This is a genomic window from Kribbella aluminosa (assembly GCF_017876295.1).
Lineage (GTDB): Bacteria > Actinomycetota > Actinomycetes > Propionibacteriales > Kribbellaceae > Kribbella > Kribbella aluminosa.
Window position 1 is genome coordinate 111,944 of record NZ_JAGINT010000001.1, and the last position, 56,580, is coordinate 168,523.

Sequence of the window (56,580 nt, forward strand, 5' to 3'; positions counted from 1 at the left end):
GCCGGATGGCGTATCGATTGAGGTCAGCGAACATCTGCTGGCAGCGTTTGAGACCAAGGTCGAGAAACATCACGATCGCGATGCTCTCGTCGCCGAGCTCCGGATTTTCACGGAGAGCATCTGTGATCCCAGCGCGACGGTGCTGTCCGTCGTTGATGACGAACTTCGCGGACATGGGGATCGTCAGTGCACCGACCCGTTCTCCCGCGCCGGTCGAAGGGTCAAACGGGGCGAACTCCACGTCGGCGTCAACGGATGCGGTGAGTGCAGAGAAGACGTAGCTGGTTGGGTTGTCGAGAAGGTACCGGCTAAGCTCGGGGACTCGGCTCCTGTTCAGGGTGCGCTGTGCGCGCATCTCGGCAGGCAACTCTTCTTCATCGAACATGAAGAGTCGTGGGATGAGCCGAAGTGGGCACATGGTCACGTAGTACTCGCGGCCGGCTTGGACGCCCCGGATAGCCGGGAACACGTACTCAAACGCGCCCATCTTTGCCCGTCTCTGATCCGCTGTAGCGGTCGTCTTCTTCGTCGCGCATGGCCTATGAAACAGCACGAGCTGTACGGAGTGCAAATCTTCTGTACGGATCTCGCGATCCGTACAGTCGTCCATGATCCTCCGTACATGTGTCCCACGGTACGCGTACCCTGTTTGCCATGACGGTAGTGACACCCACCGACAGTTCCCGCGCCCAAGAGGATGCTCGACCGGTCTATCTGGACTGCAATGCGACGAGCCCAATGGACCCACGAGTCCAGGCCGAGGTCCTTCGCTTCATGGCCGAGGAGTACGGCAACGCTGGCAGCCGCACTCATGGCTACGGCCAAATAGCCAAGGAACGGGTCATCCGCGCTCGTCAGCAGGTGGCCAACGTCGTCATTGCAAAGCCCGAAGAGGTCATCTTCACGAGCGGCGCCACCGAGAGCAACAACATGGCCTTGCTCGGCCTCGCTGCTTACGGAGAGCAGACGGGGCGTCGCCATATCGTGAGCACCACGATCGAACACAAAGCCGTGCTGGAGCCCCTTGAGGTACTAAGCAAGCGCGGTTTCGAGGTTACCTTGGTGCCGCCGACCTCAGGCGGCTGGGTCGACCCTCAAGAGGTCGTGAAAGCGATGCGCCCCGACACGCTTCTCGTCTCGGTCATGGCCGTCAACAACGAGACCGGCGTCATCCAGCCGCTAGATGAGATCGGTCGGCTCCTCGCGGATCATCAGGCTTACTTCCACGTCGACGGAGCGCAGGCCTACGGCAAGCTAATCGATCAGTTGCGCTCGGCAAGGATCGACCTGCTCAGCATCTCCGGTCACAAGGTCTACGCCCCAAAGGGCGTCGGCGCACTGATCACCCGGCGCAGAGGATACAAACGCGTTCCGTTGGAACCCCTCATGTATGGAGGCGGTCAGGAGCGTGGCCTGAGGCCAGGGACGCTGCCTGTGGCGCTGATCGCTGGTCTCGGACTTGCATCTGAGCTTGCTCAAGAGGAACACGCGAAACGAGCAGCACTTTGTGCGGCCTTCAAGGTCGAACTCGTCAGCGCGCTGACTCCGTTGAATGTCACTTACAACGGCGACCTCGATCGGACTGTTCCGTATGCCCTGAATTTCTCTGTCCCGGGCGTTGACTCTGAGGCCGCCATCGTGGCTCTGAAAGACGTCGTCGCGATCTCGAACGGTTCGGCCTGTACGTCTCAAAGCTACGAGCCCAGTCATGTGCTGACGACAATGGGCATGCCCGATGAGCAGACTGCCGGGGCACTCCGTGTGTCGTGGAGTCATCTCACTCCGTCTGTCGATTGGACTCAACTCGTCGGGCGGCTAGACAGATTGCGACCTGCGCGATAGGCAGCTAGTTCTGGGGAGCTGGCGGCCATCGCTGCACGGCATGGCGGGTTGGTCTGGTGAGGGCTGGATGCCTAACGATCTGTGCGCCACGAGACGTGCCCGGTGCACTTCACTGGCTCCTAGCCCGCAAGGCTCTTTGTGACCGCTGACGGCCGGTTGGCGGCGTGGCGTGCCGGGCACGCGTAGTCAGGATTGCCGAACAGCCGCCGCCCGTGCAACGGCAAGCAGTTAAGCCTGTGGACAAGGCCGGCTACGTCCAGTGGCGATACTGAGTCGATCAGTTGCCTATGGTGAAACCGCTGAGAGTTATCGCTAGAAGCTAGTACGTCGTACCACCAGCGGCCTTGTATCGGGCCACCGCCCGGTTCGCCTGACTTGGCGACTGCGACTCCACCGGACGTAGCAGCGCCTGCGCAAACCAGGCTTCTACCGACTCGGCGCGCCTCGGATCGGGTACGTAGACGACCCGCGCCGCCCACCCTCCCCCATTGGCCGGGCGCCACTCGTGGATCAGTCCCGGACACCACCGCTCGGACTCGCCCACCCGTGCGCGCACCCAGCAGTGGCGCAGCCGCTCGTCTGGCGGTGGCCCTGGAGGAGTGTAGACGCGACCGCGGGTCCCCATGGCTGCATAGTAGAACATGTGTTCGATCTGCTACTACTCGTGGATCTGCCGAACCGGAGCGTACGCCAGGCGCCGGCACACTGGCGGTCCGCTGAGCGGATCTGGGATCAGGTCAGCGAGAGCTTCTGAGTTCCAGCGGCGGATCTACTGTTCGTCCATGATCAAGGGTGTGAAGCCTCCGAGCGCCTCAGGTGACAGGCATGTCGTGCATACCGGCAGACCGTCCTCGACGCATGTCAGCAAGTCGTCGCGGCTGTGACCGGTGTGAAAATCGCCTGTGACTCGATCTCGAGCTGGCCACACACCGCAGTAGGGGAGTAAGTCGCCGGTACGGATGTACAAGTGATGGACAACGGTGGCGGACATGGGCCATATGGTGCCATCCCTGGTTGCTGGGGTGTTCACCTGGCAACGGGCTGCTTGGCCAGCCTGCTGTAACGCGCTGTAGCTACTAGAGACCTTGCTTGTGGAACAATGGGGCCTGAACAGCTGCGTGTCGCAGAGGCATGCGCCGCCGAGGGACGAGGGGGCCAACAACATGATCGTCAAGAGCATCCGACTCCGGAGACAGGGTCTCGTGATCCCGGCCGCCGCGGTCCTTGCGGCTCTTGCATTCGTGCTCACGGGCTGCAGCAACGGTTCTGACGGTCTGAGCGGCGAGTACTACGACAAGGATGGCCAGCTCGTGATCGACGCGAGCTCGGTTACCTACTACGAGTTCGGGTGCGACGACGCCAAGAAGGGCAACGCGGTCATCGACAGCGACCCGACCTCGTCCGGTGAGCTAAGCCAAGAAGGCGACCAGGTCATTTGGTCGAACGGCAAAGGCACCGGCAATGTGACTACGAGCAAGAGCGGTGACACCGTCGACATCGACGGGAAGCAGTACACCAAGATGGACAAGGACAAGGCGCTGCAGTCGTACCAGCCAATGTGCGGCTGATGGCGAGCTGGGGACAGCGGCCCCGACTAAGACGAATCCCTTGGAGCTTTGCTCCAAGGGATTCTTCAGTTACTCGTTCGACGAGTCCTGCCTCCTGTCCCGGCGCCTCGGTGTCTCCAAGGCGGGCCTCGCTGGCCGCGTCGGCTTGTCTTGCTGGGGTGGCTGCGGCGCTGGTGCGGCTTCCCGGGTACGGGGCGTTGGGTCGGGTTTTCTGGTTTGCTGCGGGGATGTACTGGCTGAGCGCTCGATACGTGGTGAGCGTGTGGGACGGGGGATGCGCGGCGACTCGCCCTTGCTGGGCATCGTCGTTGCTTTGCTGTTGCTCGGACCAGAGCCGTGTGGAGGCATGCTCGGGGGCCTGCCAGCGCCGTTCGGCCGGCCGTGGGCGTTGACCGCCGAGCTGTCGTTACTTCCGCCGTTGGGCCTGCTGATTTTCTGACCTGTCGACGGACCGGTCTGGCCAGGGGATCTGCGATGATTCCGGTTCTGTGGGCCGACGCCCAGATCTGTCAGGCCGCCTTGGTGAGTGACGGTTTCGGCGAGGTCGCGGTCTTTCTGTGAGCGATTGGGTCGCGTGCCTGGCTTGTTGTCGCTGGTCGCGATCGGTGAACCTGTGTCAGCCACGGATGAGTGGCTGTGGCCGGTCCTGCCGTTACCTGCACCGTCGGTGCCGTTGCGCGTATCAGCTCCACCGGCGATTCCGGTCCCTCCGGCACCGGCCACATCTGCCCCAACTGGCAACTCGCGGCCCGAAACCGGGCCGCCGCGGCCGCCTGGGCCTCTGGGGCCAGCAGGGTTACCTGCGGGTCCGCCGTCGCCGGGCGGGAGCATCGGTCCGGGCGAGCGGCCCTCGAGTTCGCCTGGACGACCGCCAGTAAGCTCGCCCCGCTGCTTGCCTGCTAGCGACAGGCCACCGTTGGTGCCGCCGGCATTCGTCGTCGCTGTGCCCGGCTGGCCGGTGTTGGTGGGCTTGTGAGGACCTGTCTTCGGTGGCTTGCCGCCCAGTTTGCCCATCATGCCGGAGGCCGCGGCCATGCCTGCCCCCGCGCCGAGGCCGTTGGCGATCGCGGGCATCAGACCGCCGTTGGTCTGCTTGGGCGGGGTGGTCGTGTCCAGGAACTTGTCGACCAGTTTGGTCACGGCCTCGTCGAGTGCCTTGAGGACCGTCTTGCGTACCCGCAAGAGGGTGAAGGTCACCCCGACGATGAGGATGATGGACACGACCGTCATCACGACCACGGCAATCGAGCCGAGCACCGGGTTGCTGAAGATGTTCGCGAAACCGCGGCCTGAGCCGGTCGGGTTGCTGCTGACCAGCTTCGCGATCGGGCCCTCGATGATTTGCGGAAGCGACACCAGGAGCTCCGAGACGAACTGGTAGAGGAACAGTGTGACCAGCACTTCGAGGATCATGGCAATCGAGTAGATGACGACCTTGGCGATGCCGGCCATCACACCCAGGGTGGCGAAAGGAACTGCCGCGACGGTGCCGAAGGTCCGGCGCAGAGCACCGGTGAGCATTCCGACGCCGTAGAAGATTCCGATGAGGGTGATCGAACTGAGCAGGGTGAAGGTGTTGGCCCAGTACATGAACGACGCCGGTCCGCTGCCGATCTGAGCCACCGAGGAGTGGAACGAGCGCGTGAAACCCGAGGTCACCTTGTTGGACGAGAAGATCGTCATCGAGTCCGTGTTGAACTCGGTGTTCAGGTAGTTGTAGGCGCTGAGCGGGGACAGGTTGCAGTCGGCCGGTTTGCCGTCGGTGTTCGGCTCGACGACCCTGAAGCCGCACCTCGTGTTGCCACTGGTCGAGGTGAACTCGGTGCTTGCGCCGTCGGTCTTGGCTGTCAGGCCGGATCCGCTCGTCGCGAGTAGCGGGTGTTCGTTGGGAGGCACGGGCTTGTTGCCGTCGCCGAAGTCCTGGGAGTCCTTGTAGCTCTTGCCGAGGAACCAGTCCTTCTTCAAGTCCCAGTCCACATCCTTCGGGTCGATCGCGGTCACCGACCCCTGGATGTTTGATTCGAAGTCCGACGCGTTCACCGTCTGGCCCTGGAGGTAGCGGCTGAGCATGCCCAGTGTGGCGAACACGGTGTTCTTGTCGGTGTCGTTGTCCTTCAGCCGCGGGGTGCTGTTGGCCCAGGCGCTGCCGGCGTCGCTGATCTTCTCGCCTGCGCTGATTCCGGGGAACTGCCCGGTCTGTGCGTTGATCGCGAGTGCGGAGTTCCGGGCCGAGAACACCGAGACGGGTTGGGCGTGGCCGGTGCTGGCGTCCCAGGTGATCGAGGCGTTCGCCGGCACCTGGAGGCGGTTCGTGTTCATCCATGCGTCGAAGTCGACGTAGGTGGAGAGCACGACTTTGGTCGGGCCCGAGCTCTGTGAGAGCAGGGAGTCGTCGAACTGGTTGAGGATCGAGGTGTACATCCCGCCGATGAGAGGAAGCCCGACGCCGATGAAGACGATGCGTACGGCAACCTTCTTGATGGCGCTACCGCGCTCCATCTTCTTGAAGAAGACGAGCCCGAGCAGCAGGAAGCCGATGAAGAGCGGCACCAGCACTCCCCACGACAGCGACACCAGTGCGCCGTACCACTGGGACACGAAGCTCGACAGGCCTGAGAGTGCGTCGGGTGTCGTGTTGACGCCTGACGATGTGGTGACCATGCCGTCGGCCCATGTCTTGTACGCCGGGGACACTGCCGCGATGCCGTCATGGAACCAGAGGAAGGGGTTCAGGAGCTTCAGGATCTGGATGAAGATCCAGAACAGCAATGAGACCCCCATAGCCAGTGCGTAGACCAGCCAGATCAGCGAGCCGCCGACCGCGTGGATCATCGGGTCGAAACCCGCGGACGACATCATGGCGTCGAAGCCGAGGTCGTGTGCGGCTGCTCCGAAGTGGGCGTAGTCCTTCATGCCGGAGGCTTGTGCGCTGTCGAGCGCGTCGTACTTGATCGTCTGTGACGAGCCCGAGATCGTTGAGAACAGCCATTTGACGAAGCCGTCATCGTCGGCGTAACCGAGCATCGAGCCGGCCTGGGCGGGGTTGGCGACAACAGTCTTCCAGGAGTTGCCTACTCCTTTGCCGCCGTTCTCAGGGGCGCTCTTCTCACTGAAGTACACACTTGCGTTCGAGGCGAGGTGGTAGAGGCTGTAGTCCTTCTGATCCTTGTTACTCGGGTCGTCGGCGTGCGCCATCGGTGCTACCGCGAGCACGATGAGCAACGCGAGCAGAGCCGCGAGCAGCCCGCCTGCGACGGTTCGCATCCAGGGCGGCTGCGCGTCGGCGCTGGCAAGGACTCGTGTGCGCAGTTGCGTGACGGCTGCCGTCGGCCTGATCTGTCGACTCATGGCGCCCTCCGGTCTTTGTCGTCTCGTCATCTCTGCCTGCGTTTCTGCAACCCGGGATCGGCGGGTTGGGTTCTCGGCCGCGATCCAGTACCGAGGAACTTCTTCCGCAGCCGCGCTGGTGGCGCACCGTCCTTCGGGGCCGTCGTGTCCTTCCCCGAGTCGTTGCCGCCGCCCGCTTGGGTGATGTTGGCGCCCGGGACCGGTTTGTCGGTCATGACGACGTCGAACCGGGCAGCGTCCGCAGCTTGTCGCGCGGCGCGCTGCATCGTGCGGCGCTGCTTCTCGCGGTTCGGGTTGATGCCCAGCGCCAGGTCCAGGTGGAACACGACGTTGGAGACCCCGCGCCGCAGGTAGCTCAGGTTCTCGCCCTTGCGGGTGATGAGCTGGGCCAGGTCGGGTGGGATCCGCTGGTGCAGCAGTTCCTGGTAGTCGGCCACGGTCCTGTCACGCATCGAGCCGAAGATCGTGTAGTCGGCGGCGTCGAACTTGTTGAACTTCACGCCGGCGAGCATCTTGTCTATGTCGTTGTAGCTGAACACGACCCGGCCGCCGCGCTGGTAGAGCTGCTCGAGCTGCATCTCGATGTATGCCGTGACGCGGTCGTCGATGTTCTCCGCGCCGTGGATCACGACCGTGTCACCGCGCTCGAGTTTGCCGACCGCGAATCCGACGATGTTGACGAGCTGCGCCATCGCGACGCCGCGGCCGCGACGCAGGAGCTTCGAGAAGTCGTAGATCACGCGCTTGGCGTCGCGGATACCGTCAACCGCGGCGGCTGTGTGGTTGTTGAACAGGTCACCGTTGTTGTCGAGCAGGTTCTTCGCGACGCTCTTGAGCACGTTGTACGCGCGCAGCTGGTCGGGGTCGTTCTTGTCGGAGTTCAGCAGGGCCTTGTGCTCGGTGTCCAGGTAGGAGACGAACATCTGCAGGCGCGGCACCTGCTCGTGCGGAATGCCCACGACGCGCAGGCGATGCCGCTGGGCCTTGGCATTTCGCACCCACATGCGCTGGTCGACGTAGAACTGTGTCGCTGTCTTCTCCAGTTCGTTGCGGATGATCGACCCGACACCGCCATCGGCAGATTCGTAGAGCTGCTCGAACATCAGCGCGAGCTTCTGCATCTGCGCCGCGAAGACCGGCAACTCGTCAGCCTCTTCACCAAACATCTCGAACATGTTCACGTCACCTGTGTTCAGGTCGACGCGAGACGTCAGGGCGTCGAAGCGTGGCCCCAGCCTGTCCAGTGCCGCGCCGTCGAGCACCAGGTGCACCACGCGGCCGTTGTTCAGCAGACACGACTGGGACAGCTTCGAGCACCACAGGTCGGAGATCTGTGCGCGGTTCAGATAGTCCGAGGTCGCACCGTCGGCGATGACCACGTGGTGGTCGTAGCCGTTGGAATCGAAGAGCACCGCCGAGTTGTTCACGTCGCCGACCATGTAGCCGACGTACTCGCCGCTGCGGTCGTTGAGGCCGTTCGTGACGAGCGAGTATGAGCCGGCGAACTCCGTGGAGGTGAAGTGGAAGCCGCGGCCGCGCTTCTTGTCGTTCTTCTTCAGCAGCCCGGACAGCTCCTGGCGCTGCTCGCCGGCGTACGCCGCGGCCTTGAGCGTCCCGAAACGGTCGATGTAGAGACGCGAGATCCGATCGATGCTGTCTTCCAGGATTGCCAGGTCTGGGGCTTTGAGCAGCAGCCGGTTCTGCACCGACAGGTATGCCGCCCCGTTCTGGATCTCGCTGATCGTGGCCTCGAGGTCGCCGGCGACCTTCCTCGCCTTGAGCTTCGAGGACGTCGTACCGCCGTCGGCCAGCTCACCTGCCTCCAGGTTGTCGAGCTTCTCGGACTGCTTCGTGTACTGGTCGATCCACTTGTCGGTCATCCGCGCGACCTGTTCGAGTACGACCGCGGTCACCCGTTCGTCGAGGCCATCGGGGATGCGCCCGATGCCCCAGAACGGGCCGAAGCTGTCGTGGGCGGCCATGTCGTGGAAGAACGCCAGGACGCAGCCGACCGAGGCGTCGACCTGGAAGTAGTCCGACCGGAAGAGGTACTTCTCCTTGGGCTTCAGCGCGAGCAGGTGTGGGTACGACTCGAACTTTCCCTCGAGACGCTTCGCCTCCTGGCGGCGCCGCCACCAGCCGAGCCTGGCCTCCGAGGCTTCCGGATCATCGGTCGCGCCGGCCGGATCCTGCGCGCTCGCCATGGATAGGGCAGTTGCCGGCGCGTCGGACGAGAATTCGTCGCTGAGCTCGGGACGCGCTTCATCCTTGTTCGGGGTCCCGAGTGAGGTTCGAAGCTTGGTGAGCAGTGCCATCGTCTCGTCTTCTCCTGCGTATGTGCAGGGGTCGTGGTGCTGTCGGGTCAGCCCAGGAGGCTTTCGGTGGTGCCCTGGTAGAGGATCCGGAGCATCTGGTGGGACTCGTCGCGGCCGAGCATCGTGACCTCCTTGATCATGAGAGAGGAACCCTCGACCTCGGCTTGCAGGACCAGGTGTCCTTGGCGCAGCGCGTCGGCGCTCTTGCCCTTGAGCAGGACGTATTGATGGATGGAGGTGAACTTGCCACCCACATGGCCGGTGAGGATGTCGTACTGCTCGTTCTGCAGCTCCAGGAGATCCGGATCCCGTACCTGGAGAGCCTGATTGCGGCGTTCGAGGTTGGCCACCTGGTGGTAGATCCGCTGCGGCTCCTTCGTGGTGATGAAGACGTGCTCGCAACTGGTCGGCACCTTCCGCCAGAACGAATCGACACGATCCAGGATCGAGGTCCGGTCCTCGTCGAACAGCAGGTAGCTCGCCGAACCGACGACGAGGTACACCTGGCCGAGGCTGCCGTCGGAGAAGCTGATCGCGCCGTTTTCGGTCACGTCGTCGACACCGACGATCGAGTAGAAGCCGCTTGGATCAGCACTGCGCCGCGTGAGTACCAGCCGGGCCTTTCTCGGCAGGTACGCCAGCAATGCCGGTACGGTCATGAAGCGCAGTTCTCTGGTCCTGGTCAGGCCGCCGAGGTAGAACACGGTGATGAGCGACCAGACGACGAACAGCACGATGAGCGCCGGTCCGGCAGACTTGATGAACGTTGTCGTTGCCGCCCACAGCGTGACGAGGACGCCGCCGCCCAGGAACAGGATCTGCTTCATGGGAGATGGCGGGACCTGCCAGCCGCCGACGCTGAACGAGATCTCGTGGTCGAGGAAGGGCCTGTTCAGCGGTGCTGGGATCTTGTAAGAGTGGCGGGCCATAGCTGCTGTCCTTACTGCCGGGTCATCGGGCCAGGGGAGTGCTCGGCTGTCACGGTGCCTCGAGGAGGGGGACGGGACCGCGCAGATCGAGGACCGCGAAGCATCCGGGTGTCCGCTCGCGGTCGAGGATTTCCTGGCGGACAGGGACTGGCTGAGTCGCACCGTCTGCCGTTCCGCGCCGAAGGATCGTGCGCTCGGAGTGGCGCAGGTGATAGCGGCCGCTGACGGTGAGCGTTTCCTTGCCCGGGTCGAGCACCGAGAGCACGCGTTCGGTGTGTTCGCGCTGCGCTGTTCGCGCGTACGTCAGGTCGCTCGGGTCCCAGCCCGCGCCGTCGCCCAGGTAGGCGAGCAGCCCCGGAGTGGCCAGAGCCTCATGCGCGAGCACGACGTCAGGACCGATCGGCGACGACAACAGTCCCTGCGCCTGCGCATCAGTCGTGAGCTCCGCGGGCCACCAGTTCCTGCCCGGCACACGCAGGCTGCGGTCGAGGCTGGCTGCTCCCGACAGCCAGCCGATCGCGTGGACGGGATCGGCGAGGCCGCCGTTGCCTGCGAGGACCACGCCGGAGCGGGGCAACAGATCGATATGGGAGAAGATCTGAACGGTACCGTTGGCGTCGCGGGGGAGAGCGTCGATCAGGTCGTAGTTCTCGAGGCTGCCGAGCACCACGTAGAGCCGGAGCCCCAGCTTGGCCAGCGTGCTGTTGAGCTCGTCGAGGGCGCGTGACTCGGCGCGGGTGCCGCTCCAGATCAGCCCGAAGTTGCCGAGTTGTACCAGCGAAGTGCACCCTCGCTGAGCCAGAATCGCCGCGGCTCCTCGCAGAAAGCCGGCGTCGCCGTGTGCGTCGCCTATCAGCCCGACGAGTCCGCCCAGGACCGGGTCCGATGCCAGCTGCGCAGGGGCTACAGCCCTCGAAGGATGAACGGTGGTCATCAAGGAAGTCCTTTCCGTTGCTGCCGCGGAGTTCATGCGAAGGCCGGCACGATCTTTTTCCTGCCGTCCTCGTTCTTCCAGGTGAGGTCCGCGTCGAACTTCCTGCCTCTGGCCGAGGTCAGGCCCTTCACATGGATGCTCGTTCCGCTGGCCAGCGCGGTGCGCTCGTCGTCGGTGAAGACGTGCTGGCACCAACTCGTCGGCGGGAGCGAGGTGTCGAAGTCGGGGACGATCTTCTTGCCTTCGCCGGGCTTGTCTTCCTTGAACCAGACCTTGCACTGGAAGGCGTTGCCCTGCTTGCTGAGGAAGTCGCCGGACTCGACCGATCCACCGGCCGCGAGCTGTTTGAGCTCGGCGGGTGTGAACACGTGGGAGCACCACTCCTTGGGTGGCTGGGCAGCGCCGCTGGCGTCGCGGCGGCCGAGGCCGAGCTTGCTGAAGCCGACAAACTTGTTGCCTTTGAACGTCTGTTCGGCCAGCTCGCCGAACACGTCGTAGGTCTTGCCCTGCCGGCTCCTGGCCTGGAACTCGATTGTCTCGGCGGCCAGCAACTGCTGTACTTCCTGGTCGCTGAACCGGTGGCCACCCCACGCACGGGCAAATGTCACTGACTGGCCGGTCTTCGCCCAGGTACCAGCCGCACGCTCCTTGTGCGTGACTGCGGTGCCTTGCGGACCGAGTTTTGCCTCGATTGCCGCGGCGTTCTTCTCCATCTGCGCGATGTCCTCGCGCACCCAGTCCGCGACGACGGCGAGGCGTTCCTCGGCGGTCGCGGATCCGGCGGCGATGTCGCGCATGTCGGCATAGATCTTCTCTGTGAGATCCAGGCTGCCGATCCGCGTGCCGGGCAGCAGCAGCCAGCTCAGCTGGCCCGCGTCGGCGAGGGTGAGCTTGCGGCTTCGCTCCACGAGCAGTGGGTACTTCACGCTCGTAGAAGTCACCTCGCTGTAGGTCGAGGTCCGCGTTGCGCCTGTGCCGACGTCGCGCTTCTCGAGCTGCTTCATGAGCCACTTCATGCTCGGGTGCTCGGGGCGCTTGTTCGCGCCTTCGAAGACGAACGGCTCGGCGTTGCGGCCTAGTCCCTTGCTGGTCTCAGTCGCCACCGGGTCTGCCGTAGCGGAGTTGTCTGCAGGATCGTCACCGGAGTCCGGGTCGAACACAGCCTTCCAGCCTGCGCTCTTGGGCACGTTCGCGATCCCGACGAACTCCGCGTAGCGCCGTACGTGGCCCTTCTGCTGCTCGTAGACGTAGTCCTCGGCCAGCATGGCCAGGTAATTCTTGGCCAGGGTCTCGTAGATGAGGCGGCCGGTCTGGCCGAACCGTTGCGCGACGTCGTCCAGCGACGCAGGCACCTTCGGTCCCGGCCGGTTCGCACCGTGCGCGCCTTGAGGTTTGACGTGCGTTCGGCGTGGCTTGCGGTGCGTCAAAAGAGCAATGTCGACACCCGCGACCGCGGCGATGTTGTCGGCGAGTGGCGCGAGCTCGTTGAACTGCTCCGGCGTGATCGTCTTGTCCTCGGTGCGCGGGTAACTGACGACCTGTGCCTCGTACATCTTCTGGTACGTCTCGAGGACGAGTTTGGCCTTCACGCCCTTGCCGACCAGCATCGACGACAGCGCCGCGAGGTCGAGCAGCCGCGGCGGCGCGGTCTGCTTCGTCACCGTGGCGTCGAGCACGACCGGCGATGCCGCGTACCGCTGCGGTACCTGAGCCTTCTGCCCGAATCGCGGCTCGTTCGGGTTCGTGTACATGACGTCGTTCTCGTCGCGGAAGCGGTTCTGGAAGAACGGCTGCTTGACGTAGTCGCTGTACGCCTTCAGCTGGTCCCCGACCAACTTGACCATCGCGGACTTCAGCCGGCCCTGCCGCAGCACCGTGTCCCGGCCGCGGGAGCGCGCGATGCTGGTCGCGCAACGGGTCCACTGCATCGACAGGAAGTCGAACTTAGAGCGGTAGATCGCCTTGGCATACTCGTCGAAGTGCTGCAGCGAAGCGATCGTCTTACGCGACGAGAACGCCTTCTGCAGCGACGCCGGTGCCTCGTCGGTGAAATACATGCGCGACCACGACTTCGGCCGCAGACCCAGCTCAAGGAACGCATTCACGGCAATCATGCCGCCCTCACCCGTCGGGTCCACATCGGTCGCTATCACGATCTCGTCGCAGCCGGCCAGCGTCTGCTTCACCTCCTGCGCCACCTTGGCAACGCCCTTGATGACCTCCAGATCCCAGGTGAGGTCGCGCGGATCCCAGGGAAGATTCGCCAGGTCCCACCGGTGATACCTGCCTGCCAGAGCGGGATCGGACACCATCTGGTGCGGGTCGACGAACTCATACAGGTGCCCACGTGCGTGGGCGATGACGAACCGCTCGCCGTTGTAACTGCCGCTCTTGCCTCCCAGTGCCGCCGCGAAGTGGCGCGCGGCCGACGGCTTCTCGGTCAGGATCCCCACAGTCATATCGACTCCACCTCAGATGTCTCCATCGCGGACACCGAGCAGCCTATCCTGATAGTCATTCAATAGTCTATTGAATGACTATCTGAATGGGTCGAGTGATGCGGTGAGGACGTGGATCGGTCGCAACTACTGCGATTGGGCCTTCCTGGCGCTGGACGCTGATCTCGTGCTGGAGGTCGGCCGCGGCTACGTGCTCACCGGATCGGCCTTCCGTCCCGGTCGTCCTCGAACTTGCTGCGCTTCCGCGTCTCATCCCGGGCTCTGTCGCGAATATAGATCGCGTCCTGATGTGTGATCGGCGCGTCATGGATGTTGTGCGAACCGCGCAAGAAGTTCACCGTGCGATCGGCGATCGAGTACGCCACCGATTGCTCGATGACAGCGCTGGTCCGCTGAATGGCTGTCGCCATCGCGTGCAGACGCTCCAGCTGGGCGGTGCGCTCGTGCTCCAGTTGCTCGAGGGTATCGATGCGCCCGGCTATCGAACCGAGCAATGGGTCCTGTGAGCGGAACAGCTCGACGGCCACCTGTGTCGCCGGGTCCGTCTCCATGCGCACGTCCAGCTGGGCCAGCAAGAAAGCCGTCACCAGAGCACCCTGGCTCAGCCGCCGGCTGAACGCCTCGGCCACCTTGTCGCTGACACGTCGCTCGCGTATGGCCGCGGAGTGAAGCTGCAGGCGCAGCGCATCCACGAGCGCGCGAGGCAGGTTCCGCACCATGGGCTGGCTCGCCAGGCCGATGATCCGGAAACCTGACTCCGGCAGGGATTCGGCAGTACCGCTGCCGCCGCCCCTTGTTCCGGTTGCTGCCTGGATCGCGTCCTGCTGGTCGGTCTTGCGGTGCGCTGACACCGCGGACTCGGCCAGGTTATCGAGGTTCCGCTCGTCCTCGGCGTCCAGTACCGCATCGAGCTCCTGAGGTGCTCTGATCTCCGGCCTTGGACCACTCGTATCTGTGCCATCCGATCGGGGAGACGTCGCGGCTGGTTGCTGTGGGTCCGGTAGGGGCGCCGATGTACCGCCGCTGCCCGACGAGCTGCTGCGGCGCGGGCTACCGCCGTGGTTCGTCGGACTGCCCGCACCCACTGCCTCAAGCCCATCGTGCGCCGCTCTCTCGGGGGTGGGTTTGTCGGGCACCGGCTCGGACGCCGGGGGGCCGGCTGCCTGCCCAACATGAGTGGCATCTTCAATCGGTGGTTCGGCAACGTCGAAGGTCGGCTCGTCGTATGCGGCTCCCTCGGCCGGCGGAGGGGTTCCCGCGCCGGTCCGCCGGAACTCGTCGAGGAAGGACGTGTCGACCTCCATCGAGTCGTTGGCCTTCGCGTCATCGAGCAGGTCCTGAAAACTGCCGCCACCCATGATCACAACTCCCCGTCCTCGGCATCGAGCAGATAGTTGTCGCCTCGAGTGAGGCCGATGAGGGAGTCGAAGCCCTGTGTGACAACCCGCTCGAGGTTCGCGCTGTTCGTCGACAAAGCCTTGACCTCGTCGACCAGCTGATTGAGCCGGGCGATCTCAAGAGTCGGCAGGTCGTAGTCCAGGTTCTCGCGCCGGATCTTCTCGTCGACAGCCTCGGCCATGTACTCGTTGACCGACGTGTAGCCGCGGCGCTGGGCCCAATACTCCGCCCGCTGCTTGACGTCTGGATGGAGGCGCACGACCGCGCGCTCCCGGCGATCCTGGTTGACGACTGCCGACATGCCGAACCTCCCCGGTGAGCATCCACGTCCTTTATTAATACATCATACTAAGCCATTTAGATACTCATGTAATGTCTATCTAATGGTTCATTGTGGCTACGGGTCGGCTTGGGCTCGTGAGATCGACAGAGTCGATCCGGGATCTCAGCGAAGAAGAAACCTGGTTGGTTGCAGGGCGCCCGGTTGAGTCCGGGCGCCGGAACCCGCAGCACTACGCGTGCGCAGGACCTCCAACGACCACTGCAGGTCTCATCCATCGACACGACATTGAGGACCACCTGCCATGCCCACAAAGACCATGACCCGAATCGACGCCGGACTGATCACCCTGAACCTTCCGGTGAGCTCCGACGGCGGAACCTGGTACCAGATCCCGTTCAAAGGCGAGAGCGCCACATACGTCGACCGCCAGGCAGCCGCCTACGTCATCGCCTACCGGGACCGGGTGGACATCGCCATCGACGAGAACACCGACTGGTCACGATTCCCGACAACCTTCGACGCCCTGTGCGCCAACGTGCCCGTCTACGCAGTGGAGTACGCGCAGGCCTGATCCACGTACTCGCCCACCCACGTCCCGAAGCGGGAGCACCGATCACCATGTCATTCCTCGAACACATCGGCTACCTCGAGACCGAGGGACAGGAGCAGGCGCGACTCGCCCAGTCCCCCGAGGGCTCGACCAACCACTACCTGTCCACGCTGCCGATCACCCTTGCTGACTGGCCCCAAGACTTGCTGGTCGAGCTGCCCTGGAAGCCGCCGCGCACCACGCAGCCGCACCGTGTCGTCGTCGTACCCCTCGACTACCGGCCGGACTCGCGTCCTGGTCGCCTTGACAAGGAGCCGTTGCCGCGCAAGCGCAACAGCGGCGCGTGGAGCTGTGCTGTGGTCTCGTCCGACCATCCGAGCTATCCGGCTGGCGGCTATCGCATCGTCGTATCAGCCGCCGAGATCGCGCGCGGCCGCAGGATCGACCTCGCCGGCGTCCTGGCCAGTCCGAAACCGTCCCCAGCGATGACCACGTGCAAAAGCACGGCTGGGCAATCCGATGGAAGTGGGACGCCGTCATGAGTACCGCTACTTTCACCGACAAGCTCGGCGCCCCCGGCCGCAGCGGAGACCAGGTGATCGTGCCGATTTGCAACGACGACGGGCTGCCTCAGCTCGCGATCGCCGAGGTGGTCGAAGTCGTCGTGCGGGAGCCCAATCCATTCGCTTCCGAACTGAGCGTGCGCACACGCGTCGGCGACGACGAAAGCTGCGTCTACGAACCCGACGAGATCGTCATTCTCGCTGCGGCCGGCCCCGCGCAATGAGTGACGGCTATCGGTCCGGCGGCGAGACAAGCCAGCTCGCTGACAACGACTTCTCGATGACGTGCTTAAGGCGCACACCTGCAACACCATCCCCGTGGTGCCCTGCGTGGTAGCCACCAAGACAGGAGAGCCGTGATCTTCCGTAACATCGCACGAATCCTCGCCGTCGTCCTGATCGGCGCCGGTGCCCTGGTGGCCTGCAGCGACGATCAGCAGGCCTGTGCCGCCATCGCAGGTAGCCCGTCGAAGCCGAGCCCGCCGAGGCCGGGATCCCAGCGCACCTCGTCGAAGGTGCAAGACCGGCCGATGAAGGCCTCTGGCTCGAAACCGGGCAGCAGCAAAAAGACGACAACGAACCCGTACTGGCGCACGTCGACCAAGCCCACCACCTGGGGCGGCTACAACACCGGCGGGCGAAACTGGTCGCAGCCGTACCGGAAGAACATGCCGCTCGCACCTCAGCCGGTCATCGTGAACTACTACGGCCGCGACTACCGCACCTATCCAAGCTATCCCGGCTATTACACAGTTGGGGTATGGCCCGAAGGGTACGGCGCCCGATACGGCTGCGTGGCTGACCGCGAGAGTACTCCGGAGCCGACCGGCACACCGACGCCGTCCCCGACAGCAACGGCAACCACCACCGTCGAGCCGACCACGACTCCGACCGCCTCCGCGACCCGCAGCGGAACGGCGCCTCCGAGCGACACAGATCGCTAGGCGTTGACCGCCGCCTCGGCCCGCGTCCCCGCCGCAGGATGCCCAGCCCCAGGCCATGCGAACGGCCGCCCCGTCTCGAGGAACGCGACGCAAGCACAACCGCAGCCAGACGACCCTTCGTCCACCCCTGTGCGCAGAGAGGAACCACAAATGCGGATCTATCACGGCACAGCGGTAGACAACGACGCACCGTTCGTCAGCATGGTGGTAATTGCCAAGGATGAGGTGTTAGCACGTCGGGTGATGCACGAGTACGAGGCAGACGTCCACACAGACGACCCGCGCCTGGACAACCAGATCTGGCTCAATCCAGAGCTGAGCCGCATTCAGGTCCTCGGTGAGGCAGCGCCGCACCTCGCAGCAGGGAGCGTGTTCTGTCCCGTACCGGGTGCGATCTAGCCGTGGAGGAGGCATTCGGCCCCACCTCCAGCAAGGAGCCATGGAAGGAGGCGATGGTCGATCCGACCGCTGCTCGCTCCGGAACGACCAGACGGCCCAGAGGTCGCCCCAGAAGTGTGACGCAGTGCCGCCCTCTGCGCGTGCTCCCGAACGACCCACCCAAGCCCACCAAGGAGACCCCAATGACCACGCCCGAGCCAACCATGACCACCATCGGCAATGAGGTACCGATCCGCTTCTCCGGAGGCCTGGTCGAATTCGTCGGCACAGTGCTCCACGACCCGGCAACCGGGCTACTCGTACTGGACACCGGCGACGGCGAGCCCGAGGAGTACCTGAGCATCTCGCTCGATGCCTACGGCATCTCGCGAGAAACCGACGACGAGGTTTTCATCAAGGACAGCGACGAAGGCGAGGGCGTCGCACAGAGCCTCATCGACGCAGGCCTGGCCGAGATCGTTGGCGAGCACAAGATCGGGTCGTTCTCGTCACGGGCCCTGCGCTTGCGACTTCTCCCGAAGGAAGGCTGCTCAGCGTAGCTGCGGAGGAGGACAAGCCCGTTCACATCAGGAGAGCCAGCAAGGCATCCGAGAGGCAGAGACAAAACACGGCTTCAGCAGAGGATCACGAGCTGCAGGACACGAGCAGGGATCAACGGAGTTGATCCGGGCTTCATCTGGACAGCACACCTGGTCTGGCTGATCTCGGCCTCGGCGGTCTGCTTGTCGCCACTCAACCACCTAGCCCGGCGTCTGGTGCATGACACCTCAACGGGAGTAGGCCTACGGCGTTCACAGGAGGACTGCCCCATGCCCGCAAACGATCCGAGCGAGATCGAGATCGACATCGCCGTAGCGCAGAAACAACTCGCGAAGCTTGCCGACGAGCAGCGGCGCATTCAGGAAAAGATCCACGTGGAACTGAGGACCCAGAACCTGATTTCGTTCTTTGCGGCCCTTAAGCAACCTGCGGCCCCGGGCGCCGACGACAGCGAACTCGAAGCGCTTCAGCTGGAGATTCGCACCCGCCTAAAGAGCTGATCTGCAAGATCTCGCGGGCAGCCGTTCTCATTCTGCATCTCCGCGGTCTCCCCGGGCCCATCACGACAGCCGTGCTGCCTACGACGTGTGCTCAACGGGTCCCGGTAGTGCCAGCGACGCACGGCTACAGCGAAGCCTGCGAGATCGATCAGCATGGCTGATCCGCGACTCGAAACGGAAGGCCTCCACTCGATCGGCGAAGCCGATTCGGGCGTCGAGATGACTACCGAATCGTGACGAGTCGCCTTGAACGGCAAGCCCTTTCGAGGCATTCCACGACCCAACTCAGAAACCGGCGGCAAGCCGCCTCGGCAATCAGAGCAGCAACTCCATCGCCGTACCTGCTCTGCCATCCAGCCAACTCACCAAGGAGACATCATGTCGAACCCGGTCAACCACGGAACCCTCGTCGGCCGTCTGGCCCGTGACCCGATGCGATTCAGCAACAGCGACGGCTCGCAGAAGGTCGTCTTCACGGTCTTCGCGGACCGCGACTACAAGAACGCCCAGGGCGAGGCACTGTCGGACGCGATCTCGGTCGAGGCGTTCGTGCGCAAGGAGACGACCTTCGAGGAGACTCCCTTCGCCAAGATTCATCAGGGAGACAAGGTCGCGTTGAGCACGACCTTGCGCATGGACTCCTACGTGCGCAACGGCGAGAACATCTACGACCTGAAAGTCGTTGTCGAGAAGGTCACCTTCCTCGATTCGCTCCAGGTCACCCAGGCCCGCCTGGCTGAGCGAGTTGCCGCCGCTGAGCAGACCAATCTGGCCGCCCGCGCAGCTGTGCCGGCACAGGCCAAGGCCCTTGTCGGGGCCCAGAGCTCGCCGATTGGCTCCGAACTCCCCTTCGGCTGATCACATCCGGTGCGCAGAGCAACCATCTGTGGACGGGAACCACCTCCGGGCCTTGCTGCAGGGAGGGCGTTCCCGTCCCCGGCAACTCCGGCGCCGACACATATCGATGGGTCTGATCTGGCTCCGAAGACGGTCCGCCTCTAGGCCGGGCTAGACAGCACCTTCTGAACGAATCCCGGATCCATCGCCGCCCCTATGAGGAGCCCATCATCGAAACTGAATCGAGAGGTGCCGCCGCATGCCCGAACCACTGCTAGTGAAGACGTGGCACTTCCTGCGTCGCGGCCGAGTCTTGCGTGCTGCGCAAGGCTTCCGTGCTGCCTGGGCCACGCACGCGATGGTCGACGACCTCGCGCCGCGGATGCTGTGTTCTGAGGCAACAACGCTAGCCGACCTGCTGTGTGCGTTGGGCGAGCCGGAGTTCGCCGGCCTGTTACTGACCGCCCATGCCGTCGAGGACGCGGAGGTGCCGGATCGCCTGGCCGGCCATTACGGAGATTCCAGGATCGACGAGGCCCAAGTAGAGGCCAGGCTCGCGCATTGGCGCGAATGGGGCGAAGTCAACCAGCCGGTCCCCGCGGATCACGACCTGGACATCACAGCGCACACGGTCAGCTGGGACGAGCTTGCAGGTACCGACCGGATCGCTTGAGCACAACCCCTGCCGGCTTTGCATCGACGCGTCAAAACCATCTTCGCTGAACCCGCCGATACCGAAGCGTCCTGGAGCCCCGCTCTACAACTGACCGCCGCGAGCACTCGCCCCGGTGAGCCAGCGAACCCACCCTTGCCCAACACACCTGGCCACCGATCGGCAGCCGCGATCGGTGGCATTAGTCCATTGGAGGCAGCACTCGATGCAGCTCATTACGGATTGCTCCGAGTTCACACAGTTCACCGACGAGAACCTGGGAAGCACCGACTGGCAGCACGCCGCCGAGAGCTACCTCGACGCCAGAGTCGAGGGACGCGCGTTCACCGCCCACGGCCACTGGCCCCGCGGGGTCCAGTGCACCCTGAAGCAACCACTCGAACAGCACGTGATCTTCTCTCGCGTGGTCCGCGATCACTTCACCGGCGCGGTGATGGTCTCGACCGACATCGCCGCGGTCAACCTCGCCACCTTGTGCGCTTGGGCAGCGGCGGGGTCGCCGGAGAGTCTGACAGTGCAGCCTGATGGAACCGACGGTCATCGACAGATCCGGGAACGAGGCGATGGATAGATGAGTCAGCCCGTTGTGGTGTCGGACCTGAATCCAGGCGATTACGTCTGGGGCATCGGGTGGACCACGCCCCTATTCGTGACTGGGGTGTGGACCCCGATGCACCCGGCGCTGGAAACCGCCGGCTACCTGATTGTCACGGGTCACCGGTATCTGCTCACCGAGAACCGTTGGAGCCCACGCGTGCAGAAGCTTACCTACCTGGCCGGCGACCAACTGACTCGCGATGATCCAGCCGCGGCAGCCTCGGTCTACGGCGTACCGGCGGGCAAGGAAACCAGCGATGGGTAGCTCAATCGCCAGTATGAGAGCGGGCCACCGCGTCAGCATCGCGCAAGCTCAGGCGACGGCCGCAACGCGCCACGATGATCTCGTCTCCGTTGCACTGCGCCGTCCGGGCTGGCTCGACCACGAAGCCCGACTGCGGCACCGCGTCAATCGCATCACGGCGCGCTGGGTTGGCGTGGCAACCACCCCCAACACACGCCAGAAACTCGCGATCCTGCGTGACCCGGTTCACCCGGCCCAGATGCTGACCTCGGTACCGCTGACCTGGCTGGTCAGCGTCGATGACGCCACCAGGCAGGACCGAGCCGCGGTCGACGCCCAACGCGCGCAGCGCACTGAGCCTGCCGAGTAGAGGAGCGCCGCTTGACCAATCTCGTCCACAAGTACGCCGAACTGCAATACACAATCCCCAGGGCCACGGTTGCGACGATCCTGCACCGGGCGGCTGCCGATCCGAATGACCAAGTGACGCTGATCGGCGACGAAGGCGGCATCACTGCCACTGTCACCCTGCAGACCGGATACGACAGCGCCGCCCAGGCGACCAGCGACGCGGTGTCTCTGGTCAGCGCCGAGCTGTACCGCCATACCCGTCAGCAAAGTGGCATCCCGGCGCCCTGGCGGGTGCTGATCGTCGACCGCGACGGCATGGCCGACCACCTCGCACATCCGTATGCCACCACCGGCCCCGAAACGTTGCCTCCGCACGATGACGGCTTGGCCGGAACCACATCCTGATCCACACCGTGGTCATCGGATGCCGGGCCAGAGCCTATGCCGCACGGGGCCCTCAGCGGCAACCACCGTCGGGATGCGCAGCCAGGCAGATTCCTGCTGACCTGGAACGACAATCGTGCACCGCGGGGACCCCGCCGATTGAGCATGGCGCTCTGTCGGCGGGGTCTTCGTTTCTGCCAATCAGTGCTGCTACTCCTGCTTGCTCGCCTCAGGTTTGAGGACTGAGGGTGAGGCGCCGGCCTTTGTGTCGGTGCTTGGCCCGCTGTCGCTCAGGCAGCAGCCGTCTGGCCATCACCCGGGCGGCGGTTGAAGGGAGTATGGAATGGCTGAGGTCTCTTGCGCGCGCTGCGGGAAGCCATGGGACGCGAAGTATCTGCGAGGCCAAATGGCCTGGTACGAGTGCGTGGACTGCGGCGCTCACATCGAGAAGTTCAAAGATGGGAGCTGGCAGGACGAGCGTTCCCCTTGGCACGGCTCGCCGGCAAACTGCGCGCACCCGCTTGGCGGCCATCTGCGCTGGAATGACAGGCACAGCGCCGGTGTCCCCGACCTGATCGTCGACAGCCTCGATCCAGCGGCTTGGCTCGAGGCTGTGCTCGCTGACCTAGGTTGCCCCGAGTGCGGGCTCCACGACGGCAGACCGCTACCGAAATCGGTGGCGAGGACCTGGCGCAGCTGGCTGAGGAGGAAGATCGGGAAGGTAACGAGCTAAGCGATCACCCAGCGGTGGCACCTGGCCCCTGTGCAGCTTCGGCTGACAGGGGCCAAGTTTTTGCCCTCTGAGTCAATGTGGTTCTACCGTCCGGACACGTCGGCTGGGATCGCTCTCGACCGAGGGCCTGATCGCTGCTGCATCCGGTTGCCTCAATCGAGACCGATTGCCGGACTCTCGGCGAGGTGGGTAGCTCATCCCGGCGATTCCACGTCAACATCCAAATCTGAACTTTCTGTGTCGAAGGGGAACCTCGTGTCCGACCTGATCGAGGCCGCTGTCCAGGCCGTGCCCCGGCAGCACTACACAGACCACCCCGAGCTCGGCTCGGTCCCACATTCGACGGTTCAGGCGGCCATCGAGAGGGACCTGGCCAGGGCGGCGGTGCAGCGCGGAATGCGGGTCATGGAGATCGGGACTGGGACCGGCTACAGCGGCGCACTTCTAGCAGAGATCGTTGGACGAGATGGATACGTCGTTTCGATCGACATCAACCCGAGGCTGACCGATCGGGCGGGCAAGTTGCACGCCGAACGGGGCGTATCAAACATCAAGCTGGTCACCGCTGACGGGCACCTGGGCTCGGAAGAGCACGGCCCCTATGACGTAGTGGTCGGGTGGGCGACTCCAACGCACATCCCCGCCGCGTGGGTCGCGCAGTGCGTTCCCGGCGGCAGCATCTCGACGCCCGTCTACATCGCGCGCGTGGCGCGAACAGTCGGACATGTCACGGTCACGGTCAACGACCAAGCTGAGCCGGTCGGACCAAAGCTCGGGGCGGCGGTTTATGTCGACATGGGATCCGAGATCAACACGAACCTCGGGATCCCGCAGTTCTATGTCGATGCGCGCACCGAAGACGACTCGCCGTGCTGGGTGTCGGTCGCTTGGCGCGACAAGACGCCCAAGCCCGATCCGTCTGACACGCTCGCCATGCTCCAGCACGCCGACTTTTCTCAGGAGGTCAGCTTCAGTGACTCTGAGCCAGAGCAGGCCGCGCGCTGGCGGGATTTCCGCGCCTACTGCGTCGGCCGTGAGGATGCGATGGCGTCGGATCTGACGGCGTTCGGTACAGGAGAGCCGTACTGGATTACCGCGATTGGCTTCAGCCGCTGGGACAGTGCCGCGGTGCTGACAGCCGAGGGGCAGTTCCTCGCCAACCGCGAAGATTCGCCCGCAGCCGCGAAGCTGAGGGCCGTCATCCAGGAGTGGTACGACGCGGACAGGCCCGGCCTAGGCGCGGTCGAGGCAGATCTGGCAGCCGCTCCGGGCGGATGGTTCGTCACAGTGCGGACCTAGAGCATGAATGCAGTGCAGCGCTTGTGCGCTTGTGCAACGCCGGCCCTCGATGGGCGGTACTGACAAACGGCCTTGCGCCGTCCGACTGGTCGGCATCCGGCGCCAGCGGCTGCGCCAGCTGGCCCCTGAACGCGAGGTCTCGGGAAAGCGAATGCCCCGGCCGGAAGGCGCAAAGTGAAGGGAGTGCCTGTGCTTCACACCTGCCTCAGACGGGGCATTCATCGTCCGGTCACGATGATTCCACCAACCCATCACGGAGGCGGGCCGCTTCCAGACTGAACCCATCGTCTCCCACGGGCGAGGTCACCCACAACGGCCTCGGGTTCGCAGCAACGGAGTCTGATGCCAGCTTCGTGGTGCGCTGGGCACGTTCAGTAACTACAGTTACCTTGCGCGGCCCACTGGGGAGACCGCACGTTCTCGGGAGGATGCGGTGGCTGGCACGCGGGCCGGGCTCGAAGGTCGGCAGCACACCCACCTGCTTTTACCGCATGCCGCCTTGGACTCTCCGCAGCGAGCCTTGTTTGAGAGCGCGTTAGGCCCAGCCGGCTGGACAATCGATCCCGACGACAGCTCCAGCATGTCCCTACGCTGGAATCGGGGCCGCGCGGCCCTGCGGCTGCAGACACTCGGCTGGTTCCCCCTGCTGGTGACGGTCGGCCCGATCGGGAAGGCGACCGCGGTCCACCGGGATGCCGCAGCCAGGCTGACGGCGGCTGTCCTGGCCGGGCGCGGCATGAATTTCACCGAGCAGCAGATGGTCGAGTACCTGCCGCAGGCACAAGCCCGCTGGCAGCGCGCGCTAATGGAGCGTCGGCGACTATCCACAGCGGAGCGACTGCTGCAGGCGCGCCGCTGCTCATACTGTGCCTCGTGGTCCGACCCGTCCGCGACGCACTGTGCCGGATGCCGCCGGCGGTTCACCGTCGCAGACGACACGGAATGGGACACCACAGTCAGCCGCGCGACGGCAACCGTGGCTGAGGCCGAGGCGATCCTCGCCGACCTGGCGCGTGGTGTGGTGCTGGAGCGGCTCAACGGGGCGTCACATGGCTGAACCGATCGTTGCGACTCGTGAGGCCGAGCAGTGGGGCTGGGAGTACCGCGGGCAAGAGGTTGTGGTCGTCGAGCAGCAAGACCCACCAGTCCCCGCCGTACCGCCCCCGTCGACGCTCGCGACGTTGGAGACCAAGCGTGCTTCTGCAGCCCGGGTGAGTCCCGTCCTGACCTGGGCGACGACGGGGGTTGCTGCCGCAACCGCTGTGGTCTACGTCGCCGTCGATCCGTTGCTGGCCCTGGTGCCTGCCGTGATGGCAGTGGGCCTCGGTTGGTTGCGATGGGGCCGTCCGGAGATGCTGCGCCGGGCTGCGGTCAAGGAGCATCAGCGGTGGCTGGCCGACTGTGTCACCACGATGGCCGGGTTCGAGCGCGACGTACAGGTTTGGCAGCAGGAGCTGAGCGACCGGGAGCAGACGAAGGCGCTGCAGGTCAGTGCCGTGCGTCCGTGGGTGCCGGTCGGCCCGGTGACCAAGGAGCGCGTCGACCTGTACGGCGGGACTGCCGCCGGCTGGCGTGCTGCGTTGCTCGCGATGGGCAGCTCGCTGATGAGTGCGGGCGGGCGGCTCGTCGTGCTCGACCTCACCCAGGATGCCGTCGTTGAGCCGCTGCGCCGCATGGCCGGCGAATACGGCGCACCGATCCGGTCGGCCGTCGTACCGAACGAAACGAAGGCTCTGAATCCGCTGACCGGTCTGAGCCCGGACGAGATCGGTGTGGTGATCGCTGAAGGGCTGCGCGGGGCAGAGCCCGAGCAGAACGAGTCGCGCGGTGTCGATGCGAGCTTGGTCCAGCAGATTGTTGAGTGCTTGACCGACGGTCCGGTTACGTTCACGAGGCTGCACTTGGCGTTTCAGGTGCTGCTGCGGCAGCTGACGCCGGACCAGCGGGGTGAGCTGACGCGTCCGGAGTACATGAAGCTGGCCGATTTGCTGAGCGAGTCTGCCCGGCGTACGGCGGAGGCTCGGTTGTTCCGGCTGGCTGCTGGCGTGCAGCGGTTGTCTGCCGTCACCGGAGACGAGCCGATGGACGGGTGGGACGGCGACGAGGTTTCGTTGCGGGTATTCGAGCTCTCGCCCCGTGAGTCAGAGCTGTCTGCCTCGTTGCTGCGGCACTTGATGTTCCAGATCACGATGGTCCGAATCCAGCGCGGTCAGCTGTCGGGGCTGGGCGAGCGCATTGTCGTGATTGCTGGGGCAGATGCTGTGGCGAGGCCGGAGCTCGAGCGGTTCGACAGCATCTGCCGGCGCAACGGGCTCCGGCTCGTGCTGCTGTTCGCGCATCTGCGCGACAGCGCCGTGGAACTTCTTGGCGGCGGCGACGCGGTGCTGTTCATGCGCCTCGGGAACGCGAAGGAAGCCGAGCAGGCCGCGACCTTCATCGGACGGCAGCATCGGCTGGTGGCGAGCCAGTTCACGTACTCGCACGGGACGAACACGTCCACCTCGACGTCTGACAGCACTACGCGCGGCAACAGCGCCTCGACGAGCGACTCGGTCGGCGTACAGACATCTGACAGCCGGCAGACGACCTTTGGATTGCTGTTCAGCCGGCGGCACCGGTCCGGGTCCAAGACGTCTGGTGAGCAGTATTCGTCGTCGACCACTGGTGGGACGTCGTGGTCGGAGGCGATCTCGAGTTCGGAGTCGAGCGGCTCTACGGAGAGTACGTCGGTCGGGTATCAGCGCACGTATGAGTACTCGATGGAGCCGACGGTGCTGCAGGGCTTGTCGCCGACTGCCTTCGTGATGGTGGACCCGCTCGATCCGGCGAGTCCGCGGCTTGGCGACTGCGATCCGCGGCTGGGGGATTCATGATCTCGAACAGCGCGATTCCGCAGTGGCGCCTCACCGAGGTGCCGTTGGCCGGCGGGCCGGATACGGATGCGGCGCAACGCCTTACCGCGCTTCGGCGTGGGCTGTTGCCGACGCTGATGATGCTGGCATCGGCTGGGCGGCCGTTCAGTTGCTGCTGGACTCGCGCGGTGGCAGGTGGGCCGATCGAGGTCCGGGTGGGGATCGAGCCTGTGGAGGGTTCAGTGTCCTATCCGGTCGGCGCACGAGCTGTCGATGCGGACTCAGCGAACTTTCCCTACTGGGTAGAGGTGAACGGCGCGCACGACGTACTCACCGCGCTGCCCGAGGCCGAGGTCGAACCAGCCGGAACGCTGGAGGACCTGGCCGAGGTTTTGCCGGCCTTCGCCTGGCTGATCACGGCTGCTCCCGTCGGAGCAGGGGAGCGCTCCGAACTGCTCGACGACCTTCATCTGCAGATGACGATGGGGCTGGACCGCGAGAAGGTCTCAGGAAGGGATGCGCTGGAGCTGGAGCGCAACCGCGCCCGCTACCGCGACTTCTCCGCCGCACAAGGCGGCCTGTGGTCCGTGCAGATCCTCGCAGGCGGGGCCGATGAAGCCAGTGCGAGACTGGTCGCGCAGACCTTCGCCGGGGTGGCCGACCTGCACGCCACCCCCTACGCCTTGACTCCACAGCCTGCGATTCGCTCTGAAGCGGCCGAAGCCGAGGCGAGTGCACCCGATCCGACGGGCTTCAAGGCGACGGGGGAGCTGCTTGCTGCGATCGGGCGACCGCCGGTGCGTGAGATCGCCGGTGTTCGTGTGGTCGAACAGGTGCGGTTCGACTTGACGCCTGAGACGCCGGCGAACGGGATCCCGCTGGGCGATGTCATTGATGCGGCCGGGCGGGCGGTCGGGAGCATGACGGTTTCGCAGGACACGTTGAACCGGCACGCATTCGTTGCCGGCGCTACGGGGTCCGGTAAGTCGCAAACGATCCGGCATCTGCTCGAAGGGCTCACTGACGCATCCATACCGTGGCTGGTGATTGAGCCCGCGAAGGCCGAGTACGCGGCGATGGCCGGCCGGTTGGGCTCGGACTCGAGTGTTGCGGTCATTCGGCTCGGCGACCCTGACGCCGTACCGCTGAGTTTGAACCCGCTGGAACCCGAAGCCGGGTTCCCGCTGCAGACGCACCTCGACCTTGTCCGTGCGCTCTTCCTCGCGGCATTCGAGGCGAACGAGCCGTTTCCGCAGGTGCTCAGCCAGGCGCTGAACCGGTGCTACACGTCGTACGGCTGGGACCTCGCGCTGAGCCGAGGCGGGACCGAATACCCGTCCCTCGCCGACCTGCAAACGACAGCGCGCGCGGTCGTTGACGACATCGGGTACGGCGCTGAGCTCGCGGCGGACGTCCGCGGCTTCGTCGATGTCCGCCTGACCTCACTGCTCCTCGGGACGCCTGGCCGGTTCCTCGGCGGGGGATACCCGCTCGACGTTGCTGATCTGCTCAGCCGCAACGTCGTACTCGAACTCGAAGATGTCGGCGACGACCAGGACAAAGCGTTCTGCATGGGCGTCGTCCTGATCCGGTTGATCGAACACCTTCGCGTGCGGCGTGGACCGTCTTCCAGCCTGCGCCACGTGACCGTCGTCGAAGAGGCGCATCGCTTGCTCAAGGCAAGTACTGACGGCGCCACTAGTCACGCAGTGGAGATGTTTGCCGGCTTGCTCGCCGAGATCCGCGCGTACGGCGAAGGCATCATCGTTGCGGAACAGATCCCCAGCAAGGTCATCCCCGACGTCGTCAAGAACTCCGCCCTCAAGATCCTGCACCGGCTGCCCGCCGCCGACGACCGCGAAACCGTCGGCGCCACGATGAACCTCGACGAGCCCCAATCCCGAGCCGTCGTCTCACTCCCACCTGGCCAGGCCGCCGTCTTCACCGACGGCATGGACCGCCCCGTGCGGGTTCGCATCCCGCACGGCGAACCACGCGAGCAACGAGCCGCTACACCACCGACAGTCAAGGCTGCCGATCGCCGGACCCGCTCGCGTGGAGGAGCCAACAGTGATCGACTTTCCACCGTTCGCGAGATCGCGGATGTTGCCCAGCTTCTTGAGCAGAACCCGCGATTCGTGGTGTGGGTCGAGTTGCTGACAGTAGCTCACTTGGCCGCCGCGCCTAGACCGATACCCGTATCCCCGTGGGTGTTCGACGACGTCTCGCCAGAGGTGGTCCAGCACGCGATCGGCGAGTCAGTCGGCTCGGCCGTGGCCGGACGGTTGGAGGCGATCGAAGGCCACGTCGTACCGGCCAGGCTGACCGATCATCTCACCGAGGTCGTACGTGGTGTCGTGAGGGAGCAAGAGCTCAGCTGTGCGGCGACAGAGATCGAGTGGCAGGCCGGAGCGTTCCGGTTCGCCGATGTTGCCGACGCCTTGCGAACCTATTCCGGGCCAGCCGACGCGCCGCACCCATTGACCGAAGAGTGGGGCAAGCGAGGGCTGAAGCTGTGGGGATCGACGATCGAGGAGCAGATTTGGAGCTTCATGAAGGTCGGCTCCGTCAGCGTGCCGCCGGCACTGCTGCTCGGTGATGGCACCCTGGTTCGTGCAGCCGCCAGTCTGTCCACCGCCACCGATTGGCACTCACAACTCCTCGAGGCGACGCACGGACTGACCGTGCCCGGACACTGGCATCGCTATATCTTCCAGACGCTGGAAAGCGCGGGCGAGTAGTGCCATGGACCGACCACGCCGACCCGAACCCAACGAACCGGACGTCCCTTCCGGCCAAGCCCCCACCCCTGACGCTCCCGTAGAGCGGACTATCCCGGACCCCGTCGACAACAGGCCGGATCCTGAACCCCACTTGCAGCAGGGTGTTGCCGATTCGGCCGAGCGAACCGTCGAGGAGCAAGCGGCGGCCCCCGACCGGGCCGGACAAAGACTCGCCTGCTTCGCGACTGGACGAAGTTCAAGAAGACCAGCCGGATCGACCCTCGACTCGGCCCGCAGGTGACGCCGCCGAGGTCGTGGACCAACGACGCCGGCGCGACGAAGCAGCGACCGAGACCCCAAAGACGTCCGGCGAGGCGGCCTCGACTGTTCGTGATGCCGCTGACCGGGTGCCTGCGAACATGCACGAAAAGATGCTTCAGAGCCCGGTCTTTACGCGCCTCGGCTGGGGGTCCGGTAACGATGCTGACTCCGATCGGGAGGGCGACGTCCGTAGTCGCGAGCCGAGGGAACAGGCGGTAGATCCTGAGGGACGTCAGGACGGGGGCGAGCCGGAGCTCGCGGATGGGTCCGAGCCAGCGACGCGGAACGGCGACGCGGCGACTCCCGATACCGAAATCCATGACGGATCTTCTTCCCCTGAGGAGCAAGCCGGAGGCGACTCCGCGAGCGGCAGTGAGGAGACCGCGGGCGCCGGTCCGGAGACGCCGGTCGTAGCCGACGCTCCGAACCAAGCAGACGAGATGGCGGCTACGCCCGAGGACAGGACCCTGGACTCCGAAGCCAGAGACGACCCGAAGAGCACAGAACCACGCTCCGACAGTGAGCTGGCCGACCAACGCAGCGTTGACGAAGCGGACACGGTTGCAACAGCTGGTGCCGATGAAGAGCAGCGACATCGGCTCGATGCTGCAGTCGACACCGAGTCGACGGTGCAGGGTGGTCGCGATGCCGCACTGCCAGATGGCGAGTCGCTCACGACGCTCCCCGATGAAAAAACTGTCGCAGAAGGCCCGAAGGAATCGGAGACTTCGCTGCTGGCGTCGGACGCCGATGCCTCGGCCGGGGTTCAGGGGGGCGGCGGCGGAAACTCCGACGCTACGATCCCATCGGTTCGCAGGCTGATCGAAGTTCCGCCGCCGCATTCGGAATCTGCTCCTGCCATGCCTTCGGACACTCCGGATCATTCGCATACAGCGCACGACGGAGACCATCCCCAGAAGGTCGCCGAGCTGCCCGGTGGCCCCATCAAGCTGTCCACATCGAACCGCGCAGACCGGAGGGCTCTGAACAAGCCAGCGGCCGACAGCACCATCGTGGTCGACGAAAAATTCACTTACCACACTGACGAGCATCGTCGGGTCATGAGCGCGTCCGCAACACTGACTGTGGTGGATCTCGATCACCCGCGGAATAACTACGCTCAGCGGACACTCGCCGGCAAGCTGCCCGGCGATCACGCCGGGCATCTTTTTGCGCGCATCTTCCAAGGACCCGGCCACAAGGTAAACCTGACGCCAATGGAAGGGATGCGCGTTAACAAGACAGAATTCGATACAATGGAAAGGGAATGGCGCCAAGCCATTCAACAAGGAAAAGAAGTCGAAGTTTTCGTGGAGCTGGATTACCCAGATGAAGGCCCGCGACCTGAATATATCTCCGTCGTATATAAGATAGATGGAAAGTCGTACACCAGAGACATCAAAAACACTCCAATGAAGCGAAAGGATGACTCCAGTGCTTGAGCAGAGCAGCGAACGACTCACCGAGATCGGTGCGGCCATGCTCCGCGCAGCTCCCCCAGGTTGGCGAGTCCTCCGACTCTCTGCTACCGGCGCGGCAGGCATGATCGGCACAGACCTTGAGATCGACATGGAGGACGGCTCCACGGACACCTCAAGCACCATTGAGCGTGCCGGACGTATCGCCTGCGACCGTCTCCGAGCAGAGATGTATCAACCCGGCAAAGGCACCTGGTACAACGCCAGTTTCAGCGTCGACCCGGACAGCCGAATCGAAGCCGAGTTCGACTACCATGGCCGGCCCTTCGGGGAACAGGCCACCGATGACCTCTTGCGAGAAGATCACGAGCTATACCCGCGTGACAACGAACTGCTGCCCAGTTGGCACCCCGCGAAGGCGCTCGGCTAACTGATCTGGTCGGAGGAAGAACACTGATGCCCAACATGATCATTCTGTCGCCCGACGTGGACGGGTTCGACCTGACCAAAGAGCACTTCGAGGTGTCAGTTGTCGAGGGCTTCGGGGCACAGGTCACCTCGCTCGTGTCGCCAGCAGGCGACGAATCCCCTGTCGACCTCGAGGCGCGGATCGATCGGCCGGGTGAGCCAGCGTTCCAGATCTTCCACTTCCGCACCCGCGACGGCATCGCCACCGACGGTACAGATGAACAGGCGATCGAGGTCATGCTGTGGGTTCGGTCAATTCTGCCTGACGATCCCGGTGGACGTATCTGGGCTGTCGACGAGGCCTACAACGGACACGTAGAGCTCAGCTCAGGGATGACCGAAGGCGACATTGAGGTGGGCTGGGTCGATCACGCCGTCAATCCACCCGAGTAGTTGCAGGCTCACGGGAATGCACACGATGACTGTGCCTGGACGGTGGCATCGATATGTCCGCCGGGTGCTGAGAAGCGCGGGGAAATAACCCTATGGATCGACCACGCAGGCCAGAACCCATCGAACCGGACGACTCTTCGGACCAGACATCCAGCTCTGACGTTCCGGTCGAGCGGCCCATCCCGGACGCTGTCGATCGCCAGCCAGACCTCGGCGGCTCTAGGCCGCAGGAACCCACCGATCGCGGGGACCGAACTATCGACGAGCGCCCCACACCCCCTGCCAAGTCAAGCACGGACACACCTGCCTCGCGCCTGAACGAGCCTCAGGCAGATCGGCCGGATGAACCCTCGACCCGGCCGGCTCATGATGCTGCAGACGCCGCCAACCAGCAAGGTCGACGTGAGGCATCGCCGGAGGGTGACTCAACACCGACTCTCCCGGCTTCTGCTGACCGGCTGCCCGCAGACCTGCGCGCAAAAATGCTCGAGCACCCGGCATTTACACGCCTCGGCAGGGGATCCGACGACCAGACTGAGCCGGGTGGTGATGTTCAGAACGGAGTCGTCCCTGACGATCAGGTAGCGGTCCGGACAGTTGAGGTCGACGACCGTGTGCCACAGGAGCAGCCCGGCGTCGACGTTAATGAGCATGCCGCTAATAGCGACGCGAAGGATGATCCGCCGGCGGACGTCGAGGCGGTGGACGTAGCCGCAGTCGCAGATCGGCCAGAGATACCGGAAGGGTCGAACCTTGCCGGCTCAGGCGATGTCCCGGAACCCGTCACTGAGGACGGCATGCCAGAGGCGCCGTCGACAGAGGCATCAAGGCGCCCGGATGACTCGAAGCCGGGCACAGATCTTGGGAACTCACCTAGCGAGACCTTGGTCGCCGATGCGCCCGAGACCGTTGATCAGAGCACTCCCACCGAACTTCCCAGGGCAGGCTCCGCAGAACGCCTGGCCGAGCATGACAAGCACTGGCACACGGCCGAGGCCAATCTCCCACCTGGGCCGCTGCCTGATTCCGGCAAAAACCTCGATCCCGAGGTCATCAAGTCGCTGGACCCCGATGTCCGGCTCCTACTCGAATACGAAGGCGCGGCCGAGTACATCGACAAGAACGTGGAAGCGCGCCCTTGGCTCGAACCGGCCATGGATGCCTCGCCGGCGGTGCAAAGAATCTTCGCCGCAATCGACCAAGGGGCAGGCCATGCCCATATCCGCCACGGCCCGATGGGTACCGACCAGATGTACGCCGATCGTGTCGCCTATCTCAACGACCCCGCGCAGACCGACATCGCCAAGCGCGAGGCAGGAATTGATGGCCTGAACCCGACTCAGAAGCATTATTGCGATGTGGAGGCCACGCGCATTCACGACGTGACAGCGTTCGTCACCGCCTTCGCTGCGGCGGTCAAACTCCCCGAAATCCAGGAAGCACTTGCCACACCGGTTGGCCCGGCGATCGAATCGCCAGACGCGATAAGGGTGCCGATTGCGGAACTCCTTGGCGATGAGGGGCATAAGTACTGCTCGGGCTATCGACTCGAAGGCGAAGATGCACGGAAGGTCCGCAAGGAGTGGCTGAAGGCACGCGCGCTCGGCGAAGACCTTACCGATTTAGCTGAACCTAGGGCGATCCCCATCGAAACGTTCGAGGGTGGAGAAATAGTAGTTAGATTCAAGTCGAACGGCACGGCGTACGAGATCAGCACCATGTTCGTCGAACCGCCATCAGTCGATAAGTAGGAGGAAGCTGCAAATGCCGCAGATCGATAGGTACTGGCTCGATGATAAATCCGTTCCGTTTGGTACATTTCTGAGGTATATGGAGAAGTATTACCATCCGGAGATTCGCAACGACAACTATGATGCCCTGGTTGCTAGAGCGAGATTAAGTGATCCGAGCGATGTTGGTTTGGCTACCTTCAAGTCGGAACTCGGCAGTTTATTGAAAGGTAACCGAGAGGGAATCCATCGTCTGGCGATTGTGACAGCGGCTGGGTATGACGACTGGGACACTGACGACGAGTTTCTCGCGTGGCTGTGGCATGAGCTCTATCCAAGTGAACCAGTACCGACGTCCGCCGTTTCTGAGTCAGACTGAGCTGTATCCCGCCGAGCCTATGCCGGAGCCGACCTGAAAGTCGCATCTCATATTGGAGGTGTTGGAAGGAGTGCCGTTAATTGGTGAAGTCATATTGGCTGGATGACCACTCCGTGCCATTTGCAACGTTCCTTGCAATTATTCAGACCTACTACCATCCCGAAGCTCGAAATGACAACTTCGAAGAGCTGGTCGAGTGGGCGCGGGCTGGGCGAGGTGGGGAGAAGATGGCGGTCTTCAAGGCGGAACTGGCCCGCCTGGTCCAGGGCGAACGAGAAGGACTTCGACTCGGCGCGATTGAGGCGGCAGCGGAGTATGACGACTGGAGTTCCGACGAGGAGTTCCTGGACTGGCTGTGGCAAGAGTTGTATCCGGGCGAGCCTGTTCCCGGGCGCCACGCCTGAGCGTCGCCGCCTGGACCTGGCCAGTCACGGTGGCTGAACCGCCAGTAGTCGACCAGTAGAGGGTGAGTTAGAGATGCCATTGATCGAGAGGTATTGGCTCAAAGATCGTTCAGTTCCGTTCGGTAGGTTCTTGAATTTTATGGAGATTTACTACCATCCCGAGATTTACTACGATAACTACGAGTCCTTGGTGGCTCGGGCGAAGCTTGGGGACCCGGCGGATGCCAGTATGGCGGCCTTTAAGGAGGAATTCACCAGGTTGCTGAAGGGTGACCGGGAGGGGCTTCATCCACTGGCGATTGCGACAGCGGCGGAGTATGACGACTGGAAGACCGACACCGAGTTTCTCGAATGGCTGTGGAGCGATCTTTATCCGAGCGAACCAGCACCGACCTCCACTGTGACTGAGTCGGATTGAGTGGGGTTCGATGGCCGGAACGATTGAATTTGGCGGCAGTGAGCGCTGGGACGGCCCGCAATGGGTTTTCAACTTTGTGATGAGCTATCTTGTGACCGCATTGGAGGGTGAGTCGATCGCTGCAGAGTTCCGTGAGATCGATGAGGAAAATGTTGGTTTCCTGAATATTGGCACGCTCGATACCGCTCTGCGGATCAGGATCTTGACGATGATCCACGAGAGTCTCGTCGCTGATGGGGATACTCGGCTTCCGGAAGATCTGCCAGGGCGAGCGGGAGGTATCGGGCAACTCCAAGAAGTAGCCGATTCGGCAGGTTCTGCCTTACGATCCAATCGATAGCCTCAGCGCGGGGCCTTGGAGTACCTGAGTTCGGAATGTCAGGATCGGGAACGTGGCTGGAACGATCGAGCTGACGGCAGGGACTAGATGGTCTGTCCCTTCCTGGGCCTTCAATGTGGCGGTTGAGTACCTTATCGAGAAGCTTGCCGATGATCCGGCCGTCGAGGTGCTCAAGGAAATTGACGAGAACAACCTGGGTTGGGTTGGCGTGGATCGGTTCGAGGACGCCCAGCGCGTCCAGATCTTGACTCTGCTGCGCGACGGACTCCTGCCCTATGCCGAGCAGCGGGCAGCTCTCGATCCCGCCGATCCCGCGAGCGGCATCGGTCATCTGCGTGAGCTTTCGGAGTTGGCGGGCTCGACGCTGGGAAGTACATCGCGAGGCTGACTAGTCTGTCTAGCGTCCCTTCGTCGCCCGAGGAGCTCCACGTGGCCGACACCGGCGAGTACTGGTTGAAGCACGGCGATGCGCCGTTCGCCACTTTTCTGGCGGTGGTGCAGACCCATCTTCACTCTGAAGCCGACCCGGACAACCTCGCAGCCCTGAAGCGACGGGTGCAGGAGGATCGCCCTGAAGACACAGAGTTGCAGACCTTCCAGGCGGAGTTGTCGCAGCTGCTGACGGGCGAACGGCAAGGCTTAACAACTGACGCAATCAGTCTTGCGGCCGACGGTGACGGCTGGGACATCGATGACGAGTTTCTCGGGTGGCTGTGGAATGAGCTTTATCCAAGCGAACCATTGCCGGCGTCCGCCGTGACTGAGCCGGAGTAAGCAGCCACCGGGCGCGCCAAGCGGTCGGCCCGCGGCGATAGCTCTGAAAGGCCACCGCCCGGCCTCGGTGTTCTCCGAGCCTCCCAAGCGGGGCTATCTGAGATACCGCTCCCAGCGGTCCGTCTGCACTGTTGCGACGTCCGTACGTGCCGCCTCGAGGAGGACGCCAACTTTCTGGATCAGCTCTGCTGCCTTATCCAGATGGCCACGGACCTCTTCGGCTACTAGCTCGGGGTCAATCCCGAGATCTATGAACACGTCCTCGGGTCAGCGATCCTGGCCTTGTCCATCACGTTCGGGACCTTCCAATGTCTAGCGTGGCTCGAGTTTCAGCGCCTGCGATGTGGCCGCCGATCAACGTTGCAGTCGCCCTGCTTGTCACCGTATCCTCATTCCCGCGCACTGCTGCCGACGTATCCTCCCGGGGTGACGACAACACTCGGACATGCGTACGAGGTGGCAGAAGCACTGCTGAGTGAGAGCCTGCCGCGGAGGTGGGCGCACACGCAGGGGGTGGCGACCTGCGCCAAGCAGCTCGCCCCTCTCGTGGGCGACAGGGCTGAGGCGCTGGAGGCGGCTGCTGTGCTGCACGACGTCGGGTATGCGCCGCCGCTGGTCGTCACGGGCTTCCATCCACTCGACGGTGCACGTCATCTGCGGACGCTCGGCGTGGTCGACGATCGAGTCGCGCGCTTGGTGGCGAACCATTCGTTCGCGCTGATGGAGGCCGAGGAGCGCGGGTTGCGGGCAGAGCTGGCCGACGAGTTCCCGTTGCTTGACGATCTTCTGTTGGTGGACGCGTTGGTGTACTGCGACATGACCACGACACCGACTGGCGGGCGTACGACGTCGGATGAGCGGGTGGCCGAGATCCTGGGACGCTACGGCGAGGACAGTGTCGTCGGGCGGTTCATCCGCCGGGCCGCACCTGAGATCCACGAGAGCGTGGGTCGGGTGCGGGCTGCGGCGACCGAGCTGGGCGTGGTGCTCTGAGTAGCTATCTCAGGTGACTATCCCAGGTAGGGGTAGGTGCCGGCCAGGTAGTCGCCGATCTGCTGGCGCATGCTGGGGTGGATATCGTAGTCGTCGAGATCGTCGGGCCGGACGAAACGGACGCCGTCGGCTTCGTCGTTGATGGTGGGTTCGCCGCCGATGGGGCGGCCGATGTAGGTGTTCTCGTATTGCTGGCGGATCTCACCGTCGGTGTAGGCGACGATGTGGTGCGGGTTGGTGTAGACGCCAAGGAATCCGGTGATCTCGGCGACGATGCCGGTTTCTTCCTCGCATTCGCGCACCGCGCACTGGGCTGCGGTCTCCCCGATGTCCTGGGCACCTCCGGGCAGGGCCCATTGGCCGGTGTCGCGGCGCCGTTGCAGGAGGATCTCGCCTTCATCGTTCACGACCAGCATGTTGCTGGCGGGAATCAGGGTGTTGGCCTTGGGAGCCTCGGGGTCGTTGTAGTACTCAATTCTGCCCACTGCGGCGGTACTCCTTGTTGTCGGTGTTGTCGGGCGTCCAGTGGCGCGCGGTCTTCCAGACCGCTTCGAAGCTCTCGTCGTACCGGTCGAACCATTCTGCGTTGGCGGTGCGGCGGAGCTGGAAGAGCGGGTTTGCGCTGGCCGGCTGTCCCCAGATGTGAGGGTTGACCAGGAGGTGGTCGTCGTAGCGGAAGATCGAGTTGTACAGCGTCGTGTCGTGCAACCGGATCTCGCAGCCCGGGTGACCGACGAGGGGGCGGTAGTAGGTGAGCGAAGCCCTGATCTTGGCGGCCAGGGAGTCGCCGATGCCTTCCTCGTGGCCACGGATGCGTACGGCTTCTCCCGTCGGATCGCCGAAGCACAGCCGCACTCGCACCCCGGCCTGCGCGCGGTCCTGGAGCATGCGCGCGACGTGGGGGTTGGACTGGGCGAAGAAGGTGCCCGAAAAGACCAGGACATCGATCTGTTTCATCGCCCCTAACAGCAGGGAGATCCAGACGTCGCGGGGGACGCTCGCGCGGTTCGGGTACGTGTCCGCGATCTCGGACTGAGGGGAACCGAAGCGTGACGTCTTTTGGTCTGCCTCTGGCCACAGGTACGTCTCGTCCACACGGAGCAGATTGGCGATGGTCCAGCGATGCCGACGGTGGGGAACCCGGCCGCTGATCCAGCGACTGGCCGTCTTGGGGTCGACGGCGCAGGCTATCGCCATCTCCTCTACTTCCAATCCGCGTTGTACGAGTGCGGAGCGCAGTCGCTCGTTCACTCAGGTAAGCCAACCGGACCGCCCCGCCTACCGCAAGGGCCTCTTCCGACATCGCGCTGAAACGCTGAACCTGCGCGTGTGCTTACGCTGGCGGTGTGCCACTCATCGTGCTCTGGGACATCGACCACACGCTGATCGAGAACTCCGGTGTCAGCAAGGAGATCTACGCGGCGGCCTTCGCAGCGGTCGCCGGCCATGCGCCCCTCCAACCGGCCCGTACGGAAGGCCGGACCGACCGCTTGATCCTCGCCGAGATGTTCCGGGACCACGGGATGGAACCACCGGCTTGGGAGCGCATCGTGCTCGCCTTGGAGGCTGCGGGTGTCGGGCGTGAAGCGGACCTCGCGGCGCGCGGTCGTGCACTTCCCGGCGTGCATGAAGCTCTCGCCGCGGTGGCAGTGGAGCCGGGCATGGTCTCCTCAGTGCTGACCGGGAACATCGCGGCCAACGCCGGTGTGAAGCTGCGGGCCTTTGGGCTCGATGTGCTCCTGGATATGGAGTGCGGGGCGTACGGAGAGCACTCGGAGGACCGTGCCGCCCTCGTGAAGGTGGCCCGAGAGCACATTCAGCAGGCCCATGGTCTTCCGCACGACACCCCCGTCGTGCTCATCGGGGACACCCCTCGCGACGTTCAGGCCGCCCACGACTCCGATGCTCATGTCATCGCGGTGGCATCTGGCATCCATAGCGTCGCCGAGCTGCGGGCAGCCGGGGCGCCTGTTGTGCTTGCTGACCTGCGGGATGTCTCTGCTCTGGTAAGTCATCTGCGTTCGCTGGCGCACGTCAGCGACTGAAAACATCCCAGGACGTCCCGGAGAGATCCCAGGACGGCGTTCGGCGTCCTCGCGTTCCACGGCAGTCTCTACGTGTCGTCTGCGACTGACTCCTCCACGGGCCGCGGACGCACCCATCCCCCTCCGGCTGACTGGGACGGAGCACGCGCATGACGGCACTACTGAGTGGACACTCCAGCACAACCTCCACGCTCGGGGAGGTGGAACGGCTCGCGGCCAAGTACCGCGTGCCCCTCGAGGACGCGCTGCTCATCGCGGTCAACCTGCGCGGCATCAACTCCGATCTGCCGCGCCACCGGGCACGCGTCCGGGTCCGACTGGCGAGCGCCCCATCGGTGCCCTGGCAGCTCATTGTTCCCCTGAACGTCACGGGTTCCCCGTTCCGGCTCAAGGGCGAGCACCTCACGCTGGGCGGCGCACCGGTTGGAACTGTCGAGCGTATTGAGGCGGACGAGGCGGTCGGCGGGTACTTCCGCGACGGCGGCGCGGCGCTCACGCTCAACCCGAATGCGCGCAGCCGTTGTGTGGGGTGCGCCTTCTGCCCCAACACCCTGGAGGCTGCGGCTGATCCTCGTCTCTCGGAGGAGCGGGACCTGCGGGAGCTCTTTGCGGCGTTGCGTGAGCAGCATCCTCGCCGCGACCTGGCGGAGCTGCGCGAGGTGACCGTTTCGACCGGGTGCTTCGAGCGGCAGGCGGCGGCGGTGCAGCATCTGCGTACTCTGCGGACCGTGCTCAGCGGGCATCGCGTGAACGCGCGCATCGGGTTCTTGACGTCGGTGTTGAGGTCCGAGGAGGCGTTCGATCAACTCGCTACCTATGTTGCTCCCTTCGTCCTGCGGCTGACAGCGGAGTGCTTTACCCGCCGGGATCTGTTACTGAAGGCCAGCAAGGCCGTCCTCGTCGCATCAGAGATGCCAGGAGTGCTCCGCCGTGCGCTGGCCGCCGGTCACGGCACCTCGTTCACCTACATCGTGGGGTTGGACGAACTCTCAGCGCTGCAGGCGGGCGTCGGTGCGCTGGCCCCGTACGTCACCGAGTTCCCCAATTTCCAGGTCTACCAGGCCCATAACTCGGTCATGGCGGGCCTGCGTACCTCCGGAGCCCAGGACCTGGAGCACTACCTCCAGGCACGCGTGGTGATCGAGGACATCATGGGTTCGTCTGGTCTGCGACCCGCCGCATGGGAGTGCTACCGGCCCCTGTGGTACTTCACCTTCGCCGGTGAGCCCTTGGTTGGCGTGCGGTGACCGAGACCGCCGTTCTGGCCGATGCTCTGTGGCGGGCGACCGTCTACGCATCCGTCTGCCAGTTGCACCTGCGGGACAACGTCCTGCTCGCGGAGTCGCTGGTCGCCGACCATGTGAAGGAACGCCCCTCCGGGCACTGGGGCACCGTGCCCGGCACCGCGTGGGCGTTGTCCCACGTCGTGCTCGCTGCCGGGCACCCGGACCGGCGGGTGGAGCTGGTACCGCTCCTGGGCGCGGGACACGCTGGCGTCGTCCAGCTCGCCGCGGCCTGGGTGACCGGGGAACTAGGGAAGGTGCGGTCGCGGTTCGGCCCGGATGCGGATGGCCTGCGGCAGCTGGCCCAGACGTTCCCGGACGTGGACGGCCTCGGGTCTGAGGTCTCGCCTGCTCTGCCCGCCGGCGGCTTCCTGGGTGGTCGGCTCGGGGGCTGCCTTCCCTTCGCCCAGGGCGCTGCCCTCGACGCCCCGGACAGGGTTGTCGTGCCCATCATCGGGGACGGTGAGTGCGAGACCCCCACGACCGCCGCGAGCTGGCTGGGGCAGAGAGCCCTTCCCGATGCCTCGGTCCTGCCCATCGTGCATGTCAACGGCTTCCGCATGGGTCAGCAGTCGCTGCTCGGTGCGATGAACGACGAAGAACTGTGTGCGTACTTCGGTGGCCTGGGCTGGGCTGCCGAGGTGGTCCATGTCGTGACGGGGACTCCGCACGAGCACAGCACCTTCCAGACGGCATTGTGGAACGCGCTGGAGGAGACGCGCGCGGGGCGGCGGACCGTGCTGATCCTGCGCTGCGTGAAAGGATGGGGCGGCCCCGCATCGCTAGGAGACCGTGCGCTGCTGGGCACCCCCGACCTGCACAAGACGCCGCTGGTCAGCCCACGTACCGACCCGGATCAGCTCACGGGACTGGAACATTGGCTCGCCTCCTACCGGCCTGCGGATCTCTTCGGCCGGGACGGTCGTCCTCGCGGTGCACTCGCCGAGGCAGTGGCCACGGTTCGCTGGTGCTCCTTCGCTCCCGTCAAGTCCCTAGGCGCGGAGAAGCGAGCCTCGGCGTACCGGCGGGTGAGCACATTCACCGAGGCGGTCACCGACGTCGTCAAGCAGCACGCCACACGCGGGGACTTCTGCGTCCTCAGCCCGGACGAGCTGTCCTCCAACCGACTCCCGGATCTCGTCGGCCAGCGCTGGACGCACGAACTCCTCGCGGAGGAAGTGCTGTTGGAGTGGCTTGCCGGTTGGACTGCCAGCGGGCGCCGAGGGCTGATGGTCTCGTACGAAGCGTTTGCTCCGCTGCTCACCAGCGGCTTGGTGAGCCACATCAAGCAGCGGCGCATGGTCGGCGCGAGAGAGTTGCCCAGCCTCAACCTCCTGCTCACGTCCTACGGCTGGCACAACGTCCACAGCCACGGGGACCCGTCTCTTGCGACCACGCTCCTTGGCTTGTGCGTTCCTGCGGTGCGCGTGCTGACGCCGGCCGATCCGGCACGCACCGCCGCCGTCCTGGACGAGGCGTTCGACTCGGTCGCCAGGGTCAACCTCGTTGTCGCGGGCAAGCACTCTCGCACCGCACATCCCGCGGACACGATCAAGGAGGAATGCGAGCGGGGCCTCGCGATCTGGCCGCAGCTGAGCGACGACGAAGAGCCCGACCTCACGGTCGTCACAGCGGGCGATATCCCGGCTGCCGTCGCCGCCGATGCGGTGGGCTACCTGCGGGAACGGCACGGCTACCGCATCCGCGTGGTGAACCTGCTCGATCTGACCGTCCTCGGCTCCGCCCAGCTGTGGCCGCGCGGGCTCAGCGCCCAGGAGATCGACCACTACTTCGGTGCCCACGCCGCTGTCCTCGTTCTCACCCTCGGCCACGCCGCCGCTGTCTGGAGCCTCCTGGCCGGCCGGCTCGACCGCCCCGTCGATGTCATCGGCTGGCAAGAACAACCCGGCCCCATGCCCCAGCGGCTGCTTGCCCACACCCTTGGCATGGACCGGGCAGGCGTGGAGCGGGCAGCCGGGCTCCTGCTCGCGACCCGCAAGGTGGTCCGATGACCTCCTTCACCATCGAACGGCTGGAGGTCACCGAGGTACGCGACGGCGTCGGCCCGGGGGACGACGCCCTCTTCGTCATAGTTCACGCTGCGGGAGAGGCTGGCTGTTACGGCCCGGTCAGCGAGCGGATCGGGGTCTACGCAAGAGACACGCTGGCGTCCGTAGTGCAGGGGAACCATGCCGCAGACCACCATGGCCTGCTCAACCGACTGCGGCAGGCTGCTCGCATCGCACCCTCCGACATCGCGTCGTGGGCGGTCGGCGCGGTCGACTGCGCAACGTGGGACCTCCACGGTCGCCTCACCGGGTGCTCTGTCGCAGATCTCCTCGCGACCGGGACGCCGCAGCCATCCGTGGCGGCCTATGCCTCGTGGCTCTCCCAGAACCTCACCACCTGCGAGGACCTGGATGTGGTTCGCGGAGTCGCAGCGGGTGGCTGGCGGTTCACCAAGTGGGGACTTCGCGGAGCCTCGATGAACCCCATTGGCGAGACCGCTGGGCGAATGGCACGAGCTGTGGAGCGTTGCTCCGAGGCCATCGGCGCGCCTGTCGCTGTCGACGCCGTCGGCACCTGGTCACCAGCTGTGGCCATGGCCTTCGCGCGGAGCATCGACGTCGCCTGCCTGCGGTGGCTGGAGGACCCGCTGCCGCACCACGACCTGGATGTCTACGGACTCGTCACCGCCACAGGACTGCCTCTGGCCGTCGGCGAGCGTATGCATTGCGACGAAGATCCCGCCGGCCTCATCCAGTACGTCCGTCCGAGCGCGCTGACTCTCGACGTCGTCGGCTGCGGCGGGCTCACCCGCGCGACGCAGATCCTCGATCTGGCCCAAGCCCAGGCTGTCCCTGTGTGCCCGCACGGTCGCTCGATCGTACCCGGCCTCCACCTCGCGGCAGCCTTCCCCGACGCGGTGCCGGCCGTTGAGTACCGGCTCCAGTGGGAGCCTCGACGCCAGCGCCTGTACGACGTTCCATTTCGCCTCGAGCACGGACGCATCGGCCTGCCGGACGCCCCTGGTCTCGGCATGATCCCGAGGAGCACCACATGCCCAGCACATCGCTGAACCTCCCCGTGACCGGCACAGTCAGCCACGGCCCGGACGGACCGCTGCTGGTCCTCTCCGAGCGCCTCGACGGACAGAACACCTTCCTCAAGGGCCGCCTCGACGTGGGAAGCTCGTCGGTTGCCGTCCGCATCCTGACCCTGGACGACGTCACTGTGCTGCGTCCGGTGGACCACTCCGCCGTTCCCGACCTGGACGCAGGGTGGCAGGGGACGCTCCACCTGCCACACGGTCTGCGACCGCGACCCATTCCGCCTGACCTGCAGGAGGTGGCCGCAGAGGAGGGGCGATCCCTGGAGGCGCTGGACGAGGCGGAACTGCGCTACGTCTTGACCTTCCTGTCCGAGTCCACGACCACCGTCATCCGGCAGGCACGCGTCGAAGCCATCGTCTCCGCCCTGCCGACGACCACAGAGAAGCCCTGATGACCACCGAACCATCGCTCCTGGTAACGGTCGACGTCGGCGGAACCCTCGGCACCGCCGACGGCCCCGGCCTGACGATGCGACTGACCGAAGCCTCCCCGTTGCCCGCGGCTCAGGCGCGGGCGGTCATGCGGGCCAGTCTCCATACCCAGCCAGCGCTCACTGACGCCGTGGTGGCAGGTGTCTGCGAGGCGTTGGAGATACCATCGGACGCCTTCCCCCGCGACCTTGCCCCGGCCCCGTTCCTTCTCTTTCCCGGCACCACGGAGGCCCTGCGCCGGATCAGTGCAGTGGCGAGGGTGGTCACGCTGTCCAACGTCACCTGCGTTGACGCCGACACCGAGGGGCTGCGCAGCCTGCTCTCCCCATGGGTGAGCGACTTCTTCCCCTCCTGCCGCATAGGCCACACCAAGCCGGACCCGCGCGCCTTCCACGCCGTCGCCGACCAACTCGGTATCGGCCCCGACCGTGTGATCCACGTCGGCGACGACTGGACCTGCGACATCGTGGGAGCCGTGGAATCGGGCTGCGGGGCTGTCTGGATATCCCGCGGCCGCCAAGTCCCCGATGAAACATTGGTCGTTGACAACAGTGTGCTCGTCGCCGCCGACCTGGCGGCAGCCGCTACGCACATCGAACAACTCGCAGCAGGGAACGTCACATGAGCCTCTTCACCGGTACCACCTCGTACTACCGCCAATTCCGCCCCGGCATCCCCGAGGATGTCGCAGCGGCACTCGACCGCGCCGCTTCCACACGCACCGACGGCCCCCGCCGACTCCTGGACCTCGGCACCGGGACCGGCTTGGTGGCCGAGGGCCCCTGCTCGACCGCTTCGGCGACATCATCGCCGTCGATAACGACGCCGACATGCTCGCCGCGGCCGAGTCGGCGCTGCGACCGCAGCTCCCCGAGGGCTCCAGCTTGTCCCTTGTCCAGAGCACGGCCGAGGACTTCACCCCACCTGCTGGCTGGCAGGCCGAACTCGTCACCATCTGCCGGGCGTTCCACTGGCTCGACCAAGCCGCCGTCCTGACCCTCCTCGACGAGCAGGTTGCTCCCGACGGGGTAGTCGCGATCTTCGGAGACAACAGCTTCTGGGTCGCCGGCAGCCCCTGGAAGGAAGCCGTCCGGGATGTGGTGAAGAGCTTCCTCGGGGAGGAGCGGCGCGCGGGGGCCGGCACCTTCCAGCACCACAACCGCCCCTACAGCGAGATCATGGAGGAATCGCCCTTCAACGAGGTCGAGGAAGTCCGCGTCCCCGTCCACCGCACCTGGACCGCCGAGAGCATCCTCGGCTACCTCTACTCCACGTCCTTCGCCGCTCCCCACCTCTTCGGCGACCGGTTGAAGGAGTTCGAGGCCGCAGTGAAGAACCGGCTGACCGACTTCAGCGCCAGCGACATCTTCCCCGAGGAGAACGAATTCCTCATCCGCCTCGGACGGCGGGGCAGGAAATGACGGCCGACGGCGAAGCGCGGTCGTACGGCAGACTGACGGCCCCACGCGTCACGTCCGAGCTGAGCGAACAGTCGATCCTCTGCCTGCCGGTCGGGTCCCTGGAACAGCACGGCCCGCACCTACCGCTCAATACCGACACAGTCATCGCCGAGCGCTTCGCCGCCCGACTGGCCACGCACGTCGCGGACCGGCACGACCTCTGGGTCGCACCACCCGTGCCCTACGGGCTCTCCCCGGAGCACGCGTGGGCGCCCGGCACCATCACCTTGAACATCGCGCTCTACACCTCCCTGATCGAGACGCTCGTGGGGGAGTACGTCCGCTCCACACCGGCACGGGCGATCCTCATCATCAACGGCCATGGCGGCAACAAGGGCGTCCTGGAGGCCCTCATGCACCAGCTCCAGCGCACGCACGACGTGGCCACCTGCGTGGTCAACCCCGGCTCCCTCGCCGCCAGTCAGCTCCAGGCCGCCGGCGAATTCCCCGAGGTTCACGCCGGCATCCGCGAGACCTCCCTCATGCTCGCCCTCGCCCCCGACCACGTACGGCTGGATCTCCTCCCCAACGGGTCCATCCCCGGCCCCGGCCAGCGGGAGGAGATCCAGCGCCTCGTCCTCGGCCGCGGCGCCACCTGGCCCTGGTCATCCGACAACCCCGCGATCTCCACGCACGGCGTCATCGGCGGCGACCCGCGCCACGCCACCGCCAAGCACGGCCAGACCCTCGTCACCGCTGCCCTACACACCTGCGCAGACGTCCTCGACAGGCTCGCCCCACCCACACCGCACGAACCGACCGACTTACGGAGGGCCCATGAGTCTCACAGCTGAGGAGAAGGCGACCTTCAAACGGGACGGCGTCCTCATACGACGCGGGCTGGCAGCCCCCGACCTGGTCAAGCGAGCCGTCTCTCTGATCGACGCGTCGTACCGCAAGAACATGACCGCGGACGACATACCCGCGTACTCCCGGCGCACCTTCGCCCCCGAACTGGGAGACAGCACAGAGCTGCTCTCCCTGTACACGGAAACCGGCGCGACTGGGCTCGCCGACGATCTACTCGGCGACGCCGCCCCGGTCACGACCTCCCAGATCCAGATTCGCGTGCCCGAACGCGAGTTCCCCGGCTTGCAACCGGAGAAGGCCATGCACGTCGACGGCGTCTCCTGCCCGCACCTGGACCCGCGCGAACTGCGTACATTCTCCCTGCTCGTTGGCGTCGTCCTGTCCAACATCAGCGACCCGCAGTGCGGGGCCCTGCACTATCTCCCCGGTGGGCACCTCGCCATGGCCCGCTGGTTCGCCGACCAGTGGTCACTCGGAATGACGGAGCAGGTTGCGCCGGAGATCGACCGGGAACGCGGGACTCCGTTCCTCGGCATGCCTGGGGACGTCCTGCTGATGCACCACCTCGTTCCTCACACGGTCGCCCAGAACCTGATGCCCTTCCCCAGGGTGATGGCGTACTTCCGCGTCTCCCACCCAGACCACGCGAGCCGTCGCCTCGAAGCCCTTCGCGACCCCTGGCTCGACTACCCGCCCCTCACGGATGTCCCCGCGCCTACCTTCCAGGAGTAGCACCATGCGCACGATTCACCCCGGCGAACTCGACACCGCAGCCCGTGCCATCGAGGCCGGAGAGCTCGTCATCCTCCCCACCAACCGCTGGTACATGATCTGCGCCAACGCCAGCAACGCGGACGCCTCCGGCAGCATCTTCACAGGTAAGCGGCGCCCCAGCGGCAAGTCCCTCGCCTACGTCGTCCCCTCACTCGCCATCTGCGAGCAGCACTTCCAACTCGGCGCCGAAGCACGGAAACTCGCCCAGCAGTTCTGGCCCGGTGACCTCGCACTCCTCCTGCCATGGCGAGACCCCGACGACGCCGCACGCCATGCCGCCGTCGGCTCGCCGGCCCTCACCACCATGGCGCCCGGAGTCCTCGGCGAACTGGCGGCACGGACCAAGGTCCCCGTCGCCGCGACGACGGCCAACATCTCCGGCGACGCGGGCCCGAACGACCGTGGTCCCGCCGTCACCCTCGACGAGGTCCACACCTTCCTCGCCGCCTCCGGCCTCGCAGTGTCCGTCATCGTCGACGGCGGGGTATGCCCCGCAGCCAACCACATGACGATCGTGGACTGCTTCACCCCGGAGGCCAAGCTCGTACGCACCGGCCTTGTCCACCAGCGGGCCATCACCGCGGCTCTTGGACGGGAAGTGCGGCCTTCCTGATGGACCTTGCCGAGCCACGTCGACCGAAGACGGATGGCGAGGCCCGGAGGCCGGCGGTCGAGCGGGACGGGGTCCATCGCCTGCATCACCGCCGCCAACACCTCCCCGACAGCACCTCTTCGGAGGTCCAGGTCGGTGGCGGATGAAACGGCCATCGACTCGTGAACGGTCAGCATCGGCGCGGCTGGTGGTCCCGGTTCGGTGCGTTGGTCCACGCCGCGATCACCGACGATGCCGACCTCGCCATCCCGGGGAATCGAGCACTTGGTTGTCTGCGGCGGTAGCCCGGTGGAGCTGCGCCACTGCCTGGCCGCCGCGATCGGGCACGAGGTCCTCATCGCCGATACCGACTGAGACGAGAGAAACGAACGATGACCATCCCCACCCTGAACCCCCGCCCTCCGCGCAAGGCGTTGCGCTGGCGGGCGTTGCGGCGCCTGCTGCGGATCCTGCGCGGACCCTGGGAGGTGGGCTACAACGCCGGCTGGGGCGAGGCGATGGAGTCGGCCGCCTGGACTGGTCATGACCTGGTGGACGTTGCCCAATTCACGGCGCCAGTGTGGGGTTGCTCGGGGGAACTGAGGATCACCAACGAGCTGACGCGACGTTCAGGCTCGTGACCGACGAGACGTGGTGGCTGGTGTACGTCCGCCGCTACGACGAGTTGCTTGAGGCTTTCGAGGTGATTGAGGTTCGGGTTGTCCCGACCGGCTTGGCCGACGCGTACGCCGACGTCTTCCGGTTGCGCTATCCCGACGATGACGTTCGGGCACGGGAGGCGACTGACTACGAGAGAGCCTATCCACCCGATAAGCCGTATGACATGGGCGGCTGAGCGCGGTCCACAAATCTGGCCGAGACCGGCATTCAACCTCTGGCGCTTGGATCGCCGCGCAGTGCCGATCTCGGTCTCAGCGGCGGGATCCTCGGTCCCGAGGTCGAGGACCCCCGCCACATGAAGCCAGTGGGCGAATGCCCCACAGCGAGCGGTACCCACCCGCTGTTCCAGCTACAGATAGGGAGCATCCGTGAACACCCTTGAGTATCGGGTCGACACCTGCCTGCCTGCGGCCATTGACCCTGGGGAGCCTGGAACCCCCTGTGGCAGAAGAGTAAGACGCATGACCGGGGGCGCTGTGCTGAAGGGGATTTCATGACGTGGACGATCAGACCCGTTGCTGAGCGCGAGCTGTGGAACTTCATCCCGCAGATGTGGGTTGGTCCGCTCTGCCTACTTGGCGGGTGGGGGCATGGCGACGTCGAAGCGGTCCTGGGGCCGACGAACCCGACGTACCGCCACGAGAAGATGTTTCAGGCAACTTTTCCTTTGCATGGCGTAACGACCTACTACGAGGATGACATCCTCCAAGCGGTTGCCATCGACGCACTCGCCGGCCCCCGCGTGAGGTTCGTCGACCAAGTCGAGTTGACCGGTAGGGCGCCGTCGGAGGTAGACGCATGGTTCCTGGAGCACTTCACAGAAAGCTCCCGGATCAATCAGGACGGTGAGATCGCCAACGACCAACTTGGATTGGTGGTTCGCACGCAGCGGGCAGGAGACATCCTGCTGACACGGCCGGTCTTCGTTTCACGCCGCTGGGCCGACGGGTGCGGAGATACTCAGGAGAGCTCGGTGCCTGAGATCAACTACGACCGCCACGTCTTCGGCTGGCGCGGGCCGGAGCCTGTGCTGACCGCGACCTATGCGGTAGGAGGCAAGGTTGTCAAAGGCCAGCGGGTTCCGACGCCGGAGGATCTCCGGGAGTTGTTTGACGAGATTGCGTCCGGGCCGCGGCCAATCGATCTCGACCTCTGGCGACATGATGGCCCGGCGATGATGGAAGTCCACCTCGGCCGCCAATTCAGTTCGCTTCGGTTCTACGATTGGGGTGCGGGCGGCAACGAACGCGGCGAGCCGTTCTACTCTGTCGGTACGCTCGACGATCCGGCGGACGCCGAGGGTGACTTCGACGGCTTGTCTGCCGAGATCCGGCCGGACAGTGCAATCCGCGATGCAGAGGCCCGGTTTGCCGCATCGGTGTTCCTCCTTACAGGTAGTCGGCCTCACAACATCACCTGGACGGTTCGAGCGTGGGAAGAGCTTTGGCACTCGACCGGTGACGAAGACGAAGGCTCAATCAATCGACTGGGCTGACGAGGACCCCGAAGCCACCTGCGGACACGGCCATAACGGGCAACCAATCCGGCATGTTCGGTGACTTTCAGACCAGGACCTGCTTGTGTGCTTGCGATCTCGCCAGTTATTGCCATAAGCAACGACTGATCGGTGTGGAGCTCATCGGGCTGTGGTTCTTGTTTCTCTCGCGGTCACGAGACGGGACATGTGCGCTGCATCGCAGCGCCGGGGGAGTAGCGACCATCGAGTAGCTCGTTCCCACAAAGAATTGCGAGCACACACCATGAGCGCACTGCCCACTGACTTTCCGCAGGTCCCACTCAAACAGATGGATCCGTCGATGCTCGTCTTCGAGCTCGGCCGTGAGGTTCACCGACTCATGCCCGAGTCGAGCGAGCTCATCACCTCCGCCGCGACGATGGCTGCATTCCTGCACCGCCGGCAAACCAGGTTCGTTCGTGGTCGCCTGCCGTGGGTGCCGTACATCGAGCACCCACTTCGCGTCGCGCTACGGCTGATGCGATGGGGCGTTCGTGATCCAGAGGTCTTGGCCGCGGCTCTGCTGCATGACGTCGTAGAAGACTGCTCCGAAGAACTGCTTCGCATATTTGGTCGTCAAGACGAGACAGCGCCCGGATGCCTGGCCCGGCTCTTCGGCGATGGGACGGCACAGCACGTGCATCAGGTCACGAACCCTGCTGCTGTGGTCGACCTGGAGAGCTACCAGATCCACATGACGGCACTGGCCTGGTTGCGGACTCCGGCGGTCCTGATCAAGGCCAGCGATCTCAAAGACAATGCTGGATCGATCCCCTACCAGTTGGGATACGGGCAGGACGAGCGGATGCTGCGGCTACTTCGTAAGTACCTGCCATGCGTGCGCGAGGTTGCACGGGGCTTGAGTGCTATGGGGCAGGAGGCAACATCTGAGTTCGCTTGGTCTGCGGCCGCAGCCGACCTGTGCCGGCTCACGGCAGAGTTGGAAGAGCTGGCCGGCGGGCTTGGCATTGTGGTGTGAGCTGCCCGCTCCGATCGCGCCGGCCTCTTTGCAAGCCTCGCTCCAGTGATCCATCTGCCCTTCTGCGCACAGCGGTGCTCCTCAGGCATCAGCACAGCTGATTCGGGGGCGCCCTGCCAGACGAGTGGATACAACTTGGAGTGATAGCCGTGGGCCAGTTCGATCAGACACCCATGTTCACCGGAGAGCTCGCTTTCCTGTCCAACTTCGACCAGACACCGTTCCTCATGCCGCTCCTGGACGCCGAGGTTGCCTCGGCCGAGCACGCGTTCAACGCATTGAAGACCGTCGACGAAGACCAGCAGCATCACGTGCTCGAGGCGCCGACGCCGGGGGAGAGTAAGCGCCGCGGCCGCCGGGTGACGCTTCGGCCCGGTTGGGATGCTGGCGTGCGGATCTGGGCCATGCGGCAAGTGCTGACCGCTAAATTCGCGGTCCCTGCCCTTCGCTACCAACTCGTGCGTACCGAGGGCCGCGTGCTTGTGGAGACAAATCACTGGCACAACAGTACTGGGGTTCGTGCTTCTGCCCGAGGCATGAGCAGACTCCCGGTACGAATATGCTCGGCGAGCTGCTGATGGTCCTCCGCGCTCGTTACAGCTGACATTCCCGATTTCACCCGAAGAAGCCCTCCCGGTGCAGAGTTCATGCTCTGCATCGGGAGGGCTTCTCTTTTGCCCAACTCTGGCCCTACACCTTCGCGGTCAGCGGTACCGGAGTGCTGGTCATCGGTCTTCACAAGGACGCCGCGAGCAGGTGCTGGTGACCTCGAGTTCGCCGCCGGACTTGCGCAGGCGCAGGAGCACTGCGAGCTCATCTCGCCAAGGTTGCTCGGGGACGACCCAGATTGCCGTGTCGTAGCCGTGTGACCAGACCTGGCCGGTGCGCTCGACGGCACACCAGCGTGGCCGTTCGCGGCCGAGTTCCTCGTCGAAGTAGAGCGGCCCGTCGACGTACTGCGTCCAGGCGACCTGTGCTCCCGGCTGCATCGGCTTCTGCTCGTACGGCTTCGGGTTCTTTGTCGGGCGCCACTTCCAGCGCTTGGCGGCGTCCCGGATCCAGGCCGGCGTTGTCTGGCGCCAGGAGAACCGCGGACCCGTCTTGAAGTAGGCGGTCAACGGGGTGTGCACCATGCCGAGCTTGCGTCCATGGATCTCGGCCATGTGGGCGTCGAACAGCGGTGGCTCGTTCGTGGTGAAGTCGCAAGAGATAGGGATCGCGCGCCCGGCGCCGTCGACCCACCGGCCCCGGCCGGCGACATCAGACTCGGCTGCGGCGAGTTGTTCTCTGGTGGCGTCCGAGACCAGGACGTCACGGCTCAGGTGGCACGAGGCCTTGAAGTCTCGCCTCGTCACGAGCGGGCCTGCGCTGTGCACTGTGGCGGTGTCGCGCCGAGCAGCGTCTGGAGCTCTCTCACAGCGTCGGTCCAGCGAAGCTTCCAGCCCCATCCACCGAGGACGTGCGCCGGGGTCGGCCAGCTGTCGAACGTCTCGAGGGTGAGGGTGTTCCTGCGGTGCACGACCGCGGGGATGTGGAGCAGCGACAGGTGGACGTAGGCCATGTGTACGGCCTGGGGAGCGATGTCTTCTGCCGTCACATGCAACTGGGTCTGGGGGTTCAGCCCGGTGCTTTGCATCTCCTGCGACACGGCGACGATGAAGGCGGCTGCTCCACATGTCGGCTCGTAGAGCCTGGCGAATCCGCAGGTCCTCACTGAGTCGGCAAGCGTCTCGATGTGCATCCCAGCCATGAGCCGGGCAACGTCGTAGGGGGTGAAGAACTGGCCGAGTCGGTCGTTGCCCAAGGCCAGCTCCATGTAGAGGCGTCCGAGTACGTCGCAGGGCTCGGCACCCATCGCCTTCACGACGAGCGCGAGGGCGTGCCCGAAGCGGTCCAGCTCCTCGCGGTCGTAGCGTCCCGCCGTACGCAGGTACTGCTCTTCGCGCTCATCGCGCCCCCGGAGATCCACTGCGTTGCGGAAGGCGAGCGCCGACATCTCGACGAAGTCGTCGAACACCTCCGTCATCCGCTTTGCGCCGGCGTTCGCCTGAAGCAGCTTCACGATCTGCCCGTAATCCTTCACAGGGCAGGCCCTCTCGCGGAACCGGGCAGGACCGGTCGAGCACGCCGCGGGCTGACAGTCGGTGCCACCGGGACCATTGCCGGGTAGCTGACCTGAGCGGACATCACACGGCCATCTCGTCGTTCGTCTCGCTCTGTGCCATGCTGCCGAGCTCGACGTGGCGCGCTGCGATGTACATCCCCTCGCGGTTGAGGTGCCGTGAGTAGCTCGAGTCGAGATACAGCACCGGAATGTCGCCGGCCACCTGCAGGAGTGCGGGGTGCAGCAACTCGCGGACCGGTCCAGCGCCGCCGCCGTAGACGTAGACGACCTCGGTCGTCGCGCCGGCCTGAGACAGAACGTCACCGAAAGCCGAGACGATCTCATCGACCAGGTACTTCGCTTCATCGGTCACGAACCCGGCAGCCCGCTCGTGCCGACCCTTCTGCAGCATTGAGGGCTCGCCCTGGAGAAAGTCCGCGAGCTGCTTTCGCGACGTGAACTGCAATGAGGAATCCGACTCGCTCATGCGTTCCATGGCGTTCATGAGCGCGGAGCCATAGCCCTGCTCGAGCGTGAAGGCTGCCTCGGGGTTGAACCTGCCGTCGGTGAAAACCGGGAAGTTGACCGTGCCCTCGCCGACATCGACGCCGATGGTGTTGCGGACCGCCACCAGGTGGGTAGCGGTGACGTCCTTGGCGAGGTGACCCTGGCGGCCGCGGAGATCGTCGAGAAGTGCCTGCGCGAGCGGCTCGCCCTTGTCGGTGATGGCGAACTGGGCCGACGCGCCTTCGGCCATGACCTGGACGTCGACGAACTCGAGACGAACCGATACCGGCGTCGAGAAGTTCTTGATCGTCACCAGGTGCACCACCGGCGCGGCGGTGCCAGCAGCGCCCATGAACTCGGCGGCGTAGGTGTGGCGGCGCGCGACGAACTCAGAAATGGGCAGAGCCAGACCAGCGCGAATCCTCACACGCAGTTCGCGGTCTGGAAGCGCGCCCGTCGCGCGAACGTGGTCGCGCAGTGCCTTGGCTGCGAAGACGCCGAGCACGAGCACCTTGGCGAGTTCCTGGTCGACCTTGCTGTGCTTGCCCAGGACCTCGAACTCGGTGAACTTCGACCCGCGCGCGTGGAGCGACGAGCGACCGAAGATGCGGCGGTCGCTGGCGGCGATCAGGGGAGTAGTCATCGTGCAGTCGAGCCGGTTGTAGAAATCATCGCCTGCCTTTGCGGCGTCATCGCCGAGCACCTCGGCGGCGGTCGCGTCCGGGAGCGGCACCTTCGGGTTCTGACGGGTCGTCGACACGACCGCTGACGGGAGGTCGATCTCGTCGAAGACGCCGGTCTCTGTGTTGCGAATAACGCCCTTCACGTAGCCGTTGCCAACGTCGATACCGCCGGTAAGGGTAATGGTCTCTGCGCTCATGTCTGGATCCTTCTTTTGCATGGTCTGGTGATCTGCGGCGTTGCGTCGGGCACTGGACTACCGGCGGGTGGACGACATGATTTCGTCGATGGAGACCTGCTCCCGGACCACAGGCGCTTCGTGCTGCGCGGGTGTGGCTGCCGGTGCAGCCGCGGGTTCATCGACGGACTCGACCGGCTCGGAAAGTCGATCCGCGGTCGAAGACGCATGGTCGTGTGCCATTGCCGGCGGTGCATCCCTCAGCTGGTTGTGTGGCTCGCCTCGCTGAAGGACGTACTCCGCCTGCGAAAGTGGGGCCGGCTTCGTTGCCGCGGTAGCCCCCGCCTGGGCTTGTCCGGGGCGGAGCAGTTGCTCAACCGGCTTGTTGACGACGTCGATGTAACCATCGCGCTCGATCGATTCGCGGATCAGCAGCCGGAGCGAGCCCGAGATGTTCTCTTGGAGGTCGAGCCACTGGTTCACCGAGACGTCTGCTGCGGGAACGCTCCAGCGAAGCCGCCGCGGATCTGCCGCCTCTGGCTGACTGGTCTTGGTCATCCGTGCACTCTCCTCGGCCTCGTCTACGGGACTCGGCCAGGTCGCCCCTGAGTCCTCTATCCGATGCTCATCTTATGAGCATTCAATGGTCTTTTGCAAACCTTTCAAAGACCATTTAAAGACCTATCCTTGTTCCGGGTCACCTCGCGGCTCGGCAAGGACGTCGATCAGACCCAGCCGAGCCCACCCGCCAGTTCCTGCCGTGGCCCGTTGATGGTCTTGTCAGCGCTCCAATAGGGGACCGGCCTGGTATCCCGGCTGCCCCGGATCAGGCCCTGGTCCAGCAGGTGCCCAGCATCGACCCGGAGCGCGACGCCGGACGTTGTCGACGGGACCGGCGGAAGACCCCGATGCGCCTCGGTCCTCCCACAGCCCAGTGATGCACGCCATCGAGGCGAGATCTGGACGCGTCCGGGCCCATACGGGGACCGGATAAGTGCCGGTTGGCACTGGCAAGCCCTGCGCTTGAAGCTTTCTTCTTGATGCGCCCACGACTGCTGCGCAGTAGCTGTGAAGGGCCTGCGGCCCGCCTCGGGCGCGGTGCGACGAGTGCCGGCACGACAGCCGTCGTACGAGCGATGCCGACGACCGTCCCGGATGCCGGCCTTGGAGAAAGCCGAAGCAAGCTCCGCCACACGATGAGGCGGAAGCCGCTGCGCGGCGCAACAACCGGTTGATCCAAAGCGCCAACCACCACAGCGATAGAGCGTCGGACCGCCCTGTGGCGCAGCTGTGGCAGGAGGCAAGCAGCAAGGTATTGCGAAGCCATAGGTGGTTTAGAAAGACCCACTAAAGCGAGCATCCGTACAGGTGGAGAAGAGCGCGCTACTCGTACCTCGCGAGACTGCGAAAGCGCATCCGTACGGCGGTGCCACGCGCGCCGATCAGAGCGAACAGCATCAGAGGGCCAAGACCAGGCGAAACAGCACCGGACCGTACACGCGCTCCGCGCAAGATGACCCAGAGTCCGGACCGGTACGTACCAACGATTTCGCCTGATACACAAGCGTTCCAGTCCTCCGCTAACGCTCCGGACGTGGAACAGAAGGCGGAGAAGAAAAAGGGCATAAGGGAACCTGGCAACACGTGTCCAGCAGACCTCGCTCCGCTCGGCCCTCTGCGCTGCGCTCCGAGGACGTGTTGGTCGGCATAGCCGACAGGTTCCAACGGTCGCTGGCGCTCCCTGACCTCGCTGCGCTCGGCATGCCCAGATGGCATGGATGAGCCGCCGCGCTCGTCGCCAGCAATCGATGAATGGATGCCCTGCGGGCGCATCGAGTGAGCGGCCGAGGCGACGGCCTCGAGCTAGCTGAAACGGCTCAGAGCCAGCAGAGCTGGCACGGGACGGAACAGGAGTAGTCGGGCCAAGCCCAGTTCCTGTACCCCTGAGGAGAGTTCCGTGAATCATGCCTCACACCAGCGCACGCACGTGACGCATCAGCTGAGAGCCGTCCCCTGTCGACCGGCTCGCCTTCGGGAGCGTGCCTGGTGACCACCGACGTCTCTCTGATCACGATTGCAGTCGAATGCCCTGTACCTGACTGCGACTCGATCTTGCGCAGCCGCAACCTGGAGCACGTCGTGTATGAGCACTTGGTCGACAGACATGGATGCATCGACACGGTTGCGCACGTGATGGCCTATGAGGTCTCAGCGTCAGCAGCCGACTAGGGCATGCGCCGCCGGCCAGGCACGCCATCAGCCCGCTACCGATTGAATGCTGGAGTCATCATGCCGATCATCTTGCAGCCCCCCGGGACGAACCTGTTCGGCAGTGGCGCAGACATCCTCGTCAATGCCGTCAACACACGAGGAGTCATGGGCGCCGGTCTCGCCCTGCAGTTCAAACAGCGCTACCCGAGCATGTTCGCCGCCTACCGCGATCGCTGCCAGTCCGCTCTCGTGTCCATAGGATCCATCGACGTGCACATCGTGGAAACACACTCGCCGCGCACAGTGATGGTC

General features: G+C 64.9%; 60 protein-coding genes (2 of these 60 only partly in view). 45 read left to right on the forward strand and 15 right to left on the reverse strand.

Annotated elements, in window-relative coordinates; all coding sequences use genetic code 11:
* On the reverse strand, positions 1–610 hold the 5' end (the start) of the coding sequence (gene dndB / locus JOF29_RS00625) for a DNA sulfur modification protein DndB (RefSeq protein WP_209692271.1). The gene continues 611 nt to the left of window position 1, outside the view; 610 of the gene's 1,221 nt are visible here — the first part of the coding sequence; the start codon lies at positions 608–610; its stop codon lies beyond the left edge, outside the window.
* Positions 611–654: 44 nt separating this feature from the next.
* Between dndB and dndA the strand changes: the two genes are divergently transcribed.
* On the forward strand, positions 655–1,842 hold the full coding sequence (gene dndA / locus JOF29_RS00630) for a cysteine desulfurase DndA (RefSeq protein ID WP_209692272.1): 1,188 nt from the start codon (positions 655–657) through the stop codon (positions 1,840–1,842).
* 1,091 nt (positions 1,843–2,933) lie between these two features.
* Positions 2,934–3,410 (forward strand): hypothetical protein, encoded by a 477-nt coding sequence (locus tag JOF29_RS00635; RefSeq protein ID WP_209692273.1) that lies wholly within the window; start codon positions 2,934–2,936, stop codon positions 3,408–3,410.
* A 69-nt stretch (positions 3,411–3,479) separates the two neighbouring features.
* Here the strand turns inward: JOF29_RS00635 and JOF29_RS00640 are convergent, their stop codons facing one another.
* The 7 genes from JOF29_RS00640 to JOF29_RS00670 form a co-directional block, all read right to left on the reverse strand.
* The gene (locus JOF29_RS00640; protein ID WP_209692274.1) at positions 3,480–6,758 is read right to left on the reverse strand and encodes a hypothetical protein; all 3,279 of its coding nucleotides are present in this window, start codon (positions 6,756–6,758) and stop codon (positions 3,480–3,482) included.
* A 26-nt stretch (positions 6,759–6,784) separates the two neighbouring features.
* Positions 6,785–9,073 carry a hypothetical protein gene (locus tag JOF29_RS00645; protein ID WP_209692275.1) on the reverse strand — a complete coding sequence of 763 codons (2,289 nt, stop codon included), beginning with the start codon at positions 9,071–9,073 and terminating at the stop codon, positions 6,785–6,787.
* 47 nt (positions 9,074–9,120) lie between these two features.
* On the reverse strand, positions 9,121–10,002 hold the full coding sequence (locus JOF29_RS00650; protein WP_209692276.1) for a hypothetical protein: 882 nt from the start codon (positions 10,000–10,002) through the stop codon (positions 9,121–9,123).
* 49 nt (positions 10,003–10,051) lie between these two features.
* The gene (locus JOF29_RS00655; protein WP_209692277.1) at positions 10,052–10,936 is read right to left on the reverse strand and encodes a hypothetical protein; all 885 of its coding nucleotides are present in this window, start codon (positions 10,934–10,936) and stop codon (positions 10,052–10,054) included.
* Positions 10,937–10,968: 32 nt separating this feature from the next.
* Positions 10,969–13,395 carry a DNA topoisomerase gene (locus tag JOF29_RS00660; protein ID WP_209692278.1) on the reverse strand — a complete coding sequence of 809 codons (2,427 nt, stop codon included), beginning with the start codon at positions 13,393–13,395 and terminating at the stop codon, positions 10,969–10,971.
* Between the two features lie 194 nt (positions 13,396–13,589).
* Positions 13,590–14,759, reverse strand: a complete 1,170-nt coding sequence (locus JOF29_RS00665; protein ID WP_209692279.1) for a hypothetical protein — start codon at positions 14,757–14,759, stop codon at positions 13,590–13,592.
* Positions 14,756–15,094, reverse strand: a complete 339-nt coding sequence (locus tag JOF29_RS00670; RefSeq protein WP_020385236.1) for a hypothetical protein — start codon at positions 15,092–15,094, stop codon at positions 14,756–14,758. The genes JOF29_RS00665 and JOF29_RS00670 overlap by 4 nt, the downstream gene beginning before the upstream one ends.
* A gap of 283 nt (positions 15,095–15,377) precedes the next feature.
* Here JOF29_RS00670 and JOF29_RS00675 point away from each other — a divergent pair, with 283 nt between their 5' ends.
* From JOF29_RS00675 to JOF29_RS00685, 3 genes are read left to right on the forward strand one after another with little or no spacing between them, the layout of a single operon-like run.
* A complete protein-coding gene (locus JOF29_RS00675; protein ID WP_209692280.1) occupies positions 15,378–15,647 on the forward strand; it encodes a hypothetical protein in 270 nt (89 codons plus the stop codon).
* Positions 15,648–15,694: 47 nt separating this feature from the next.
* Complete coding sequence (locus JOF29_RS00680; RefSeq protein WP_209692281.1) at positions 15,695–16,168, forward strand: hypothetical protein; 474 nt, start codon at positions 15,695–15,697, stop codon at positions 16,166–16,168.
* Positions 16,165–16,413, forward strand: a complete 249-nt coding sequence (locus JOF29_RS00685) for a hypothetical protein (RefSeq protein ID WP_209692282.1) — start codon at positions 16,165–16,167, stop codon at positions 16,411–16,413. The genes JOF29_RS00680 and JOF29_RS00685 overlap by 4 nt, the downstream gene beginning before the upstream one ends.
* A 209-nt stretch (positions 16,414–16,622) precedes the next feature.
* On the opposite strand, the gene JOF29_RS00690 is transcribed toward JOF29_RS00685, so the two are convergent.
* Entirely contained in the window at positions 16,623–16,793 is a 171-nt protein-coding gene (locus tag JOF29_RS00690) for a hypothetical protein (protein WP_209692283.1), read from the reverse strand.
* A gap of 490 nt (positions 16,794–17,283) precedes the next feature.
* On the opposite strand from JOF29_RS00690, the gene JOF29_RS00695 reads away from it, so the two are divergent.
* The 24 genes from JOF29_RS00695 to JOF29_RS00810 all read left to right on the forward strand — a co-directional run bounded on the left by JOF29_RS00695 (position 17,284) and on the right by JOF29_RS00810 (position 36,903).
* On the forward strand, positions 17,284–17,532 hold the full coding sequence (locus tag JOF29_RS00695; RefSeq protein ID WP_209692284.1) for a hypothetical protein: 249 nt from the start codon (positions 17,284–17,286) through the stop codon (positions 17,530–17,532).
* A gap of 182 nt (positions 17,533–17,714) precedes the next feature.
* Positions 17,715–18,071, forward strand: coding sequence for a hypothetical protein (locus JOF29_RS00700; protein WP_209692285.1), 357 nt, complete (start codon positions 17,715–17,717; stop codon positions 18,069–18,071).
* A gap of 270 nt (positions 18,072–18,341) precedes the next feature.
* Positions 18,342–18,572 carry a hypothetical protein gene (locus JOF29_RS00705; RefSeq protein ID WP_209692286.1) on the forward strand — a complete coding sequence of 77 codons (231 nt, stop codon included), beginning with the start codon at positions 18,342–18,344 and terminating at the stop codon, positions 18,570–18,572.
* A gap of 378 nt (positions 18,573–18,950) precedes the next feature.
* Positions 18,951–19,430 carry a single-stranded DNA-binding protein gene (locus JOF29_RS00710; protein ID WP_209692287.1) on the forward strand — a complete coding sequence of 160 codons (480 nt, stop codon included), beginning with the start codon at positions 18,951–18,953 and terminating at the stop codon, positions 19,428–19,430.
* 238 nt (positions 19,431–19,668) lie between these two features.
* Positions 19,669–20,082 (forward strand): hypothetical protein, encoded by a 414-nt coding sequence (locus JOF29_RS00715; RefSeq protein WP_209692288.1) that lies wholly within the window; start codon positions 19,669–19,671, stop codon positions 20,080–20,082.
* 205 nt (positions 20,083–20,287) lie between these two features.
* Entirely contained in the window at positions 20,288–20,653 is a 366-nt protein-coding gene (locus JOF29_RS00720) for a hypothetical protein (protein ID WP_209692289.1), read from the forward strand.
* On the forward strand, positions 20,654–20,944 hold the full coding sequence (locus JOF29_RS00725; protein WP_209692290.1) for a hypothetical protein: 291 nt from the start codon (positions 20,654–20,656) through the stop codon (positions 20,942–20,944).
* The gene (locus tag JOF29_RS00730) at positions 20,937–21,293 is read left to right on the forward strand and encodes a hypothetical protein (RefSeq protein WP_209692291.1); all 357 of its coding nucleotides are present in this window, start codon (positions 20,937–20,939) and stop codon (positions 21,291–21,293) included. The genes JOF29_RS00725 and JOF29_RS00730 overlap by 8 nt, the downstream gene beginning before the upstream one ends.
* A gap of 11 nt (positions 21,294–21,304) precedes the next feature.
* Positions 21,305–21,679, forward strand: coding sequence for a hypothetical protein (locus JOF29_RS00735; RefSeq protein ID WP_209692292.1), 375 nt, complete (start codon positions 21,305–21,307; stop codon positions 21,677–21,679).
* A 967-nt stretch (positions 21,680–22,646) separates the two neighbouring features.
* Complete coding sequence (locus JOF29_RS00740) at positions 22,647–23,690, forward strand: protein-L-isoaspartate O-methyltransferase family protein (RefSeq protein ID WP_209692293.1); 1,044 nt, start codon at positions 22,647–22,649, stop codon at positions 23,688–23,690.
* 580 nt (positions 23,691–24,270) lie between these two features.
* A complete protein-coding gene (locus JOF29_RS00745; RefSeq protein ID WP_209692294.1) occupies positions 24,271–24,747 on the forward strand; it encodes a hypothetical protein in 477 nt (158 codons plus the stop codon).
* On the forward strand, positions 24,740–26,563 hold the full coding sequence (locus tag JOF29_RS00750) for a hypothetical protein (RefSeq protein WP_209692295.1): 1,824 nt from the start codon (positions 24,740–24,742) through the stop codon (positions 26,561–26,563). Before JOF29_RS00745 ends, JOF29_RS00750 begins: the two co-directional genes overlap by 8 nt.
* Complete coding sequence (locus JOF29_RS00755) at positions 26,560–29,283, forward strand: ATP-binding protein (protein WP_209692296.1); 2,724 nt, start codon at positions 26,560–26,562, stop codon at positions 29,281–29,283. The genes JOF29_RS00750 and JOF29_RS00755 overlap by 4 nt, the downstream gene beginning before the upstream one ends.
* 401 nt (positions 29,284–29,684) lie before the next feature.
* Positions 29,685–31,028, forward strand: coding sequence for a DNA/RNA non-specific endonuclease (locus JOF29_RS00760; RefSeq protein ID WP_209692297.1), 1,344 nt, complete (start codon positions 29,685–29,687; stop codon positions 31,026–31,028).
* On the forward strand, positions 31,021–31,434 hold the full coding sequence (locus tag JOF29_RS00765; protein WP_209692298.1) for a hypothetical protein: 414 nt from the start codon (positions 31,021–31,023) through the stop codon (positions 31,432–31,434). Before JOF29_RS00760 ends, JOF29_RS00765 begins: the two co-directional genes overlap by 8 nt.
* 26 nt (positions 31,435–31,460) lie before the next feature.
* Positions 31,461–31,865, forward strand: coding sequence for a hypothetical protein (locus JOF29_RS00770; RefSeq protein ID WP_209692299.1), 405 nt, complete (start codon positions 31,461–31,463; stop codon positions 31,863–31,865).
* 614 nt (positions 31,866–32,479) lie between these two features.
* Entirely contained in the window at positions 32,480–33,616 is a 1,137-nt protein-coding gene (locus tag JOF29_RS00775) for a hypothetical protein (RefSeq protein WP_209692300.1), read from the forward strand.
* A gap of 13 nt (positions 33,617–33,629) precedes the next feature.
* Positions 33,630–33,974, forward strand: coding sequence for a hypothetical protein (locus JOF29_RS00780; protein WP_209692301.1), 345 nt, complete (start codon positions 33,630–33,632; stop codon positions 33,972–33,974).
* Between the two features lie 83 nt (positions 33,975–34,057).
* Positions 34,058–34,378, forward strand: a complete 321-nt coding sequence (locus tag JOF29_RS00785; RefSeq protein WP_209692302.1) for a hypothetical protein — start codon at positions 34,058–34,060, stop codon at positions 34,376–34,378.
* A 73-nt stretch (positions 34,379–34,451) separates the two neighbouring features.
* A complete protein-coding gene (locus JOF29_RS00790; RefSeq protein WP_209692303.1) occupies positions 34,452–34,796 on the forward strand; it encodes a hypothetical protein in 345 nt (114 codons plus the stop codon).
* Between the two features lie 10 nt (positions 34,797–34,806).
* On the forward strand, positions 34,807–35,136 hold the full coding sequence (locus tag JOF29_RS00795) for a hypothetical protein (protein ID WP_209692304.1): 330 nt from the start codon (positions 34,807–34,809) through the stop codon (positions 35,134–35,136).
* 52 nt (positions 35,137–35,188) lie between these two features.
* On the forward strand, positions 35,189–35,524 hold the full coding sequence (locus JOF29_RS00800) for a hypothetical protein (RefSeq protein WP_209692305.1): 336 nt from the start codon (positions 35,189–35,191) through the stop codon (positions 35,522–35,524).
* A gap of 41 nt (positions 35,525–35,565) precedes the next feature.
* On the forward strand, positions 35,566–35,910 hold the full coding sequence (locus JOF29_RS00805; protein WP_209692306.1) for a hypothetical protein: 345 nt from the start codon (positions 35,566–35,568) through the stop codon (positions 35,908–35,910).
* A gap of 426 nt (positions 35,911–36,336) precedes the next feature.
* Positions 36,337–36,903, forward strand: a complete 567-nt coding sequence (locus JOF29_RS00810; RefSeq protein ID WP_209692307.1) for an HD domain-containing protein — start codon at positions 36,337–36,339, stop codon at positions 36,901–36,903.
* Between the two features lie 17 nt (positions 36,904–36,920).
* On the opposite strand, the gene JOF29_RS00815 is transcribed toward JOF29_RS00810, so the two are convergent.
* A complete protein-coding gene (locus JOF29_RS00815) occupies positions 36,921–37,388 on the reverse strand; it encodes an NUDIX hydrolase (protein WP_307863087.1) in 468 nt (155 codons plus the stop codon).
* The gene (locus JOF29_RS00820) at positions 37,375–38,154 is read right to left on the reverse strand and encodes a DUF5919 domain-containing protein (protein ID WP_209692308.1); all 780 of its coding nucleotides are present in this window, start codon (positions 38,152–38,154) and stop codon (positions 37,375–37,377) included. The genes JOF29_RS00815 and JOF29_RS00820 overlap by 14 nt, the downstream gene beginning before the upstream one ends.
* Positions 38,155–38,249: 95 nt before the next feature.
* On the opposite strand from JOF29_RS00820, the gene JOF29_RS00825 reads away from it, so the two are divergent.
* The 15 genes from JOF29_RS00825 (at position 38,250) to JOF29_RS00895 (ending at position 51,165) form a co-directional block, all read left to right on the forward strand.
* Positions 38,250–38,948: a haloacid dehalogenase-like hydrolase gene (locus tag JOF29_RS00825; protein WP_209692309.1), complete on the forward strand. Its 699-nt coding sequence runs from the start codon at positions 38,250–38,252 to the stop codon at positions 38,946–38,948.
* A gap of 149 nt (positions 38,949–39,097) precedes the next feature.
* Positions 39,098–40,195, forward strand: coding sequence for a hypothetical protein (locus JOF29_RS00830; RefSeq protein ID WP_209692310.1), 1,098 nt, complete (start codon positions 39,098–39,100; stop codon positions 40,193–40,195).
* A complete protein-coding gene (locus tag JOF29_RS00835; protein WP_209692311.1) occupies positions 40,192–42,243 on the forward strand; it encodes a phosphoketolase family protein in 2,052 nt (683 codons plus the stop codon). Before JOF29_RS00830 ends, JOF29_RS00835 begins: the two co-directional genes overlap by 4 nt.
* Positions 42,240–43,310: an enolase C-terminal domain-like protein gene (locus tag JOF29_RS00840; protein ID WP_209692312.1), complete on the forward strand. Its 1,071-nt coding sequence runs from the start codon at positions 42,240–42,242 to the stop codon at positions 43,308–43,310. The genes JOF29_RS00835 and JOF29_RS00840 overlap by 4 nt, the downstream gene beginning before the upstream one ends.
* Complete coding sequence (locus JOF29_RS00845) at positions 43,292–43,735, forward strand: hypothetical protein (RefSeq protein ID WP_209692313.1); 444 nt, start codon at positions 43,292–43,294, stop codon at positions 43,733–43,735. The genes JOF29_RS00840 and JOF29_RS00845 overlap by 19 nt, the downstream gene beginning before the upstream one ends.
* Positions 43,735–44,400, forward strand: coding sequence for an HAD family hydrolase (locus tag JOF29_RS00850; protein WP_209692314.1), 666 nt, complete (start codon positions 43,735–43,737; stop codon positions 44,398–44,400). The genes JOF29_RS00845 and JOF29_RS00850 overlap by 1 nt, the downstream gene beginning before the upstream one ends.
* Positions 44,303–45,196, forward strand: coding sequence for a class I SAM-dependent methyltransferase (locus JOF29_RS00855; protein WP_372446219.1), 894 nt, complete (start codon positions 44,303–44,305; stop codon positions 45,194–45,196). The genes JOF29_RS00850 and JOF29_RS00855 overlap by 98 nt, the downstream gene beginning before the upstream one ends.
* The gene (locus tag JOF29_RS00860) at positions 45,193–46,029 is read left to right on the forward strand and encodes a creatininase family protein (protein WP_209692316.1); all 837 of its coding nucleotides are present in this window, start codon (positions 45,193–45,195) and stop codon (positions 46,027–46,029) included. The genes JOF29_RS00855 and JOF29_RS00860 overlap by 4 nt, the downstream gene beginning before the upstream one ends.
* Complete coding sequence (locus tag JOF29_RS00865; RefSeq protein ID WP_209692317.1) at positions 46,013–46,777, forward strand: phytanoyl-CoA dioxygenase family protein; 765 nt, start codon at positions 46,013–46,015, stop codon at positions 46,775–46,777. The genes JOF29_RS00860 and JOF29_RS00865 overlap by 17 nt, the downstream gene beginning before the upstream one ends.
* A 4-nt stretch (positions 46,778–46,781) precedes the next feature.
* Positions 46,782–47,432: an L-threonylcarbamoyladenylate synthase gene (locus JOF29_RS00870; protein ID WP_209692318.1), complete on the forward strand. Its 651-nt coding sequence runs from the start codon at positions 46,782–46,784 to the stop codon at positions 47,430–47,432.
* Between the two features lie 371 nt (positions 47,433–47,803).
* Positions 47,804–48,052 (forward strand): hypothetical protein, encoded by a 249-nt coding sequence (locus tag JOF29_RS00875; protein WP_209692319.1) that lies wholly within the window; start codon positions 47,804–47,806, stop codon positions 48,050–48,052.
* The gene (locus JOF29_RS00880) at positions 48,049–48,267 is read left to right on the forward strand and encodes a hypothetical protein (RefSeq protein WP_209692320.1); all 219 of its coding nucleotides are present in this window, start codon (positions 48,049–48,051) and stop codon (positions 48,265–48,267) included. The genes JOF29_RS00875 and JOF29_RS00880 overlap by 4 nt, the downstream gene beginning before the upstream one ends.
* Before the next feature lie 318 nt (positions 48,268–48,585).
* Positions 48,586–49,587, forward strand: a complete 1,002-nt coding sequence (locus tag JOF29_RS00885; RefSeq protein ID WP_209692321.1) for an Imm1 family immunity protein — start codon at positions 48,586–48,588, stop codon at positions 49,585–49,587.
* A gap of 322 nt (positions 49,588–49,909) precedes the next feature.
* On the forward strand, positions 49,910–50,587 hold the full coding sequence (locus JOF29_RS00890; protein ID WP_209692322.1) for an HD domain-containing protein: 678 nt from the start codon (positions 49,910–49,912) through the stop codon (positions 50,585–50,587).
* Positions 50,588–50,736: 149 nt separating this feature from the next.
* The gene (locus tag JOF29_RS00895) at positions 50,737–51,165 is read left to right on the forward strand and encodes an NADAR family protein (protein WP_209692323.1); all 429 of its coding nucleotides are present in this window, start codon (positions 50,737–50,739) and stop codon (positions 51,163–51,165) included.
* A 147-nt stretch (positions 51,166–51,312) separates the two neighbouring features.
* On the opposite strand, the gene JOF29_RS00900 is transcribed toward JOF29_RS00895, so the two are convergent.
* From JOF29_RS00900 to JOF29_RS00915, 4 genes are all read right to left on the reverse strand, one after another.
* Positions 51,313–51,942 (reverse strand): hypothetical protein, encoded by a 630-nt coding sequence (locus JOF29_RS00900; RefSeq protein WP_209692324.1) that lies wholly within the window; start codon positions 51,940–51,942, stop codon positions 51,313–51,315.
* Complete coding sequence (locus tag JOF29_RS00905) at positions 51,939–52,649, reverse strand: N-6 DNA methylase (RefSeq protein WP_307863090.1); 711 nt, start codon at positions 52,647–52,649, stop codon at positions 51,939–51,941. Before JOF29_RS00905 ends, JOF29_RS00900 begins: the two co-directional genes overlap by 4 nt.
* A gap of 124 nt (positions 52,650–52,773) precedes the next feature.
* Positions 52,774–54,078 (reverse strand): ParM/StbA family protein, encoded by a 1,305-nt coding sequence (locus JOF29_RS00910; RefSeq protein WP_209692326.1) that lies wholly within the window; start codon positions 54,076–54,078, stop codon positions 52,774–52,776.
* Positions 54,079–54,135: 57 nt separating this feature from the next.
* Entirely contained in the window at positions 54,136–54,540 is a 405-nt protein-coding gene (locus JOF29_RS00915) for a hypothetical protein (RefSeq protein ID WP_209692327.1), read from the reverse strand.
* Between the two features lie 1,806 nt (positions 54,541–56,346).
* Here JOF29_RS00915 and JOF29_RS00920 point away from each other — a divergent pair.
* A protein-coding gene (locus JOF29_RS00920) for a macro domain-containing protein (RefSeq protein WP_165952287.1) crosses the window boundary here: on the forward strand, positions 56,347–56,580 show its 5' end (the start). The gene runs 246 nt beyond the window's last position; 234 of the gene's 480 nt are visible here — the first part of the coding sequence; it begins with the start codon at positions 56,347–56,349; its stop codon lies off the right edge, out of view.

Bases quoted from the DNA above. Each gene is read 5' to 3' on its own strand.
- JOF29_RS00750 (WP_209692295.1), top strand. From the start codon at position 24,740: ATGGCTGAACCGATCGTTGCGACTCGTGAGGCCGAGCAGTGGGGCTGG.
- JOF29_RS00790 (WP_209692303.1), top strand. From the start codon at position 34,452: ATGCCATTGATCGAGAGGTATTGGCTCAAAGATCGTTCAGTTCCGTTC.
- JOF29_RS00710 (WP_209692287.1), top strand. From the start codon at position 18,951: ATGTCGAACCCGGTCAACCACGGAACCCTCGTCGGCCGTCTGGCCCGT.
- JOF29_RS00715 (WP_209692288.1), top strand. From the start codon at position 19,669: ATGCCCGAACCACTGCTAGTGAAGACGTGGCACTTCCTGCGTCGCGGC.
- dndA (WP_209692272.1), top strand. From the start codon at position 655: ATGACGGTAGTGACACCCACCGACAGTTCCCGCGCCCAAGAGGATGCT.
- JOF29_RS00780 (WP_209692301.1), top strand. From the start codon at position 33,630: ATGCCGCAGATCGATAGGTACTGGCTCGATGATAAATCCGTTCCGTTT.
- JOF29_RS00640 (WP_209692274.1), bottom strand. From the start codon at position 6,758: ATGAGTCGACAGATCAGGCCGACGGCAGCCGTCACGCAACTGCGCACA.
- JOF29_RS00660 (WP_209692278.1), bottom strand. From the start codon at position 13,395: ATGACTGTGGGGATCCTGACCGAGAAGCCGTCGGCCGCGCGCCACTTC.
- JOF29_RS00680 (WP_209692281.1), top strand. From the start codon at position 15,695: ATGTCATTCCTCGAACACATCGGCTACCTCGAGACCGAGGGACAGGAG.
- JOF29_RS00795 (WP_209692304.1), top strand. From the start codon at position 34,807: ATGGCCGGAACGATTGAATTTGGCGGCAGTGAGCGCTGGGACGGCCCG.
- JOF29_RS00850 (WP_209692314.1), top strand. From the start codon at position 43,735: ATGACCACCGAACCATCGCTCCTGGTAACGGTCGACGTCGGCGGAACC.
- JOF29_RS00865 (WP_209692317.1), top strand. From the start codon at position 46,013: ATGAGTCTCACAGCTGAGGAGAAGGCGACCTTCAAACGGGACGGCGTC.
- JOF29_RS00705 (WP_209692286.1), top strand. From the start codon at position 18,342: ATGCCCGCAAACGATCCGAGCGAGATCGAGATCGACATCGCCGTAGCG.
- JOF29_RS00650 (WP_209692276.1), bottom strand. From the start codon at position 10,002: ATGGCCCGCCACTCTTACAAGATCCCAGCACCGCTGAACAGGCCCTTC.
- JOF29_RS00700 (WP_209692285.1), top strand. From the start codon at position 17,715: ATGACCACGCCCGAGCCAACCATGACCACCATCGGCAATGAGGTACCG.
- JOF29_RS00755 (WP_209692296.1), top strand. From the start codon at position 26,560: ATGATCTCGAACAGCGCGATTCCGCAGTGGCGCCTCACCGAGGTGCCG.
- JOF29_RS00845 (WP_209692313.1), top strand. From the start codon at position 43,292: ATGCCCAGCACATCGCTGAACCTCCCCGTGACCGGCACAGTCAGCCAC.
- JOF29_RS00890 (WP_209692322.1), top strand. From the start codon at position 49,910: ATGCTCGTCTTCGAGCTCGGCCGTGAGGTTCACCGACTCATGCCCGAG.
- JOF29_RS00760 (WP_209692297.1), top strand. From the start codon at position 29,685: ATGCACGAAAAGATGCTTCAGAGCCCGGTCTTTACGCGCCTCGGCTGG.
- JOF29_RS00875 (WP_209692319.1), top strand. From the start codon at position 47,804: ATGACCATCCCCACCCTGAACCCCCGCCCTCCGCGCAAGGCGTTGCGC.
- JOF29_RS00770 (WP_209692299.1), top strand. From the start codon at position 31,461: ATGCCCAACATGATCATTCTGTCGCCCGACGTGGACGGGTTCGACCTG.
- JOF29_RS00720 (WP_209692289.1), top strand. From the start codon at position 20,288: ATGCAGCTCATTACGGATTGCTCCGAGTTCACACAGTTCACCGACGAG.
- JOF29_RS00670 (WP_020385236.1), bottom strand. From the start codon at position 15,094: ATGTCGGCAGTCGTCAACCAGGATCGCCGGGAGCGCGCGGTCGTGCGC.
- JOF29_RS00655 (WP_209692277.1), bottom strand. From the start codon at position 10,936: ATGACCACCGTTCATCCTTCGAGGGCTGTAGCCCCTGCGCAGCTGGCA.
- JOF29_RS00830 (WP_209692310.1), top strand. From the start codon at position 39,098: ATGACGGCACTACTGAGTGGACACTCCAGCACAACCTCCACGCTCGGG.
- JOF29_RS00695 (WP_209692284.1), top strand. From the start codon at position 17,284: ATGCGGATCTATCACGGCACAGCGGTAGACAACGACGCACCGTTCGTC.
- JOF29_RS00675 (WP_209692280.1), top strand. From the start codon at position 15,378: ATGCCCACAAAGACCATGACCCGAATCGACGCCGGACTGATCACCCTG.
- JOF29_RS00855 (WP_372446219.1), top strand. From the start codon at position 44,303: ATGAAACATTGGTCGTTGACAACAGTGTGCTCGTCGCCGCCGACCTGG.
- JOF29_RS00885 (WP_209692321.1), top strand. From the start codon at position 48,586: ATGACGTGGACGATCAGACCCGTTGCTGAGCGCGAGCTGTGGAACTTC.
- JOF29_RS00840 (WP_209692312.1), top strand. From the start codon at position 42,240: ATGACCTCCTTCACCATCGAACGGCTGGAGGTCACCGAGGTACGCGAC.
- JOF29_RS00730 (WP_209692291.1), top strand. From the start codon at position 20,937: ATGGGTAGCTCAATCGCCAGTATGAGAGCGGGCCACCGCGTCAGCATC.
- JOF29_RS00860 (WP_209692316.1), top strand. From the start codon at position 45,193: ATGACGGCCGACGGCGAAGCGCGGTCGTACGGCAGACTGACGGCCCCA.
- JOF29_RS00685 (WP_209692282.1), top strand. From the start codon at position 16,165: ATGAGTACCGCTACTTTCACCGACAAGCTCGGCGCCCCCGGCCGCAGC.
- JOF29_RS00725 (WP_209692290.1), top strand. From the start codon at position 20,654: ATGAGTCAGCCCGTTGTGGTGTCGGACCTGAATCCAGGCGATTACGTC.
- JOF29_RS00910 (WP_209692326.1), bottom strand. From the start codon at position 54,078: ATGAGCGCAGAGACCATTACCCTTACCGGCGGTATCGACGTTGGCAAC.
- JOF29_RS00645 (WP_209692275.1), bottom strand. From the start codon at position 9,073: ATGGCACTGCTCACCAAGCTTCGAACCTCACTCGGGACCCCGAACAAG.
- JOF29_RS00870 (WP_209692318.1), top strand. From the start codon at position 46,782: ATGCGCACGATTCACCCCGGCGAACTCGACACCGCAGCCCGTGCCATC.
- JOF29_RS00745 (WP_209692294.1), top strand. From the start codon at position 24,271: ATGTCCCTACGCTGGAATCGGGGCCGCGCGGCCCTGCGGCTGCAGACA.